The 41987-nt window shown below is 74.7% G+C and carries 42 protein-coding genes and 1 pseudogene (1 of these 43 cut by a window edge); 21 read left to right on the top strand and 22 right to left on the bottom strand.

What is annotated here, in order from left to right:
• Positions 1–226 precede the first annotated feature (226 nt).
• The 4 genes from EDD39_RS38870 to EDD39_RS38855 form a co-directional block, all read right to left on the bottom strand.
• The gene (locus EDD39_RS38870; RefSeq protein ID WP_123564320.1) at positions 227–1168 is read right to left on the bottom strand and encodes a hypothetical protein; all 942 of its coding nucleotides are present in this window, start codon (positions 1166–1168) and stop codon (positions 227–229) included.
• Entirely contained in the window at positions 1165–1995 is an 831-nt protein-coding gene (locus EDD39_RS38865; RefSeq protein ID WP_123564319.1) for a hypothetical protein, read from the bottom strand. The genes EDD39_RS38870 and EDD39_RS38865 overlap by 4 nt, the downstream gene beginning before the upstream one ends.
• 420 nt (positions 1996–2415) lie before the next feature.
• On the bottom strand, positions 2416–2742 hold the full coding sequence (locus EDD39_RS38860; protein WP_123564318.1) for a DUF2316 family protein: 327 nt from the start codon (positions 2740–2742) through the stop codon (positions 2416–2418).
• 56 nt (positions 2743–2798) lie between these two features.
• Positions 2799–3182 carry a winged helix-turn-helix transcriptional regulator gene (locus EDD39_RS38855; protein ID WP_123564317.1) on the bottom strand — a complete coding sequence of 128 codons (384 nt, stop codon included), beginning with the start codon at positions 3180–3182 and terminating at the stop codon, positions 2799–2801.
• Between the two features lie 99 nt (positions 3183–3281).
• On the opposite strand from EDD39_RS38855, the gene EDD39_RS38850 reads away from it, so the two are divergent.
• Positions 3282–3962, top strand: coding sequence for an NADPH-dependent F420 reductase (locus tag EDD39_RS38850; protein WP_123564316.1), 681 nt, complete (start codon positions 3282–3284; stop codon positions 3960–3962).
• Positions 3963–4012: 50 nt separating this feature from the next.
• Here EDD39_RS38850 and EDD39_RS38845 read toward each other — a convergent pair whose 3' ends face one another.
• Both EDD39_RS38845 and EDD39_RS38840 read right to left on the bottom strand, forming a co-directional pair.
• On the bottom strand, positions 4013–4447 hold the full coding sequence (locus EDD39_RS38845; RefSeq protein WP_123564315.1) for a hypothetical protein: 435 nt from the start codon (positions 4445–4447) through the stop codon (positions 4013–4015).
• A gap of 43 nt (positions 4448–4490) precedes the next feature.
• Positions 4491–5429 (bottom strand): TIGR01777 family oxidoreductase, encoded by a 939-nt coding sequence (locus tag EDD39_RS38840; RefSeq protein ID WP_123564314.1) that lies wholly within the window; start codon positions 5427–5429, stop codon positions 4491–4493.
• A 94-nt stretch (positions 5430–5523) separates the two neighbouring features.
• Here EDD39_RS38840 and EDD39_RS38835 point away from each other — a divergent pair.
• The 3 genes and pseudogenes from EDD39_RS38835 (at position 5524) to dmpI (ending at position 7649) form a co-directional block, all read left to right on the top strand.
• Positions 5524–6089, top strand: a pseudogene (locus EDD39_RS38835) (SMI1/KNR4 family protein).
• Between the two features lie 285 nt (positions 6090–6374).
• The gene (locus tag EDD39_RS38830; RefSeq protein ID WP_123564313.1) at positions 6375–7364 is read left to right on the top strand and encodes a LysR family transcriptional regulator; all 990 of its coding nucleotides are present in this window, start codon (positions 6375–6377) and stop codon (positions 7362–7364) included.
• A 102-nt stretch (positions 7365–7466) separates the two neighbouring features.
• Positions 7467–7649: a 4-oxalocrotonate tautomerase DmpI gene (gene dmpI, locus EDD39_RS38825; protein WP_030463432.1), complete on the top strand. Its 183-nt coding sequence runs from the start codon at positions 7467–7469 to the stop codon at positions 7647–7649.
• 516 nt (positions 7650–8165) lie between these two features.
• Here the strand turns inward: dmpI and EDD39_RS38820 are convergent.
• Together EDD39_RS38820 and EDD39_RS38815 are read right to left on the bottom strand one after the other, a co-directional pair.
• Positions 8166–8702 (bottom strand): P-loop nucleotide/nucleoside kinase family protein, encoded by a 537-nt coding sequence (locus EDD39_RS38820; protein WP_123564312.1) that lies wholly within the window; start codon positions 8700–8702, stop codon positions 8166–8168.
• A 141-nt stretch (positions 8703–8843) separates the two neighbouring features.
• Positions 8844–9803, bottom strand: coding sequence for a carbohydrate kinase family protein (locus EDD39_RS38815; protein ID WP_123564311.1), 960 nt, complete (start codon positions 9801–9803; stop codon positions 8844–8846).
• Positions 9804–10187: 384 nt separating this feature from the next.
• Between EDD39_RS38815 and EDD39_RS38810 the strand changes: the two genes are divergently transcribed.
• On the top strand, positions 10188–12044 hold the full coding sequence (locus tag EDD39_RS38810) for a cellulase family glycosylhydrolase (RefSeq protein WP_123564310.1): 1857 nt from the start codon (positions 10188–10190) through the stop codon (positions 12042–12044).
• Between the two features lie 131 nt (positions 12045–12175).
• Here the strand turns inward: EDD39_RS38810 and EDD39_RS38805 are convergent, their stop codons facing one another.
• Complete coding sequence (locus EDD39_RS38805) at positions 12176–13054, bottom strand: class I SAM-dependent methyltransferase (protein WP_123564309.1); 879 nt, start codon at positions 13052–13054, stop codon at positions 12176–12178.
• A 141-nt stretch (positions 13055–13195) separates the two neighbouring features.
• Here EDD39_RS38805 and EDD39_RS38800 point away from each other — a divergent pair, with 141 nt between their 5' ends.
• Both EDD39_RS38800 and EDD39_RS38795 read left to right on the top strand, forming a co-directional pair.
• Complete coding sequence (locus tag EDD39_RS38800) at positions 13196–13630, top strand: MarR family transcriptional regulator (protein ID WP_123564308.1); 435 nt, start codon at positions 13196–13198, stop codon at positions 13628–13630.
• A 135-nt stretch (positions 13631–13765) separates the two neighbouring features.
• Positions 13766–14122 (top strand): PRC-barrel domain-containing protein, encoded by a 357-nt coding sequence (locus EDD39_RS38795; protein ID WP_123564307.1) that lies wholly within the window; start codon positions 13766–13768, stop codon positions 14120–14122.
• Between the two features lie 37 nt (positions 14123–14159).
• Here the strand turns inward: EDD39_RS38795 and EDD39_RS38790 are convergent, their stop codons facing one another.
• Both EDD39_RS38790 and EDD39_RS38785 read right to left on the bottom strand, forming a co-directional pair.
• The gene (locus EDD39_RS38790) at positions 14160–14555 is read right to left on the bottom strand and encodes an SsgA family sporulation/cell division regulator (RefSeq protein ID WP_123564306.1); all 396 of its coding nucleotides are present in this window, start codon (positions 14553–14555) and stop codon (positions 14160–14162) included.
• 159 nt (positions 14556–14714) lie between these two features.
• Entirely contained in the window at positions 14715–15086 is a 372-nt protein-coding gene (locus tag EDD39_RS38785; RefSeq protein WP_123564305.1) for an SRPBCC family protein, read from the bottom strand.
• Between the two features lie 297 nt (positions 15087–15383).
• Here EDD39_RS38785 and EDD39_RS38780 point away from each other — a divergent pair, with 297 nt between their 5' ends.
• From EDD39_RS38780 to EDD39_RS38770, 3 genes are all read left to right on the top strand, one after another.
• Positions 15384–16316 carry a SigB/SigF/SigG family RNA polymerase sigma factor gene (locus EDD39_RS38780; RefSeq protein WP_123564304.1) on the top strand — a complete coding sequence of 311 codons (933 nt, stop codon included), beginning with the start codon at positions 15384–15386 and terminating at the stop codon, positions 16314–16316.
• 145 nt (positions 16317–16461) lie between these two features.
• Positions 16462–16815 carry an STAS domain-containing protein gene (locus EDD39_RS38775; protein WP_244257546.1) on the top strand — a complete coding sequence of 118 codons (354 nt, stop codon included), beginning with the start codon at positions 16462–16464 and terminating at the stop codon, positions 16813–16815.
• A 135-nt stretch (positions 16816–16950) separates the two neighbouring features.
• Positions 16951–17418, top strand: a complete 468-nt coding sequence (locus EDD39_RS38770) for an ATP-binding protein (protein WP_123564302.1) — start codon at positions 16951–16953, stop codon at positions 17416–17418.
• Positions 17419–17580: 162 nt separating this feature from the next.
• Here the strand turns inward: EDD39_RS38770 and EDD39_RS38765 are convergent, their stop codons facing one another.
• Positions 17581–17874: a WhiB family transcriptional regulator gene (locus EDD39_RS38765; protein ID WP_123564301.1), complete on the bottom strand. Its 294-nt coding sequence runs from the start codon at positions 17872–17874 to the stop codon at positions 17581–17583.
• Between the two features lie 796 nt (positions 17875–18670).
• Complete coding sequence (locus EDD39_RS38760; protein ID WP_244257545.1) at positions 18671–19654, bottom strand: oxygenase MpaB family protein; 984 nt, start codon at positions 19652–19654, stop codon at positions 18671–18673.
• 214 nt (positions 19655–19868) lie between these two features.
• Here EDD39_RS38760 and EDD39_RS38755 point away from each other — a divergent pair, with 214 nt between their 5' ends.
• From EDD39_RS38755 to EDD39_RS38745, 3 genes are all read left to right on the top strand, one after another.
• A complete protein-coding gene (locus EDD39_RS38755) occupies positions 19869–21215 on the top strand; it encodes a hypothetical protein (RefSeq protein WP_148089615.1) in 1347 nt (448 codons plus the stop codon).
• 97 nt (positions 21216–21312) lie between these two features.
• On the top strand, positions 21313–22557 hold the full coding sequence (locus EDD39_RS38750; RefSeq protein WP_123564299.1) for an AAA family ATPase: 1245 nt from the start codon (positions 21313–21315) through the stop codon (positions 22555–22557).
• 77 nt (positions 22558–22634) lie between these two features.
• The gene (locus EDD39_RS38745; protein ID WP_244257549.1) at positions 22635–23855 is read left to right on the top strand and encodes a vWA domain-containing protein; all 1221 of its coding nucleotides are present in this window, start codon (positions 22635–22637) and stop codon (positions 23853–23855) included.
• Positions 23856–23914: 59 nt separating this feature from the next.
• On the opposite strand, the gene EDD39_RS38740 is transcribed toward EDD39_RS38745, so the two are convergent.
• The 4 genes from EDD39_RS38740 to EDD39_RS38720 all read right to left on the bottom strand — a co-directional run bounded on the left by EDD39_RS38740 (position 23915) and on the right by EDD39_RS38720 (position 26973).
• On the bottom strand, positions 23915–24781 hold the full coding sequence (locus EDD39_RS38740) for a 5-oxoprolinase subunit C family protein (RefSeq protein ID WP_244257544.1): 867 nt from the start codon (positions 24779–24781) through the stop codon (positions 23915–23917).
• Positions 24778–25485, bottom strand: a complete 708-nt coding sequence (locus EDD39_RS38735; RefSeq protein WP_123564297.1) for a 5-oxoprolinase subunit B family protein — start codon at positions 25483–25485, stop codon at positions 24778–24780. The genes EDD39_RS38740 and EDD39_RS38735 overlap by 4 nt, the downstream gene beginning before the upstream one ends.
• Before the next feature lie 323 nt (positions 25486–25808).
• Positions 25809–26354 carry a DUF6114 domain-containing protein gene (locus EDD39_RS38730; protein ID WP_341869377.1) on the bottom strand — a complete coding sequence of 182 codons (546 nt, stop codon included), beginning with the start codon at positions 26352–26354 and terminating at the stop codon, positions 25809–25811.
• Positions 26344–26973 (bottom strand): DUF6230 family protein, encoded by a 630-nt coding sequence (locus tag EDD39_RS38720; RefSeq protein WP_030463454.1) that lies wholly within the window; start codon positions 26971–26973, stop codon positions 26344–26346. Before EDD39_RS38720 ends, EDD39_RS38730 begins: the two co-directional genes overlap by 11 nt.
• Before the next feature lie 668 nt (positions 26974–27641).
• Between EDD39_RS38720 and EDD39_RS38715 the strand changes: the two genes are divergently transcribed.
• The gene (locus tag EDD39_RS38715; RefSeq protein ID WP_123564296.1) at positions 27642–28634 is read left to right on the top strand and encodes a hypothetical protein; all 993 of its coding nucleotides are present in this window, start codon (positions 27642–27644) and stop codon (positions 28632–28634) included.
• A 224-nt stretch (positions 28635–28858) separates the two neighbouring features.
• A complete protein-coding gene (locus tag EDD39_RS38710) occupies positions 28859–29518 on the top strand; it encodes a Tat pathway signal sequence domain protein (protein WP_123564295.1) in 660 nt (219 codons plus the stop codon).
• Between the two features lie 92 nt (positions 29519–29610).
• Here the strand turns inward: EDD39_RS38710 and EDD39_RS38705 are convergent, their stop codons facing one another.
• Positions 29611–30213 (bottom strand): helix-turn-helix domain-containing protein, encoded by a 603-nt coding sequence (locus tag EDD39_RS38705; RefSeq protein WP_123564294.1) that lies wholly within the window; start codon positions 30211–30213, stop codon positions 29611–29613.
• 106 nt (positions 30214–30319) lie between these two features.
• On the opposite strand from EDD39_RS38705, the gene EDD39_RS38700 reads away from it, so the two are divergent.
• The 5 genes from EDD39_RS38700 to EDD39_RS38680 all read left to right on the top strand — a co-directional run bounded on the left by EDD39_RS38700 (position 30320) and on the right by EDD39_RS38680 (position 35583).
• Positions 30320–31969, top strand: coding sequence for an FAD-dependent oxidoreductase (locus tag EDD39_RS38700; RefSeq protein WP_123564293.1), 1650 nt, complete (start codon positions 30320–30322; stop codon positions 31967–31969).
• Positions 31970–32117: 148 nt separating this feature from the next.
• Positions 32118–32591, top strand: a complete 474-nt coding sequence (locus EDD39_RS38695) for a hypothetical protein (protein ID WP_123564292.1) — start codon at positions 32118–32120, stop codon at positions 32589–32591.
• Between the two features lie 96 nt (positions 32592–32687).
• Positions 32688–33473, top strand: coding sequence for an electron transfer flavoprotein subunit beta/FixA family protein (locus EDD39_RS38690; RefSeq protein ID WP_425269695.1), 786 nt, complete (start codon positions 32688–32690; stop codon positions 33471–33473).
• A 182-nt stretch (positions 33474–33655) separates the two neighbouring features.
• Positions 33656–34612: an electron transfer flavoprotein subunit alpha/FixB family protein gene (locus EDD39_RS38685; RefSeq protein WP_123564291.1), complete on the top strand. Its 957-nt coding sequence runs from the start codon at positions 33656–33658 to the stop codon at positions 34610–34612.
• 134 nt (positions 34613–34746) lie between these two features.
• Positions 34747–35583, top strand: coding sequence for a class I SAM-dependent methyltransferase (locus EDD39_RS38680; protein WP_123564290.1), 837 nt, complete (start codon positions 34747–34749; stop codon positions 35581–35583).
• A gap of 25 nt (positions 35584–35608) precedes the next feature.
• On the opposite strand, the gene EDD39_RS38675 is transcribed toward EDD39_RS38680, so the two are convergent.
• Positions 35609–35950, bottom strand: coding sequence for a DUF5713 family protein (locus tag EDD39_RS38675; RefSeq protein WP_123564289.1), 342 nt, complete (start codon positions 35948–35950; stop codon positions 35609–35611).
• Positions 35951–36091: 141 nt separating this feature from the next.
• Positions 36092–37120: an Acg family FMN-binding oxidoreductase gene (locus EDD39_RS38670; RefSeq protein ID WP_244257543.1), complete on the bottom strand. Its 1029-nt coding sequence runs from the start codon at positions 37118–37120 to the stop codon at positions 36092–36094.
• Between the two features lie 257 nt (positions 37121–37377).
• Between EDD39_RS38670 and EDD39_RS38660 the strand changes: the two genes are divergently transcribed.
• Positions 37378–38382: an aldo/keto reductase family protein gene (locus EDD39_RS38660; protein ID WP_123564286.1), complete on the top strand. Its 1005-nt coding sequence runs from the start codon at positions 37378–37380 to the stop codon at positions 38380–38382.
• A gap of 42 nt (positions 38383–38424) precedes the next feature.
• Here the strand turns inward: EDD39_RS38660 and EDD39_RS38655 are convergent, their stop codons facing one another.
• Positions 38425–40815, bottom strand: coding sequence for an ATP-binding SpoIIE family protein phosphatase (locus EDD39_RS38655; protein WP_279638477.1), 2391 nt, complete (start codon positions 40813–40815; stop codon positions 38425–38427).
• A 71-nt stretch (positions 40816–40886) separates the two neighbouring features.
• A protein-coding gene (locus tag EDD39_RS38650) for a SpoIIE family protein phosphatase (protein ID WP_123564285.1) crosses the window boundary here: on the bottom strand, positions 40887–41987 show its 3' portion. Its footprint extends 1008 nt past the window's final position; only the last 1101 of its 2109 coding nucleotides appear in the window; its start codon lies beyond the right edge, outside the window; its stop codon occupies positions 40887–40889.

The following is a 41987-nucleotide window of genomic DNA, read 5'->3' as shown; positions in this document are numbered from 1 at the left end:
TCCCAACAGACCCAGGCGCTCGACGACTTCACCAACACCCCGCGCGACCAGGACCCGAACACCGCCCTCGGCCCCCTCTGCCAGGTCGCCGACCTGCACCACGGGAGCCTGCAGCCCGGCGACACCGTCCTCGCCCCCGGCACCTGGTGGTACTGCTGAACCACCCCCTCCGCCCCCGGGCCCGCACGGATGACCACCGTACGGGCCCGGCGTCCGGTCGGGACGGTCAGTCCGTCCGCACCCATTCCTGACGCCCCGTCAACTCGTATTGTTTCAGCGGGCGTTCACCGCTCCCGCGCGGGGCGCCTTCGAAGACCCCGGCCTCCGCGCCGGGGACGGCGCGCTTGGGTTGCAGGGTCAGGCAGTAGTCCTTGGCGTTGAAGGTCTGGGCGACCACGGTGCTGATGTTGGAGCTGGACGGGCTGGTCACCACGATGTTCCTGACCGTCGTCCCGGTGCCGTCGAGCGACAGCACGCCGACCGTCCGGGTCATCGCACTGAGCATGCCGAACTGCAGTTCCTGGCCGGTGCCGACCTGGAACTTCACCTGGGTGCTCTCGGTGTTGGTGCGCTTCCACTCGTGCGAGTAGGCGGCCTTGAAGGCGAGTTGGAAGGCCGCGGTGGCGGTGAGCTTGAGCTGGGCGGAGCCGGTGGCGCTGCCGCTGACGGTGGTGGTGGTCCCGGTGGTGGTGTCGGTGTTGGGGCCCTTGTCCTTGGGCGCGGTGGTGTCGGTGTGCGAGGTGTCGGTCTTGCTGGAGCCCGCCACCGTGCCGGACACGTTGGTGGTGTTGTCGATCGTGCCCTCGACGGTGGCCGAGCCGGAGATCTCGCCCGCCAGGTTGTCGGTGGCGCTCGACTCCAGCACCACCGTCCGGTACACGGTGATCTTCTTGTTGGTGCAGTTGATGACGCTGTTGCCGACCGAGACCACGGCGGCGGTCCGCTCGACGGCCAGCCCGGGGATGAACCGGAAGCTGCAGCTGTGCTCCTGCCCGCAACTGCGCACCACGGCCGCGGCGTCCGGCAGCGGGGTGTCGCCGTCGAAGGCCTGCGCCACCAGCTCCTCGGCGGCCTGCTGGACCGGCGCCGCCCCGTCCGCGAACGCCGGTCCGGCCGCCGTCCCGCCCACCGTCAGCAGTGCGACGGCCAGCGCCGCGCCCCGCTTCACCGCTTGCTCCAGGTGCCCTCGGGGGTCCGCGCGTACACCGCGTCCGGCACCCGTCCCGGCGGCTGCGGCGCCACCTCCAGCAGGCCCGGTTTCGCCGCCGCCCGGCCCGGCGGGCGCAGCGACAGGCAGACGTCCGGTCGGGCGAAGGTCTGCGCGACGATGGAGCTGCCGGTGGCGATGGACGGGCTGTCCACCACCACGTTCTTGATGAACCGTCCGGTGTGGTCGACCGTCAGGATGCCGACCACCCGGGTGACGGCGTTGACGGCGCCGAACTGGATCTCGTCGTTGGAGGAGACGGTGAACACCACCCGGGTGGTCTCCTTCACGGTGGCCTGCCACTGCTTGGCGTAGGACGCCTGGAAGGCGAGTTCGAAGCCGGCCTTGGCCCCCAGGTGGAGCGCGTTGGAGCCGGCCACGGTGCCGGTGACGCCCGTGGTGTCCTGGAACTTGTCCTGGGTGGTGGGGCCCTTGTCCTTGCTCGGCCCGTACTGGACGGTGCTGTTGGTGGTGTCCGTCGCCAGGCTGCCCTGCGCGGCGGCGGTCACCGTGGTGTCGATGCTGCCGGTGACGGTGGCCTTGCCGGAGATCGAGCCGCTGATGTTGTCGGTGCTGCTGCTGGCCACCGTCAGGCTGCGGTCGATCTCCATGTCGTCGCCGGTGCAGTTGATCGCCGCGTTGCCGACCGAGGCGACGGCGCTGCCGAACAGCCCGACGATCCGGTCCGTCACCCGGAACGTGCAACTGCCGGGCCGGTCGCACTGCGAGGCGACCTCCTCGGGCGAGCCCAACCTGGTGTCGCCGTCGTACGCCTCAGCTGCGGGCATCGGGGGCAGCAGCGCCGCTTCCGGCGACCCGGCCGCGGAAGCCGCGGCCGGGGCAGGGGCGGTGGCCGGGACAGCGGCAGGGGCCGTCCCAGTGCTCACCGCCTCGCTTCCCTCGGCGGCCGCAGCGGGGGCGGCGGCCGGCACCAAGCCACCCAGGACCACCAGCCCGGTCAGTGCGGCCCCGGGCAGCAGAGCCGCATGTCCACTGATCCACCTGACCGTTCGCGTGACCGTTCGCGGGCGTGCGGAACCAACCACGGACGTGCTCCTCACTCGTCGACGACCCCCGTGACCGAGCCGCCCGGGCGGGCACCGGGCCCGCGGACGGCCCCCCGGGCCCATCCTCCGCGAACGGCGGATCGCGGGCGAACGGTCGTCGTCGCAGGTGCGCCATTCGATGGCACGTCACCCGGTGGGACGTCAGGACGCGCCCGCCGACGGCCGGTCAGCCCCGCCGCGGGCTCGCTCGGGCAGCGCGAACCAACGCCCGGCCGCCGCCCGGGCCCGTTCGGTGAGCACGCTGTACGGCACGGGTTCGCGGCCGGCCTCCCGCACCAGGTCCTCCAACTGGTCGCGCACCCGCCGCACACTCGACGGGGCCGCCCCGGTCACTCCCAGGATCCGCTCGAACTCCCGCTCGCCGTAGCCGAGTTCCTCCCGGACGACGCCCGCCGGGATACCGGCCAGCTCCAGATCGGCCCGCAACTCTGCGGCGGTACGGGCACGTTCCCCGTCATGCAACGACATCGCGGTTCTCCTCCGGACAACGGGCGGGCCGGCGATCCGCTCCGTCCGTCCGCACCCTACGCCGCCCCACCGGCCTCCTCGGCCTCCTCGGCCGGCTCCGCCGCCTCCTGCGCGGCCATCACCTCGTCGCCGTGCTCGAAGGCCCACGCGCCGAAGGCGTCGATGGCGGGCAGCAGGGTGCGGCCCAGCGCGGTGAGCCCGTAGGCCACGCCCGGACGGCCGGGGCCCGGCGGGCGGCGGTCGACCAGGCCGTTGTACTGGAGGCGGCGCAGCGTCTCGGTGAGCACCTTGGAGCTGATCCCGCCGATCCGCCCGCGCAGCTCGACGGGTCGCAACGGGCCCTCGCGCAGCGACCAGAGCACGACGGCGTTCCAGGTGTTGGAGAGCAGGTCGAAGGCGAGGCGGGCCCGGCAGTCGGCGAGCAGCGGATCGGTGTTCACGTACCGAATGGTGCCCGACGGCCTCCCTAGGCTCGCATCCGAGGCCCTCACCCTCACGAAGTCACCACCAACAGGCTTGGAACGAACGGGAGTCAGTCGATGCGGATCGGCATTCTGGGCACGGGAAACATGGCGGACGCACTGGGCACCCACTGGGCCCGGGCCGGGCACCGCCTCACCGTCGGCGGCCGCGACCTGGCGGCGGCCCGCCGCGCGGCCGACCGGATCGGCGGCGGGGCCCGGGCCGGCGACCTGCGCGCGGCGGTGACGGACGCCGAAGTCGTGCTGGTGGCCCTGCCGTTCGGCCCGAGCACGGAGGTCGTCCGCGCGCTCGCCGAACCGCTCGCGGGCCGGACCCTGATCGACTGCACCAACCCGGTGGGCCCGGGCTTCCGCCTGCTGACCGGCCAAGGCCCGTCCGCCGCCGAGCAGTTGGCCGCCGCCGCACCGGAGGCCCGGGTGGTGAAGGCGTTCAACCTGTGCCACCAGGACGTCTGGCGGATGCACCCCCCGGTCTTCGACGACCGCCCCCTCGCCGTCCCGCTGTGCGGCGACGACCCCGCGGCCCTGGCCCGAGTCTCCACCCTGGTCGCCGACCTGGGCTGTACCCCGGCCCCGGCCGGCCCCCTCGCCCGGGCCGCCCTGCTGGAGGCCACCGCCGCCCTCTTCATCGGCCTGTGGGTCGACACGGGCACGGACGTCCAGGCGATCGCGCCCCCGCTCACCCACGCCTTCGGACCCGCCACTGCCCCGGCCACCGCACCGCACCCAGCCCGCTGACCGCGCCCGCGGCCTCGGCCACCCCTCGGCCACCTGCTGCGCCCCGGCCGTCACAGGGCGCGCAGCAGGTGGTCCGCCGGGGCGTAGTCGATCTTCCAGTCGGTGTAGACCCCGGTCGCGCCGTCCCGGTGGCAGCGCAGCCCCACCGTCACCCAGCGGACCGCCCCGTCGGCCGTCAGCGTGAAGGCCACCGCGGCCTCGAACTCGTCGCCGCCGCAAGGGCATTCGGCCACCTCCGGGTCGGCCTCCTGCCAGACCTCGGCGCTGTCCGCGAGGAAGGCCCGCCCCTCGCAGCGCACGCACTCCCGTCCGGCGCAGCCCTGGGTGTCGTCCACCCAGACGGTGAACACCCGCCCGCCGCACTCCTCGCACACGCACCCGCCCAGCACCGCCGGGGCGTCCCCGACGGCCTCCCGCAGGTGCGCCGCCAACTCCGCGGAGACGTCCCCGCCCACACCCGCCCGCTGCTGCCGTTCCGCGTCCATGTCCCCATCCTGGCAAAGCCGTCCGACATCCCCCCGACCCCGGTCACGTCCTGCGGCGGGCCACCAGTTCGCGGGCGGCGTCCGCGCAGTGCGGGAAGTCGAAGGCGAAGCCGGCCTCCAGCAGTCGCCCCGGCACCACCCGGCGGCTCTTCAGCAGCAGTTCGGTGTCCGTCCGGAGCGCGAACGCGCCGAGCTCCGCCATCCAGCGGGTGGCGGGCAGGCCCAGCGGCACGCCGTTCGCGCGCCGCAGCTCCCGCATCAACTCCCGGTGCGGCAAAGGGTTCGGGGCCGCCAGGTTGACCGGGCCGGCCAACTCCTCCCGCTCGGCCAGGAAGCGCACCGCCCGGACGAAGTCGTGCTCGTGGATCCAGGACACGTACTGCCGTCCGCCCGCGACCGGCCCGCCCAGGCCGAGCCGGGCCAGCCAGGACAGCACGTCGAAGACCCCGCCCCGGTCCGGGCTGAGGACCATCGCGCTGCGCAGCGCCACCTTCCGGGTGGCGGGCGTCGCGGCCGCCTCCTGCGCGGCCTCCCAGTTCCGGGCGATCCGGACGCTGTACTCCCAGTAGTCGGGGACGTCCGGTTCGCTGCCGCCGACCAGGCCGGTCGCCTCGTCGTTCGGGGCGTCGAAGCGGTGCGCGTACACCGTCGCCGTGCTCATCTGCAGCCAGACCCGGGGCGGACGGGCCGCGGCGGCGATCGCCTCGCCGACCACCCGGGCCGAGTCGACCCGGGAGTCCATCATCTGCCGGAGGTTCTCCGGCGTGTAGCGGCAACTGACGGTCCGGCCGGCCAGGTTGACCACGACGTCGGCCCCGTCCAGCTGCTCGGCCCAGCGGCCGAGGGTCCGACCGTCCCAGGCCGTGTGGTGCGGGGCGGTGGGCGTCCGGGTGAGGATCACCACCTGGTGCCCGTCGGCGCGCAGCGCGCGCTCCAGCATCGTGCCGACCTGCCCGGTCCCGCCGGGGATCACGTACTTCACGGGAAAGAACGTACACCTATCACTGAACGCGTTCAATTCCTTCCCGCCCCGGCCGCCGCCCACCCTGTCCGCCCCGCCTGCTATCCCTGTGCCGGTGAACACCGAACAACCGGACCCGGCCGAACTCGCCACCCTCCGCCGCACCTTCGCCGGCCTCGACGGCGTCGCCGACCCCCTCGGCTGGCCCGCCGTGCACGCCTTCGAGGCCCGGCACGGCGTGGTGCTGCCCGAGCCCTACCGCACCTTCGTCGCCGAGATCGCCGACGGCTCCCGCAGCGGCCCGCCCGACCACGGCCTGATCGGACTCGCCGCCCTCCCCTCCGACTGGGGCACCGGCCGCCCCGCCCGCGAACTCTCCCGCCCTTCCCGCTCACCGCCGCCTGGAACTGGGAGAGCGACGGGGAAACCCCCGAGGAAGAACTCGACACCCTGGTCGAACAGGTCTGCAACGACGGCTCGGTCGTCCTCGGCACCGACGGCTGCGGCATGTACTGGCACCTGATCGTCACCGGCCCCCACCGCGGCCACATCTGGTTCGTCGCCGACGTCGGCGCCACCCCCTTCGGCACCGATTTCGGCCACACCACCGCCCCGGCCGGCTTCGCCGCCTGGGTCACCCACTGGCACACCGGCCGCCCCTGGTTCGACGCGGACGCCTGACGCCCCCTGCCCCGAACACGACCCCCAAAGCGACAGAGCCCACCCCTTCCCACCCAGCACCGCCAACAAGATTTTCGGCTGCAAACATGGCCCCGCCGACAACAGAGCCCGCCCCCTCCCACCCGACTGCGAGCATGCTCCTGTCGGCAACAGGGCCCGCCCCCTCCCGCCCTCCCCACCCAACCTCGGCAACAAAGCCCCCTCCCCACCCCCTCCCACCCGACTGCGAGCATGGTCCTGTCGGCAACAGGGCCGGAATATCGAGATGTCGACCGGGGAGACCGGATGGAGCTACGGCAGCTGCGCTGCTTCGTCGCCGTCGCGGAGGAGTTGCACTTCGGACGCGCCGCCGAGCGGCTGCTGCTCGGCCAGCCCGCCGTGAGCCAGCAAGTGCGGCGGTTGGAGCGCGAGTTGAGGGTCGAGCTGTTCGACCGCTCGCCGCGCCACGTACGGCTGACCCCGGCGGGCGAGCGCTTCCTGCCGGCGGCCCGGAACGTGCTGGCGGCCGAGGACGCGGCCCGCGCCCTCGCCGCCGACCTGGCCGCGCCGACCGTGTTGCGGCTCGGCACCGTCACCGGTCTCGGAGAGCGGCTGGACGACATCCTGGACGCCTACCGCCGACAGGCCCCGACCGTGCGCGTCGAGCTCGACTCGTTCCCCGTCCGGGAGCGGCTGACCCGCCTCGCGGACGGACGGCTCGACGCCGCGTTCGTCCGCGGCACCGTCCCGCACCAGAACCAGGACCCGGACCAGAACCAGAACCAGGACCCGGACCCGGACCAGAACCCGGACCAAGCCCAGGACCAGGCCCCGGACCTGCGCTACCTCCCGCTCTGGCAGGACGAGTTGGTGATCGCCCTGCCCGCCGGGCACCCGCTCGCCGACCGTCCCGAGGTCGACCTCGCCGACCTCGCCGCCCTGCCCCTGCTGCTGACCGAGCGCCGCAACCACCCGACCCTGGTCGACCTGGTGACGGCGGCCTGCGCGGAGGCCGGTTTCCGGCCGCTGCTCGGCCCGCCGCACAGCACCCTGCAGAACACCCTCGCCTCGATCGGCACCGGCGCCCCGATGTGGACGGTGGTGTACGCCGCCAACGCCCGGATGACCAACACCCGCCGGATCGCCTTCCGCCCGTCCCGCACCCCGCTGACCCTGCCGGTGTCGCTCGCCGTCCGGCGCTCCGCCCCGCTGCCCCGGCTGCTCCTCGCCGCCTGCCGCAACCCCACCACCTCCATCACTTCCCCCGCCCCCACCAGCAACGATCAGGATTCGTGATCGCTGCGAGAGCGAATCGGGTCTGGGTGCGGACGGCCGGATCCGGTGGACTGGTGTCGGCCGGAAGGACCGGCCCGCAGGACGGATCACCAGGAGTCGAAGATGCCGATCGTCACCATTCAGCAGGGCCCGCGCCAGGTCGAGCAGAAGCGCGAGCTGGTCGAGCGGATCACCGCGGCCTTCGTGGAGACCCTCGAGTGCCCGGCCGAGAGCGTGCTGGTGTGGATCCAGGAGTACCCGGCCGAGAACTGGGGCAAGGCCGGCAAGCTCACCGCCGACCGGTAGCACCACCGCCCCGGGCGGTGCGCGGTGTCCGAGCACCCGCGCCCGCCCGGGACGGCCGCGCCACGCCGCCTCACTCCCCGGCGGCCGCACCCAGGGCGCCCGCCGCTGGCCCGGCTCCACCTGCTCGCGCCAGTACCGGAAGACCACCCCGGTAACGGTCTCCAACCGCCGGGCGGCGATCAGCCCGGTCTCCGGACCCGCCCCGCCCGCGTCACACTCGAACGCGACCAACACCTCCGGCAGCCCTCCAGCCACCCCGCCCACCCCCACCGTCCCGACCGCCCCGGCCACCCGTTCCACCTCGGCCGCCGTCGCCTCCCGGAACACCGGGTCCATGAAATACTCCGGGCACTGAACGAACACCGGTTCGTGGAAGCGCAGTTCGAGCCCGTGGTGGTACGACAGGTCGAAGTCCGCGCCCAGCACGAACAGCCCCGGCTGCGCGGGCAGCACGTCCCACTCCCACCACGGGCCCTCCGGCAGTTCCGGCACCACCCGCACCACCCGCACCGCTCCTCACCTACCGGGAACCCGTTCCTGGACGATGACGCACTCGCCCTCGCCGACGGGCTCCTCGAAGTCGGCGAAGTAGCGTTCCAGCAGTTCGTCGGAGACGGTGACGCTGTTCGCGTCGTCCCGCTGGTTGCGGTCGGCCAGTCGGCGTCGCAGGGTCACGAGATCGGCCTTGAGGCGGATCAGCTCCCATCGGCACCCGTGGCTCTCGATCGCGGCCTTGTACCGGTCCCGGGTGGCCCGGCTCCAGAAGCTGTAGTCGATGACGGTCGGCAGCTTCGCCTCCAGCAAGCGGATCAGCTTCCCCCACAGCTCCTGCTCGATGGCGGACTTGAGCCGCTCGTACTCCGCCGGGTCGAGGTCGGCCCCGTCGCGCCCGGTGCGCGCCCACACCACCTCGTCGATCGACAGCCGGGTGTAGCCGCGGCGTTCGAGGGCCTGCGCGTAGGTGCTCTTGCCCGAGCCGGGCAGGCCGCACATCATCACGACGAGGCCGCGCTCCGTCCCGTCCAGGTGCGGCAGAAGGTCCGCTTCTTCCATGCGGGCGAGGCTAACGCGCAGGCGGGTGGTCGCGCTCGGGGTTTCCCCGGTGCCGGACTCGCGCCCGCCCGACCGCGCCCCTTCCCCGCCCGACCGCGCCCCTTCCCCGCTTGACCGCGCCCCTTACCCGCCCGCCGGAGGTCAGAGTTCGTCCGCCCAGGGCGGGTTGGCTCCGGCGACGGCGACCGTCCGGGCGGCGACCCGGGCGGCGAAGGTACAGGCGTGCTCCAGGTCCGCAGGGGTGAGGGAGTCGAGGCGGCCGCCGAGGTGGCCCTGGGCGGCGAGCGAGTGGAGCAGGCCGGCGGTGAAGGCGTCGCCCGCACCGACGGTGTCGGCCACCGGTGTCGCGGGGGCGGGGACCCGGATCCGGTGGCCGTCCAGCGAGGCGAGCGCGCCGCGTTCGGCGAGCGTCACCACGACCAGGCGGGCGCCCGCCGCGTGCCAGCGGTCGCAGGCGTCCTCGGGGGCGGTGCCGGGCAGCAGGGTGTGCAGGTCGTCCTCGCTGAGGCGCAGCAGGTCGGCCAGGGCGCACCAGCGGTCGAGCCGCTGCCGGTAGGTGTCGGGGTCGACCAGCAGCGGGCGGACGTTGGGGTCGACGGAGACGGTGGTGTGCGGGCGGGCGGCGGCGAGCAGGTCCTCGATCCGCGGGCCGCCGGGTTCGCGGACCAGGGCGAGCGAGCCGGTGTGCAGGCACACCGAGCCGTCCTGGCGGGCGGTGGCGAGTTCGGTGCCGGTCCACTGCCAGTCGGCGGTGGCCTCGGCGTGGAAGGAGTACTCGGCACGGCCGTCGTCGTCGAGTGCGGCCACGGCCAGGGTGCTGGGTTCGGTGGCGGTGACGGTGCCGGTCAGGTCGACGCCGGAGCCGGCCAGGTGGGCGCGGAAGAGGGCGCCGAACGGGTCGGCGGAGATCCGGCCGACGAACCTGGTGGGCGTGCCGAGCCGGGCCAGGGCGACGGCGGTGTTCGCCGGGCCGCCGCCGGGCAGCACCCGCAGCGCGAGTTCGCCCGGCCGGGCCCCGTCGCGTTCGACGAAGGCGTCGGCGACGCACTCGCCGACCACGGTGATCTGCCGACCCGCCACGGCGATCTGCCGACCTGCCATCGAAACCAGCCTCCCAACAGGGCGAACACACATCCGGCGGTCCGGACTCCATCACCGCGACCCGCCCGTAGTCAACGCGCGGACCGCCGCCCGGGTCACCCCGGCGGCACCGGTCCGGCGCCGATGTACGTTTCAGCGCGCCGGGGTGGACAGCCACCCTCAAGTGGGAGCGCTCCCAAGACTCTTGACGATCCAGCTCCCTGTCTGGCTTCATATGGCAAGCCCGCGCGGGCAGTCAGTGGGAGCGCTCCCGATCTTCCCCCACCACGACCGGCCGCCCCACCCCGTCCGCCCCGCGGGCCGCACAACCGAATATCACGAACGTCTCGGACCACCCCACCCCCACCGGACGCCCCCACCCGCGTCCAGAGAGGAACGAGACCCATGCGCCTCCAGCTGCGCCGGCGCCTGTCGCGCCGATTGGCGGGCTGTGCCGCGGCCCTGGCCGCCGCGCTCGTCACCACGCTCGCCGCCCCGGCGGCCCCCGCGGCCCAGGCCGCCACCACCACCGCCGGCTCCGCCGCCACGGCCGCCGCGTCCACCGCCGGAGCCGGCTACTGGCACACCAGCGGCCGGCAGATCCTGGACGAGGCCGGGAACCCGGTGCGAATCGCGGGCATCAACTGGTTCGGCTTCGAGACCTCCAACTACGTGCCCCACGGCCTGTGGAGCCGCGACTACAAGTCGATGATCGACCAGATGAAGTCGCTGGGCTACAACACCATCCGGATGCCGTACAGCGACGACATCTTCAAGGGCACCACCCCTTCCAGCCTGAACACCTCCGGCGGGATGAACGCCGACCTGGTCGGCCTGAACTCGCTCGGCGTGATGGACAAGCTGGTCAACTACGCGGGCAGCATCGGCATGAAGGTCATCCTGGACCGCCACCGCCCGGACTCCGCCGGGCAGTCGGCGCTCTGGTACACCGCCTCGGTGCCGGAGACGACCTGGCTGGCGAACCTCAAGTCGATCGCCGCCCGGTACGCGAACAACCCCGCCGTGATCGGCATCGACCTGCACAACGAGCCGCACGACCCGGCCTGTTGGGGCTGCGGCGACCAGGCCACCGACTGGCGACTGGCCGCCCAGCGCGGCGGCGAGGCGGTGCTGTCGGCCAACCCGAAGCTGCTGATCTTCGTCGAGGGCGTGCAGAGCTTCAACGGCAGCTCGTACTGGTGGGGCGGCAACCTGCAGGGCGCGGGGCAGTACCCGGTCCAACTGAGCGTCCCCAACCGGGTGGTGTACTCGGCGCACGACTACGCGACCAGCGTGGCGCAGCAGACCTGGTTCTCCGACCCGAGCTTCCCGTCGAACATGCCGGGCGTCTGGGACAAGAACTGGGGCTACCTGTTCAACCAGAACATCGCGCCGGTGTGGGTCGGCGAGTTCGGCACCACGCTCCAATCCACCGTCGACCAGGCGTGGTTGAAGGCGCTGGTGCAGTACCTGCGGCCGACCGCGACGTCCGGCGCGGACTCCTTCCAGTGGACGTTCTGGTCGTGGAACCCCAACTCCGGTGACACCGGCGGCATCCTGAACGACGACTGGACGACGGTCAACACGGTCAAGGACGGCTACCTGGCCTCGGTCAAGGCGCCCGGCTTCGGCTCCTCCACCGGCGGCAACCCGGGCGGCGGCGACGTCCAGGCCCCGTCCGTCCCGGGCGGGTTGGCGGTCGGCGCCACCACGGCGAGCAGCGTGTCGCTGTCCTGGACGGCGTCCACCGACGACACCGCGGTCACCGGCTACGACGTGTACCGCAACGGCACGAAGGTCGGCTCGTCGACCGGAACCTCCTACACCGACAGCGGGTTGAGCGCGGCGACGGCGTACAGCTACACCGTCCGGGCGAAGGACGCGGCGGGCAACGTCTCGGCGGCCTCGGCCGCGGTGACGGCGACCACCGCGACGGCCGGCGGCGGGACGAACGCCGGGTGCTCGGCGGCGGTCAGCCTGAACGACTGGGGCAGCGGCCTGACCGCGACGGTCACGGTGACCAACACCGGCACCACGGCCGCCAAGGGCTGGCAGGTCTCCTGGACGTGGCCCACCAGCCTGCAGATCAGCAGCAGTTGGAGCACGAACGTGACCCGCAGCGGGCAGACCGTCACCGCGACGAACCTGCCCTACAACGGGGCGCTGGCCCCGGCGGCGTCCACCTCGTTCGGCGTCCAGGCGACCCGGACCGACGCCTCGGCCGCGGCCACCGCGACGGCGGTGTGCACCGCCACCTCCTGACCGGCTCCCCGCAACAGGCCGTCCACCGCCGACCGGTCCCTCCGGTCGGCGGTGGACGCGTTCGCGTAAACGCGTTCGTGCGGTGGACGCGTTCGCGCGGCGGATGCGTTCGCGCGGCGGAACGGGACGGTTCAGCCGGTGCGGCGGGCCTCGAGGAAGCCGGAGCCGTCGAAGCTCCCGGTGGACGGCAGTCGGCGTCCGAGCGCGTCGGCGAGCGCGGTGATGGCGGTGTACTCGGTCCGCCAGCCGTGGGCGTCCAGCCAGTCGGCGGTGCCGGCGCCGAGGCCGCCGCGCCACAGCGCGGTCATCTCGGCGAGCGGCCCCTCGGCGGTGACCTGCGAGACGTCGCGGCCCTGCTCGGTCAGCAACCGGCTGCCGGGGGCGGAGAGTTCGCCGACGGTGGTGAGCAGCCGCTCGGCCTGGCCGGCCTCCAGGTAGACCAGCAGTCCCTCGGCCAGCCAGGCGGTGGGCTGCCCGGGGTCGAAGCCGGCCGCGACCAGTCGGTCCGCCCAGTCGGGGTCGGCCAGGTCGGCGGGCAGCGCGGTGCGGGCGCAGGCCGCGGCGGCTCCCTGCTCGTCGAGGACCTCCTGCTTGAAGTCGAGGACGGGCGGCAGGTCGACCTCGAACAGCCGGGTGCCGGTCGGCCAGGCCAGCCGGTAGGCGCGGGTGTCGAGCCCGGCGGCGAGCAGCACCACCTGGCCGGCGCCGGCGGCGAGCAGCCGGTCGTCGTAGAAGCGGGTCCGCATGATGCCCCGGGCCACCAGCCACTGGGCGAGCGGCCCGGCCGGTCCGGCGGTGGGCATCGGGGTGCCGGAGGCCGCGATGAACGCCAGGGCGTAGGGGTCGGTGAACAGCGGGTCCGGCCGGCTGCTCTCGTAGGCCCGGACCCGGGCCACCGAGAGCGCGGTGCGCGAGACGGGGCTCAACCGGGCGGCCCGGGGCGCGTCGGGGCCCGGGCCTGGGCCGGGTTCGGGTTCGGGTTCGGGTTCCGCGGGCTCGTTCGTCGTCATGCCCGCCAAACTACATCGCCACAGATACATCTGTGAAGATGCATCTGTGGCGGCAGATGACGTCGGCGCCCAGGACATCGGCCCCAGTACATCAGTCCTGATGCATCAGCACCGATGCAGTGGCGCGCTAGCCTGTCCGCCATGGACGGCGTACGACTTCTGCGACTGGGCAAGCGGCTGACCGAGCTGGGCCGCGCGATGGTCACCGAGCACGCCTCGGCGACGCTCACGCCGGGCGAGATCGCGGTGGTCTCCGACGTGTACCAGCACCCGGGCAGCTCGGTGCAGGACATCCGGGTCCGCACCGGCTTCGCCCAGAGCCACGTCTCCACCTCGGTGGCCCGGCTGCGCGAACGCGGCCTGCTGGACGCCGAGCCCGACCCCGCCGACGGCCGCCGCACCCTGCTGTCCGTCTCCACAACCGCCCGCGACTACGTCCGCGCCCGGGCCGCCCGCCCCGCCGAACCGCTCCTCGCCGCGGCCCTGCCCGACCCCGCCCAGGCCCGGCGGGCCGCCGAACTGCTCGACGAACTCGCCGCCCTGCTGCTCCCCGCCCCGCCACCGCCCGCCCCCTGACCCGGCCCGCACCGGCCCGGCCGATCAGGGCAACGACGCGGCCGCCGGACGGGCGGGCCCCGCCACCGTCGGTGAGCATGGAACGGACCGAACGCCCATCGGGTCCGAGCCCAGCCCAGCCCACGGAGGCCGTGAATGATCCAGATCGCCGACATCCGGGAGTGGCGCAGCCACGACGTGGTCGACCAGGACGGCAAGAAGATCGGCAGCCTGGAGAACATCTACGTCGACACCGCCACCGACGAACCGTCCTTCGCCACCGTGACGATCGGCCTGCCCGGCCGGCACCGCCTGGTGTTCGTGCCGATCGCGGACGCGGTGGCCGGCCCCGGCTACCTGCGGGTGCCGTTCAACCGCGGCGACGTGAAGAACGCCCCGTCCATCGGCACCGACGATGTGCTCACCGCCGAACAGGAGCCCGAGGTCTTCGCCCACTACCACCTCGACTACGTCACCGGCGCGGGCGGCGAACGCCGCCTGGCCCGCCGCTGAACACCGCAGGCGGGCCCGGGCGGGAGTCCGGCCCGCCTCAGGCCGACAGCAGCCCGGCCAGCCCGCCGTCCCAGTCGATCCGCTCCGACTCGCGGCCCAGCGGCACCGCCTCGGCGGTGGCGGCCAGGAACGCCGCGAGTTCGGCGCGCCCGACGGCGAGCACCACCGCGGCGGCCCCGTGCCCGAGCACCAGGCCCAGGCAGTCGCCGTCGAGCGGCGCGCAGCGGATGTCGCCCTCCCCGACCGGCCCGTGCAGCGCGGCCAGCAGCGTCTCCCGGGACAGCACCCAGCTGGCCCCGGCGGCGCGCGGGCCGAAGTCGAGGCGCACCGCGTACGGGTCGTCGGGCAGGTAGCGCCAGTCGGTGTCGAGGGCGACGGCGCTGCCGTCGGGGGCGAGCAGGTGCAGGACGAGCTGCTCGGTGACGGGGCCCATGGCGGTGCTCCCTTCCGGGTCGTTTCCGTGGTGCACGGGCGGTTCGGACGGTTCGGGGGTCGGGGCAGGTCGAGCGGTTCCAGCACGTCCGGCGGTTCCAGCGCCTCCGGTGGTTCCAGCGAGTCCGGCGGGTCGGGCGAGCTGGGCGGGTCGGGCGGTTCAGGCGGCGAGGTGCTGCCGGTGGTCCTCGACGTGGGCCTTGAAGGCGGCGAGCTCGTCGATGACCCGGCGGTCGGTGAAGCCGAGGCCCTCGACCAGGTGGTCCCACAGGCCGTGCGGTTCGGTGTCGAGCTGGAGCATCAGCCGGGTGGCGTGGTCGGTGACCCGGTGGAAGGTGACGACTCCGGAGTGTCCGGGCAGGTCGGGACCGCCGCTCCAGGCGATCCGGTCGGGCGGCAGCACTTCGGTCGCGGTGGCGCCGCGGTCGGCCCCGCCGCGCATGCAGGCGGGCAGCGACGAGCGGGTGGTCCACTCGCGGTAGACGGTGCCGATCGGCGCGTCGATCTCGATGGATTCCTCGATCCGGCCCATGGGTGTTCCCTCCTCCTCCGAAACATCCGGAACGCAGCGAACGTCCCGGACATCCCGGAACATCCTGTAGCGTCCGGAGCGCGGTCGCCGGGTGCGGTCCGCGTCCGGGGCCCGTCTGCCCCGCCCGCTGCCGTGCATGCACGTTCGAGCGCACCGTTCGCCGAACCCGTCACCCGGAAACCGCCCCGGAACCACCCGGGCGTAGTCTTCACAAGATGTCCACACGGGTGGCAGGCATGACCGGCGATTGCCCGGGTACCCGGGGACGGACCGGCCGGAGACGAGGAAAGGACTGGCATGCGCGTGCCCACTGATGAACTTCTCCTGATCGCCCCCACCGAGGCTGCCTCCGACCAGCTCGGAGCGCCCTCCGCCGTACCGGCCCCCAGGGCCGCCGCGGCGGACATCCGCCTCCCGGGGCTCGACCCGGAGCTGGCGGGGCTGCTCGCCGACCCGGCCCACACCACGCCCGCCGACGCCCGCGAGCTGACCCGGGTACTGCTGCGGCGGCTGGCCGACCTGGAGGAGGGCACCCGGGAGTTCAGCTACGTCCGCTCCACCCTGATCGAGCTGAACCTGACCCTGGTCCGGTTCGCCATCCGCCGCTTCGGGCACAGCAAGGAGCCGTACGAGGACCTGCTGCAGGTCGGCTCGGTCGGCCTGATCAAGGCGATCGACCGGTTCGACCCGCACCTCGGCGTCGAGTTCACCACGTACGCGGTGCCCACCATCGTCGGCGAGATACGGCGCCACTTCCGGGACACCACCTGGTCGGTGCACGTGCCGCGCCGCCTGCAGGAGCTGCGCCTGGACCTGGCGAAGGCGCAGGACGCGCTGGCCCAGACCCTGGACCGGGAGCCGACCGTCGCCGACCTCGCCGAGCACCTCTCGATCTCCGAGGAGGAGGTGATCGAGGGACTGACCGCGGCGAACGCACACACCGCGGGCTCCCTCGACCTGACCTCCCCGGGCGAGGGCGACGGGCAGCAGCCCGCCGAGCGGCTCGGCCGGGTGGACGGGCGGTTCGCGCTGGTGGAGAACCTGGTGGCGCTGAAGCCGCTGATCGCCCAGCTCCCGGAGCGGGATCGGGAGATCCTGGCGATGCGGTTCGGCGAGGACCTCACCCAGTCGCAGATCGGCGCCCGCCTCGGCCTGTCCCAGATGCACGTGTCCCGGCTGCTGTCCCGGACGCTGGCCCGGCTGCGCACCGGTCTGGACGCGACGGACTGACAGCCCGTCGATTCTCGTTGCTGCGACGGCTTCCGCCGTCCGCACCTCCCGCACCGGGCACCCCCGTCTCGACCGCCGTGCCCGTCGGTGCGTAAGGTCGAGGCAGGTCGGTCGAAGGAACAGGACGAGGATGCCAGCCGAGAACATGCCCGTAGCCCCTCTGGCGGTCGACGTCCGGCGCACGCCCTCCAGAGCCGCCGTGTGCGCGCTCTCAGGCGACCTGGACATCGAAACCCTGGCCCCCGCCCGGGAAGCGCTCGACCTGCTGGTCGCCGAGCGCCCCCGTGCGCTGGTCATCGATCTCGGACGGGTCGACTTCTGCGACTCGTCCGGGTTGAACCTGCTGCTCCAAACCAGGATGGCCGCCGCCGACGAGGGGCTGTCCTTCCACCTGGCGGCGCTCTCCGGGCCGGTCCGGCACCTGCTCGAACTGACCGGCGCGAAGGCCGTGTTCACCATCCACGAGACGGTGGACGCGGCCCTCGCGGCGGACGGCTGACCGGCCGCCGTGCCTTCAGCCACCAGCCGTACCCGCACACCGTCGGCCGCACCGGGAATAATCCGGGCACGGCCGGGAAACCGACCCGTGAGAGCAGACCGTGAGAGCGTCGTCGAGAACGAAGGGAACCCGCACGTGACACCGAGCCGGGGCACCCTGGACGGCGACCGCCCGGACGCCGGGTCGGCGCTGCCCCCCGGGGGGCAGCGCCGACGCCTGCGACTGGCGGGCGTCCCGCGCCCGGTCGCCCGGGCCCGGGCGTTCACCGCGGAGGCGCTGGGCGACTGGTCCTGGGCGGCGCCGCCCGACCCGGACCTCGCCGAGGACGTCGTCCTGCTGGTCGCCGAACTGGTCGGCAACGCGATGCTGCACGCCGGCGGCCCGCTCGAACTGGTCCTCGACGCGACGCCCGAGCGGCTGCGGATCGAGGTCTCCGACACCTCCGAGGTGCTGCCCACGCTGCGCACCCCGCACCGCCCCGGCCTGCCCGGCGGACACGGCCTGTACATCGTGCAGCGCACCGCCGACCGCTGGGGAGCGGACCTGCACGCGCAGGGCAAGTCCATCTGGGCGGAGATCGACGTCACCCGGCTGCTCGCGTAGCCGTCGGCCGGACGGCCTTCCGGCCTTCAGCCGTACCCCGCGCACGACGGAGGCGGTCCCCGTACCTTCCGGGGACCGCCTCCGTCGTGTCGCCACGCTCTCCGCGCCGTGCCGCGCCCTGCGCGCCGCGCCCGTACGCGGTCAGCGGTCAGCGGTCAGCGGTCAGCGGACGCGGTTGCGCCGGCGGCGGCGCAACATGCTGCGCCGCTCCTCCTCGGTGTAGCCGCCCCAGACGCCGTAGCGTTCGCGGGCGGCCAGCGCGTGCCGCAGGCAGCGTTCGCGGACGGGGCAGCGCGCACAGACGGCCTTGGCGGCGCGGTCGCGGTCTTCGTGGGCCTGGCCGCGCTCTCCGGCCGGGTGGAAGAACAGCTGGGAGTCGGCGGCGCGGCAGGCGCCGGCGAACTGCCAGTCCCACTCCTCCTCGATGGCGCCGGGCAGGCGCGAGATCACGGTCATCGGGTGCTCCTTCCGTCGGACGGTCCGATCAGCGGTGGAACAGCCGGTCGGATGAACGGATGTTCTGTCCGTCTAACCGCGATCCGTCGACCGAAGCCCCCGTCCCGACCGGAAGCGCCCGTTCCCACCGGAAGCACCCGTTCCTCCGGGGGCGTCCTGCCCGGCGCGGCCGCTCAGCCCTCCTCGGGCTCGGGCGGTGAGGAGACCGGCACGGCGAACTCGGGGCCGTCCTCGGGGACTTCTCGCTCTCGTCCGGCGGCGGCGAGCCCTCGGCGGTCATCCGGGCCTCCGGGGTCTCGGTGGGCGGCCACTCGTCGGCCGGCGCGCCTTCGTGGGTCCCGTGCGTGTGCTGCTGCGACATGCTCTCTCCCTCGGCTTCGTCTCGGTCCCCCTCTTCTCTCCATCCTGGCCCCCGCGACGCACCACCGCCCCACCCGCAGCCCGGCGGCCACCGGCGTGTCGGGGCGGGACAAGCGGGCGGGTTCCTGGACGGGCGGGTGTCGGCTGGCAGGTTCGGCGGGGACGGGGCACGGTGGTGGGACGGGGGGTGTCGTGCACCGCCGCGAGAGGAGAGGCCATGTCGTCGAAGCGCCGCCGCAAGAAGAAGGCCCGCGCGAGGCGCGGAGCGAACCACCGCCGTCGGCCCCAGTGCTGACCGCGGGACGCCCCGCCCCCGCCGTCGACCACTGACGACGCCGAAGCGGCCGCCGCACCGGAACCCCAGCCCCGGTGCGGCGGCCGCTTCACCGTGTCCGGCGCCGCCGGTCCCGCCGCCCTCGTCGCCCCCGCTGCCTGCTCAGCCGCGCGCGGCGCCCGCCCGGGCGGTCGGGGTGCCGGCGGCGCGGGCCGTCGCGGCGGCTCGGATCGGGGACAGGCCGCACGCCCAGACCATGACCGCGCCGAGCAGCCGGGCCAGCGGCCGGTCCCAGAGCCGGCGCACGGCCCAGGGGCGGTGGATGCCGAGGCCGCGGCGGGCCCAGCCGGGCAGCAGGCCGACGGCCGCGTTGGTGAGGACCCGGACGGCGAGGCGTTCGCGCCGGGTGCGGCCGAAGTCGCGCAGCAGGGCGACGGCCTCCAGCGCCTCCGGGGTGGCCCGCAGCGCGCCGCGCACCCCGGCCAGGTAGCGGGCGAGTCCGGCGCGCGAGACGGGAACGCCGTCCGCGCCCAGGAGTTGGCCGATCTGGGCGACCTCGGCGAGATAGTCGTCGCGCTCCGGCCCGCTCAACCTCCCGTGCCCGGCGAAGACTTGGTAGCCGGCCAGGAAGCAGGCGGCCTCCGCGGTGTGCACCCAGCACAGCAGGTCGGGGTCGTCGGCCCGGTACGGGCGGCCCTCGGCGTCCCGGCCGCGGACGTGGCCGTGGATGCGGCGCACGCCCGCGATCGCGGCCTCGGCCGCGGCGGAGGAGCCGAGCGTGGTGGTGGAGACGAAGCGGGCGGTGCGGTGCAGCCGGCCGACCGGGTCGGTGCGGTAGTCGGAGTGCTCGGCCACGGCGCGCATCGCCACGGGGTGCAGCGACTGCAGCATCAGCGCGGCGAACCCGCCGACCAGCATCCCGGCCGGGTGCGCGTGCACCCGCCACACCACGCTGGCGGGCCCGAACAGCCCGGGGTCGCCGACCGGCCGGTCGTAGCGCTCCAGGTGCAGGTCGGCACCGTGCACCGTGGAGTTGATCTCCCGCAGCAGTCGGCGGCGCACCGCCTCCACCGGCCGCCGCCACCCGGCGCCCGGTGCGATCCGTCCGGCCGCCACCCGCCCGTCCGCGACCCGTCCGTCCGTCATCCCGCACCGCCGTTCCCCGGTCCGCCCCGGCCGCGCTCCGGCCGCTCGCCGCCACCCTACGTCGGGGCGGTGCCCGGGCGGGACGGTCCGGGCGGGACGGAAAGCGCCGGAGGGCGGGACGAAAACGGGGCTGACAGTTCGCCGATCGGCGGCTACGATCACCGACGATGACTACGTATGGATTGGGGGTCCCGTCCTGCCGAAGTGAGTGCTGATGCACGACACTTCCCTCCTGGACGAGGACACTCGGAACAGTTTCTGGTCGCGCGTGCGGCGTTTCGCCGTCCCCCCGACCATGATCGAGACCGCCACCGCCCGCCGTGTGCTGGGCGATTGGGGCGGGGCCTGCGCGGCGGCCGGCTGCGATCCGGAGTTCGAGCTGCGCGCCGTCTCCCGCACGTACGGGGCGGAGCTGGCCGGACGGCTCCGGGCCGACCTGCGGCAGCTGGCCCCGGACCTGCTGCGCTGGCACCTGCCCCGGACGGCACCCGACGGGCTGCTGCGGCCCGGGCTGACGCTGACCCTGGCGCGCTACCCGCGCGACGGGGACGCGGCTCCGCTGCACCTGGTGGCCCGGACGGCACCCGGCCACGCGGCGGCGGCCCAGCGCGTCGGGCTCGCGCTGTGGGACGCCGACGCCCGCCCACCCGGGCGGCCCCGGTCCCGCCCCGACCCGCGCTTCCGCCTGGACCTGCACCGGCACCTCTGGAACGCCCGCCGCACCCCCGAACTCGCCGACCGCACCGCCGACCTGACGGACAGTCAGTTCGCCGATGCGGCATGGGAGTTCGAGGCCGCGCTGCTGCGCGCGGCGGACGGCCTGCCCGCCGGAGCCCCCGTCGCGGTACGGCTCGCCCACCGGCGGTACCTGCTGCTCGGCGCACCCCCGGACACGCCGCCGCAGGTGCCGCGCCTCCCGCCCGGCCACCTGGTCCTGCCGGACGCCGCGACGTGGACGCCGCCCGACCTGCTGCTGCTCCGCACGGGGCTGCTCGGGCCGGACGCGCTGCACCCGCTGGTGGCCGCCGCACTCGTCCCCGGTCACCGGCCCGCCCAGGACTCCGGAGCCGAACGACCAGACAGCGAAGGGGTGTTGACGGTGCAGTGCCGGGGTGTGCCGCACCGGATCGCGGTGGTCGACGGGGTACTCGTCCCGCTCGACCACGACCCGGAGCAGCTGCGGCGCGAGGAGGCCCTGGCGGCGTTCGGCGGCCCGCCGCTGCCCTGCCTGCGGGCGATCGACCGCGCGCACCGGCAGCCGGAGGACCTGGACAGCATCCGGCAGCGCCTGCTGCACGGCGACCGGGCCGGAGCGCTCGCCGCCGTGCGCCAACTCATCGGCCCGGACGCCGTCCTGCGCGACGGAGCACTCTCCGAAGCCCTGGACGACGACACCCGCCGGCGCCTGGTCGGCGGCCTGCACACGGTCGGTCTCGGCCCCGGCGACAGCCGCTTCCACGCCATTCCCGTTCCCCTGCCCCACACCCCGCGCCCGCACGGCCGCACCCACCGCCAACGCCTCCGGCCGCCCCGCCCGCTGCGGCACCTCTGGCGGCACTGACCGCGCGCCGACCACCCCCGTCGGCGGAGCCGCACCGCGGCCCCGCCGCGCCCCCGCACGCCTTCTCCCCGTCCCCGAGCACCCAGGTGGATCACCCGTGACTTCTTCCTCTCCTGTCGTCCCCTCCTTCTCCCCCTCACCCCAACTCGCGCTCGCCGAACGGCTGCTGGGCCTCCTCAAGGAGTCCGCCACCGAGCCCCGCCAGGACCTGCAGATCGAGGCGCTGACCCTCGCGGTGGCCGCCGACCTGCCGGTGCTGCTGTGGGGCGAGCCCGGCATCGGCAAGACCGCCGCGCTGACCCAGCTCGCCACCGAACTCGACCTGCCGCTCACCACCGTGATCGCCAGCGTCCACGAGCCGTCCGACTTCTCCGGCCTGCCGGTGATCGGCGACGACCCCGCCGTGCAGGGCGTGCCGCTGGCGCCGCCGGACTGGGCGGTGCGGCTGGTGCGGCAGGGCCGCGGGCTGCTGTTCCTCGACGAGCTGTCCACCGCCCCGCCGGCCGTGCAGGCCGCGCTGCTGCGCCTGGTGCTGGAGCGGCGCATCGGCGCGCTGCAACTCCCGCCGGGGGTGAGGATCGTGGCGGCGGCGAACCCGCGCGGCTCGGCCGCCGACGGCTGGGAGCTGAGCGCCCCGCTGGCCAACCGCTTCGTCCACCTGGACTGGGTGCACGACGCCGAGGTGGTGGTGCGCGGCCTCGGCGGGGTGTGGCCGCGCGCCGAACTGCCCCGGCTCGATCCCGAACGGCTTCCCGCCGCCGTGGAGTTCGCCCGCCGCGCGGTGTGCGGGCTGCTCACCGTCCGGCCCGAGCTGACCCACCGGCTGCCGAGCGCCGAGACCAGGCGCGGCCGGGCCTGGCCGTCGCCCCGCAGCTGGGAGATGACCATGCGGCTGCTCGCGTTCGGCTCGGCGGCCGGCTCCTCCCGGGAGGTGCTGTCGCTGCTGGTGCGCGGCACCGTCGGCGACGGCCCGGGCCTCGAACTGCTGGCCACCGTCGACCGGTTGGACCTTCCCGCACCCGAGGACCTGCTCGCCGACCCGGCCGCCGCCGTCCTGCCGCAGCGCGGCGACCTGCGGCAGACCGTGCTGGACGGGGTGGTGGCCGCCGTCCGCTCCCGTCCGACCCGCGAACGCTGGGACGCCGCCTGGGCGTTGATGGCCCGGGCCCTGGAGAGCAGCCCGCCGGACGTACTGGTGGTGCCGGTGACCACGCTCGCCTCGCTGCGCCAGGACGCCTGGGAGGTACCGGAGTTGATCAACCGTTTCGCGGGCGCCCTCCAGGTCTCCCGGCGGGCCGAACGCTCGGCGGCCCGGGTCCCGGCCGTCGCGGGCCGCCGGTGAACGCCCCGGTGAGCACCCCGCCGAGCGCCCCGACGGGTGCACGGGCGGGTGCACCGGCGGGTGCGCCGCCGCTCGCGCTGGACACCGAGAAGCTGTTCGCGGCCCGGCTGCACGCCGTCCGGGCCCGTCCGTACCTGGCGACGGCGCTGTTCGCCATGCACGTGGTGGAGTCGTCCCGGGTGCCGACCATGGCGGTGGACCGGCACTGGCGCTGCTACGTCTCGCCCCGCTTCGTCGAGCGCACCTCGGAAGAGGTGCTGGCCTCGGTCTGGGTGCACGAGGTCTCGCACCTGCTGCGCGACCACGCCCGGCGCGGCGACCGGCTGCTGCGCGCGATGGACCGCGAGGGGCCCGGCGCCCGCCTTCAGGTCAACCTGGCGGCGGACTGCGAGATCAACGACGACGCGTTCGGCGACGGCCTGGTCCGGATCCCCGACGCGGTCTACCCGGACACCCTCCGGCTGCCCGCGAACCAGCTGATGGAGGAGTACGCGCGGTGCTTCTCCCTGGACAGCGAGTTCCAGCACCTGGTGTGGCTGGAGTGCGGCAGCGGCGCGGACGGGTGGGAGCGGGAGTGGGACCTCGGCCCGGAGGGCGCGCACGGCTTGAACGACCAGGAGCGCGACCTGGTCCGCTTCCGGGTCGCCCAGGGCATCACGGCCCGGCCCGGCCGGGCCCCCGCGGGCTGGCGGCGCTGGGCCGACGAGGTGTTCCACCCGCCGCAGCCGTGGCGGCAGTTGCTCGGTGCGGCGATCCGCTCCACGGTCGCGGCGGCGGGCGCCGGAGAGGACTACAGCTACGGCCGACCGTCCCGCCGCTCGACCAGCCTGCCCGGGGTGGTGCTGCCCTCGCTGCGCCGCCGCCCTCCCCGGGTCACGGTGGTCGTCGACACCTCCGGCTCGGTCAGCGACCGCGAGTTGGGCTCGGCGCTGCTGGAGACCGCGGCGATCCTGCGCGCACTGGACGGACGGCGCGACCTGGTCTCGGTGATCTCCTGCGACGCGGCCGCCCGGACCGTCCGGGAGGCCGCCGCCGACAGCGGCTGGGTCCTGATCGGCGGTGGCGGCACCGACCTGCGCAACGGCTTCAGCACGGCACTGCGGCGCCGCCCCGCGCCCGACGTCATCGTCGCCCTGACCGACGGCCAGACCCCCTGGCCGAGCTCCCCGCCGCCCTGCCGCACCGTCATCGGCCTGTTCCCCCGCCCGTACACCGGCTCCGTGGCCGACGACGAGGACAACCCCGACTACCGGCCGGACACCCCGCCGGACTGGGCGAAGGTGGTCACCCTCTCCTGACTCGCCCGCCTCCCCTGCTTCTCCGGCCTCTCCGGCCTCCCCTGACCGGCGGCCGCGGCTCAGAGCGGGCGGAAGCGCAGCGTGTCGCCGGGGCGGGCCTGCGCGGCCGCGTCGAGGTCGGCGCGGCGGACCACCGCGACGACCGGGTACCCGCCGGTGACGGGGTGGTCGGCGAGGAACAGGATCGGGCGGCCGGACGGCGGCACCTGCAGCGCGCCGCCCACCATGCCCTCGGAGGGCAGTTCGCCGCTCCGGGCCCGCTCCAGCGCGGGACCGTCCAGCCGCATGCCGACCCGGTCGCTGTCGCCGGTCACGGTGTACGGCTCCCCGTACAGGGTGCGCAGCGCGGCGGCGGTGAACCAGTCGTCGCGCGGCCCGGGGACGACGTGCAGCACCAGTGGTCCGGCCGGTTCGCGCCGCGGGGCGTGCTCGGCGGCGGGCCAGCCGGTGGCGGCGGTGCCGACGGGCAGCAGCCGACCGACGGTCAGCCGTTCGGGGCCGAGGCCCGCGAGGGTGTCGGTGGCACGGGAGCCCAGCACGGCGGGAACGTCCAGGCCGCCGCGGACGGCGAGGTAGACGCGCAGGCCGCGGGTCGGCGTACCGAGGCGCAGCCGGGCCCCGGCGGGCACCGTGAACGGGGTGCGTCCGGCGACCGGGCGCTCGTCCACCCGGGCCGGGCAGTCGGCTCCGGCGAGAGCACAGGTGATGGTGCGGTGGAAGTCCAACTCGACTCCACCGAGCGGCATTTCGAGCCCGGCCACGTCCTCCGGGTTGCCGACCAGCCGGTTGGCGAGACGCAGCGCACCCCGGTCAGCCGCCCCGGAACGCCCCACCCCGAGCGCCGCCAACCCGGGACGCCCCAGATCCTGCACGGTGGCACCGTACCCGGCCCGCACCACCAACAGCCCGGCCGCGACCTCGTTCACCCGTGCCCTCCCCCCTCGCCCTCGCCCGCGTCGCCCTCTTCCCTGCGGTCTCCTCCCCCGCCATCCTCCCTCCCGCCGTCTCCTCCCCCGCCGTCGACCGCGACGAAGCGCACGGCGGTGCCGGGGCGCAGCCGGGTGGGCGGGTCGGCGGTGGTGTCCCAGAGCGGGAGGTCGGTGGTGCCGAGCAGTTGCCAGCCGCCGGGCGAGGTGCGGGGGTAGACGCCGGTGTACTCGTCGGCGACGGCGACCGCGCCGGTGGGGACGCGGGTGCGGGGTTCGGCGCGGCGGGGGACCCGCAGGCGCGGGTCGAGGCCGATGAGGTAGGCGAAGCCGGGGGCGAAGCCGCAGAACGCGACGCGGTAGTGCCCGGCGGTGTGGCGGGCGACGACCTGGCCCGGGGTGAGTCCGGTGAGGCGGGCGACTTCGGCGAGGTCGGGGCCGTCGTAGCGGACCGGGATCAGCACCGTCTCGGCGGCTTCGGCTGGCGGGGCGGCGCGCAGCGGCAGCGCGGTGACGGCGGCGCGCAGGCGCTGCCAGTCGGTGGCGGCCGGATCGTAGTGGACCAGGACGGTGCGGGCGGCGGGGACGAGTTCGCCGACGCCGACGGGCGGGGTGTCGCGCAGGGCGGCGTGCAGCCGCTGGGCCTGTTCGGCGTCCTCGGTCTCGATCAGGACGGCGTCGCTGCCGCACCGCAGTACCCGCACCGCATCCCCCCGTCCGCCGTGTGCGCCGGGCACGGGTGTGCCGCGTGCGTGCGCCGCCGCCACCCGGGCCCGGCGCGCTGTTCCGTCTGTCCACCGGCCGTCAGGTGCCCAAGGTACCAAGCCGCGTGGGCCCCGGACGCATCTGCTGGACGTCGGCTGCCCGACTGCCCGGCTGCCGGTGCTGCGGGCGAGGCCCGACCGCGGCCCCCGCCGTACCGGTACTGCGGGCAAGGCCCGGCCGCGGCCCCCGCCCGCTCGGTGTGCGGGGGCCGCGGCCGGGGCGTCCGACGGTGGCCACGCTCCTCCGCCGGGCGCCTCCCCGGTCAGGCCGGGGTGGCTTCGCGTTTCGCTTCCCGGCGCAGCACGCGGCGGCGACGGGGTTGGTCGGGGAGCCAGCCGAAGGCGAGGCTGCTGCCGATCAGGCCGAGCAGCAGGCCGATGAAGAAGCCGCCGAGGTTGGAGGTGACCCAGGTGCCGAGGGTGGCGAGGGCGGCGAGCACGGAGTAGAAGACCCGCTGGACGGGGTGGAAGATCAGCAGCAGGCCGCAGAGCACCATGAGCGTGGGGACGATGTATCCGGCCAGGCCGAGCATGCCGATGCGGATGACCATGCGCATCGGGGCCTTCTCGGTGAACAGGATCTCGGCGCCGGCCAGGACGACCAGCAGCCCGCCCCAGAAGGGCCGGCGGCCGCGCCAGCCGGCGAAGCCGCGCGGGACGGGCGCCGCAGCGGGGGTCTCGGCGGCCGTTTCGGCGGTGCCGGTGCCGGTGCCGTCGGCCGGGACGCCGGTGGTGGCTGGGGTGTCGGCGGGCCGGGCGGCCGTGGTGTCGGCCGCCCGGTCCGGTGCCGGTCCGGGTTCAGCAGCCATTGCCGCTGAAGCTGAGGTGCATGTTGGGCAGGCGGAAGGTGCCGGCGGTGGTGGCGTAGTTCTGCTGCCGGAAGTGGTCGACCGCCACGGTGTCGCCCTGCTGGCCGAACATTCCGGGCGGGCCGGCCACGCCGCCCTTGTCGAAGGTGCTGGCGTCGCGGCCGACTTCGAGGTTCTTGAACTCGGCGTCACCGCTCATCAGGTCGGAGTCGGTGGTGAGGTTGTCGGCGGTGACGGGGGTGCCCTTGTCGCCGGCCGTGATCAGCAGGTTGATGCCGCCCAGGTTGACGCTCTGGCAGAGCTTGGTCAGGGAGGCCTGCTTGACCACGGTCTGGATCAGGAACAGCTGGCCGCCGGTGTCGCCGGCGTTGGGGCTGTTCTCGATCATGTTGTCGAGGGTGCCGAACTGCTCGAACCCGCTGCCGTCCAGTCTGTCCGCGGTGACCTCGAAGGCCATCCCCGAAATGGCGAACTGGGTGGCCAGGACGTTCTGCGCGGTCAGGGTCACCAGGATGCCCGCGGTGACGCAGGCCGGTACCGCCATGAGTGCGGCGCGGCGCAGTCGGACCCGGCCGCGCCCGGTCGTGGTGGCGGCGGATTGTTCTGCGGAGGGTGCCATGGAGGGCTCCTGAGGGTCGGGTGGGGGATCCGCAGCCCGTCGGCGGTGAGGGCCTGGCGTGGGTGGGATTCGCCAACTGTGGTGCCTGGCAGTTCAGTTGACGATCTTTCTCACAACCGGCGAGCTGACTGGAAGTTACCCCGGGGTACAGGGCGGGTCAATACTTCGCGCACCGTCCGGGAATTCCTGAACCACAGTCAATTCCTGTGACTGGTGGGTCAGTTGAAAACCCGATGTGATCGAACTCCACTCACCTTCCTTCCAACTTCCGCTCTTCTCCTTGACGTTGCCCCGGCAAGCCACCTAGAACTTGGCGAGTACCCGGCGGTAACCAGGCCTCGCGGCCGCACCCACCGGGTCGTTCCCGTTCCGGGCCCGGCGCGCGCTCCCGCACTCCCCCGTATCCCCGTACGGAGGCGCCGCGTTCCCGGTACGGCGGACCGCTCCGGCGCAACGGTGGCAGTCGTGCGCCCTCGGCCCGGTCGCTCGTGGCGTCGAGCGCCCTGATCCCCCGGCCCAACCGCCCACCCGCTCAGCAGCTCGGCATCGCTCGGCACCACCGCCCGGCCCGCCTCGCCCTGCCCTGCTCAGTCGTGCCCCGCTCCGCCCCACCCCGCCTTGCCTTGTCCTTGCTCAGCCCTGTCCCCTGCCGTCAGGAGCCCCCCGCCATGCGCGCCAGCTCGCCCACCCCTGCCGCTTCCACCGTCTCCGCCGCCTCCCCCGCAGCCGCGCCCCGCCGCCGGCGCCGCCGCCTGCTGCCACCGGCCGCCGTCCTCGCCGGCGCCGCGCTGCTGGCCGGTGTCACCCCGGGACCCGCCTCCGCCGCCACCACGGCGGCGCCCGGCGCGCCGTACACCGGCATGGGCAACTGTCCGGTCGCCGCGCCCGCCATGACCAACCCGGAGAACCTCCAGGTCGGCTGCCTGGTGTCGGTGACCAACGCCGGGAAGTTCACCCTCGGCAGCACCGTGGTGGCGTTCAACTCGCCGATCACGCTGCAGTTCGGCTTCTACTGGGACAAGTCCGCGCCCGAGGTGTCGTTCCCGGACGGCAGCAGCGCCAACCAGTACACCGTGGTGCCGCCCACCAGCGCGCCGCTGCTCAGCGCGCCCATGGTGCAGATCAACATCCCGGGCATCCAGAACTTCCTGCCGGGCATCACCAGTGTCTTCGCGCAGGTCGAACTCGCGGGTCCGGTCACCAAGTTCACGCCGCTGGCGACCGGCGAGCCGTACCCGGTGTTCCAGCTGCCGATCAAACTGCACCTGTACAACGCGCTGTTCGGCGCGCACTGCTACGTCGGCTCGGACTCCGCCCCGCTGCTGCTCAAGCCGACCACCGGCGCGACCACCCCGACCGGCTCCACCCCGCCGATGACCGGCGACCCGGGCACCCTGGGCTACGACCCGGACCCCAACGGGCACAACGCGCTGGTCATTTCGGAGACCAACGCCTCCCTGGTCGACAACACCTTCGCGGTGCCCGGCGCCAGCGGCTGCGGCCTGCTCGGCTCGCTGAACCAGATCATCGACTGGACGATGGGCCTGCCCGCCGCGCCCGGCAAGGACTCGGTGAGCTTCCAGCAGACCAACGCGTCCTTCGTCCTGGACACCGACGTCGCCGACCTCTCCGCCGCGCTGCGCGACAGCGCCGCGCACTGACGGCCCGCCGTCCCGCACCCACCCGGTCCCGCCGGTCCGCACCCGCCCCGTCCCGTTCCGCTCCGTCCCACCGGGCCGTCCAGCGCCACCCCGTTCCGTCCGCTCCACCCTCCCCCACGAACCCGTGCCCGCCCCCGTCCCCAGCGCGGGGCCCGCACGCGCTCCGGCGACCGCGCCGGGGCAGCTCCGTCCGCTCCGCCCCACCCACCGGAAGGAACACCCTCATGCGCAACCGCCTCGCCGCCGGCCTCGCGGCCCTCACCGCCGCCGGCGCCCTGCTCGTCCTCCCGGCCGTCCCGGCCAGCGCGGCCGGCACCCCGGTGCTGACCATCGCCGGTACCGGCACGGCCGTCGGGGTCGGCGACACGCTGGCCGCGAACCTGGTCAGCGGCACCTACGCCACCATGTACAACCCGGGCACCACCACCGGCGTCAAGTGCTCCGGCTCCACCATCGGCGGCAGCGTCGCCGCCAACCCGCTCGCCACCGGCTCCGCCACCGCGTCCGGCCCGGTCGGCACCCTGACCTTCTCGGGCTGCACCTCCAACGTGGTGGGCGTCACCGGCGTGAACAGCCTCACCATGAACAACCTGCCCTACACCCTGAGCATCTCCGACTCCGCCGGGTTCCCGGTCAGCCTGAGCGGCTCCATCCAGGCCGCGGTCAGCCTCAAGACCCTGGCCGGCAACGCCCTGTGCACCTACTCCTCGACCGGCGGCGCCCTCAACGGCAACGCCACCAACACCCCGCCGCAGATCAACATGGCCAACCAGGCCTTCACCAAGCTGACCGGCCCGAGCATCTGCTTCGCCAGCATCAGCTTCTCGGCGTCCTACGGCCCGGTCACCGACACCACCCTGGGCGGCACCGTCTTCGTCAACTGACGCCGCCACCACCCGCGGTGCACATCACCGCACCCCGCACACCCGGACGCCGCGCCCACCCCTCGGGCGCGGCGTTCCGCGCTGACGGTCCGTCAGTCCTCTTCCCTCGCAGCCTTGTTCGCGGTCCTGGCCCGCACGTGCACCCGCTCCCCCTGCGGGCCGAACAGGCTGAGGAACTCCACCGGCACCCGGCCCGCGTTGGTGAACAGGTGCGGCGTCCGGGTGTCGAACTCCGCCGCCTCGCCCGCCTTCAGCACCACCTCGTGCTCGCCCAGCTTCAGCAGCAGCTCCCCGGAGAGCACGTACAGCCACTCGTGGCCCTCGTGGGTGCGCTGCTCGCAGTTCTCCCGACTGCTGCCCGCGGGGACGACCATCTTGTACGCCTGCATGCCGCCGAGGTTGCGGGCCAGCGGCAGGTACGTCCAGCCGTGCCGGACGAACGGGCGCAGCCGCACCCGGGGGTCGCCGGTGGGCGGGGCGTCGACCAGTTCGTCCAGCGCCACGCCGTGCGCGCGGGCCAGCGGCAGCAGCAGTTCCAGGGTCGGCCGCCGCCCGCCGGACTCCAGCCGGGACAGCGTGCTGACCGAGATGCCGGTCTGCTCGCTCAGCTGCGCCAGCGTGGTGCCGTGCTGCTGCCGGATCGCCCGCAGCCGGGGGCCGACTCCCGTCAGCACCGCCTCGAAGTCCTCGCCCATCGCCTCGCTCCTCTCCGGCTTCGCCACTCCTCCATCTGCCACCCCTCCATTTGCTACCTCAGCAACATTGTTTGTCAATCCGGCGAACCCGGCGCACCATCGGAGCATGACCACGACGCACCCGCACGAGCACTCCCAGCAGCACCCGCAGCAGCCCTCGCGCCCCGCCCGCCACCACGACGTCCTGGTCGTCGGAGGCGGCGCCGCCGGGCTCAGCGGCGCCCTCACCCTGGCCCGGGCCCGCCGCTCCGTCCTGGTGGTCGACGCGGGCCGCCCGCGCAACGCGCCCGCCGAGGGCATCCACGGCCTGCTCGGCCGCGAGGGCCTCCCGCCCGCCGAGCTGGTCGCCCTGGGCCGGGCCGAAGTCGCCTCGTACGGCGGCGAGTTCCACGACGCGGAGGTGCTCGGCATCCACCGCGAGGAGGACGGCGGCTTCCGCGCCGAACTGTCCGACGGCACCGCCGTGCACGCCCGCCGGCTGCTGCTGACCACCGGCACCACCGACCTGCTGCCCGAGGTGCCCGGCCTGGCCGAGCGCTGGGGGCACCAGGTGGTGCACTGCCCGTACTGCCACGGCTGGGAGGTCCGCGACCGGAAGATCGCCGTGCTGGCCACCAACCCGGCCATCGCCGTCCACCAGGCCCTGCTGTGGCGGCAGTGGAGCGACGACGTCACGCTGCTCGCGCACACCAGCGCGCCGTTCGACGAGCAGCAGCGGCGCGAACTGGCCGCCCGCGGCGTGACCGTGGTGCCCGGCGAGGTGGCCGCGCTGCTGCCCGAGGACGGCCCCGACAGCGCCACCGACGGCGCCGGGCTGACCGGGGTCCGGCTGGCCGACGGCACCGTGGTGGCCTGCGAGGCGCTGGCCGTCGGCACCGAGATGACGGTGACCGCGCCGTTCCTGGCCGAGCTGGGCCTGGCGGCCACCGACCTGGACTTCGGTGGCGTCCGGTTCGCCACCCGGCTGGCCACCACCGACCCGACGGGCGCCACCGGCGTCCCCGGCGTCTGGGCGGCGGGCAACCTGACCGACCCGGCCGCTCAGGTCGCCATCGCCGCCGCGGACGGACTGCGGGCGGCCGCCGCGATCAACGCCGACCTGGTCGCCGAGGAGACCCGGCTGGCCGTCGACGCGGTCGAGTTCTGGGAGAAGCGGTACGGCGAGAGCGAGCAGATCTGGAGCGGCCGCCCGAACGCCTCACTGACCGTGCAGGCCGCCGGCCTGGCGCCCGGCCGGGCGCTGGACCTGGGCTGCGGCGAGGGCGGGGACGCGATCTGGCTGGCCAAGCAGGGCTGGCAGGTCACCGCCGTCGACATCTCGCAGGTCGCGCTCGACCGGGCGGCCGCCCGGGCCGCCGTCGAGGGCGTCGCCGACCGGATCGACTGGCAGCGCGTCGACCTGGCGCACGCCTTCCCGTCCGGCGGGTACGACCTGGTCTCGGCGCAGTTCCTGCACTCCCCCGCCGAGTTCCCGCGCGAGCGGGTGCTGCGCCGGGCCGCCGCGGCCGTCGACCCCGACGGCACGCTGCTGATCACCAGCCACGCCGCGTTCCCGGCCAAGCACGACCACCCGCACCCCGACATGCACTTCCCCACCCCCGAAGAGATGCTCGCCGCCCTGCGGCTCGACCCGTCCGGCTGGACCGTCGAACTCGCCGAGGAGCACGCCCGGCACGACCACCCCGGGCACCCCGTCACCGACCCGGACGCCCGCCCGCACCGCGACTCCACCCTCCGCCTGCGCCGCAAGGGCTGACCGCACCCGCCCCCGGGGCCGCCGCCGTGCCCGCCCGCACGCGGCGGCCCCGCCCGCGTCCGCCTTCCACCCGTTCCGCCCGTTCCATCCGCCGCATTCGTCCAGCGGCCTGACAAACCTGACGCGCCGTCAGCCCTATGATCGCGGCGTGCCCGCTCTCCGCAAGGCCCTGGCCAACCACGAGGACGCACTGCTGCGCCTGCTGTCGATCGCCTTCCGGGTCGCCGCCGTCCTGCTGCTGCCCTGGATCGTCGACCTCGCCCTGAACGTCCGGGGCCACTTCGGGGCCCGCAACCTCTCCAACGCCTGGGTCTGGCTCGACCTGATCGAGGCCGCCTCGCTGCTGCTGCTCGCCGCCCTGGTCCGCCGCCGCCACCGCACCACCAGCCCGATCGCCTCCGCGACCGCCGTCCTGCTCGGCATGGACGCCTTCTTCGACCTCTGGTCCGCCCACCGCGGCGAGGCCTTCCGCACCGCCGAGCTCCTCGCCTACGCCGCCGAACTCCCCAGCGCCGCCCTGCTCGCCGCCCTCTCCTGGTACTCGCTGCGCTGGGCCGCCGGCCTCCACCCCGTGCCCGCGCCCGCCCGTACCCGCCGCCCGGCCCCGCCCACTGGGAACTGAGTCCCCCCTCACACCCCCGCAAGAGTGGATCCATGGCACGGAGTGTGGTCTAGTGGGGGTACTCAGTTCCCTCCCGCATGAAAGGACAAGGTGGCCGTGAGCTTGAGGATCGTTGTCTGTGTGAAGTACGTGCCCGACGCGACCGGTGACCGTCGCTTCGCGGACGATGCCACCACCGACCGGGAGGGCGTGGACGGCCTCCTGTCGGAGCTGGACGAGTACGGCGTCGAGCAGGCGCTGCGGATCGCGGAGGCCAACGAGGGCGCCGAGGTGACGGTGCTCACCGTGGGCCCGGACGACGCGAAGGACGCGCTGCGCAAGGCGCTGTCGATGGGCGCGGACAAGGCCGTGCACGTCAACGACGACGACATCCACGGCACGGACGCGCTCGGGACCTCGGCGATCCTGGCGGCCGCGCTGGAGAAGACCGGCTACGACCTGGTGGTGTGCGGCATGGCCTCCACCGACGGCACCATGGGCGTGCTGCCCGCGCTGCTGGCCGAGCGCCTGGGCGTGCCGCAGGCCACGCTGCTGTCGGAGGTGGCGGTGGCCGGGGGCAGGGTGAGCGGTCGCCGGGACGGCGACGCGGCCACCGAGCAGGTCGAGGCGGCGCTGCCCGCGGTGGTCTCGGTCACCGACCAGTCCGGCGAGGCCCGCTACCCCTCGTTCAAGGGCATCATGGCGGCGAAGAAGAAGCCGGTGCAGTCCCTGGACCTGGACGACCTGGGCATCGACGCCGACACCGTCGGCCTGGCCGGCGCCTGGACGAAGGTCGAGGACGTCACCGCCCGCCCCGCCCGCACCAAGGGCGTCATCGTGACCGACGAGGGCGAGGGCGGCAAGCAGCTCGCCGCCTACCTCGCCGAGCAGAAGTTCATCTGACCGACCGCGCCACCGCGCCCGGCCCGGCGGCCGCCACTCCGAGCCCCAGTCGCTCGACCGGCGGCCGCTCGACCGGCGGCCGACCCGGCCGGAGCACCCCGTCGATGGACAACGCCGCCGCAGGAAAGCCCACCTGACGGCCCGTCACCCCTTCTTTCACGCATCCCCAGGAGCCACCGACCATGACCGAGATCCTGGTCCTCGTCGACCACGCCGACGGCGCCGTGCGCAAGCCCGCCCTCGAACTGCTGACCCTCGCCCGCCGCCTGGGCACCCCCTCCGCCGTCGTCCTCGGCGCCGGCCCGGCCGCCGCCGACATCGCCGCCAAGGCCGCCGAGTACGGCGCCGCCAAGGTCTACACCGCCGACGCCGAGGAGTTCACCTCCCAGCTGGTGGTGCCCAAGGTCGACGCGCTGACCCAGATCGCCAAGGACACCGGCGCCGCCGCCGTCCTGGTCACCTCCTCCGGCGAGAACAAGGAGGTCGCCGCCCGCACCGCCCTGCGCCTGGGCTCCGGCCTGATCACCGACGCCGTCGACGTCGAACAGGGCACCGGCGGCCCCGTCGCCACCCAGTCGGCGTTCGCCGCGTCCTTCCAGGTCAAGTCGACCGTCACCACCGGCGCCCCGGTCATCACCGTCAAGCCCAACAGCACCGCCCCCGAGCCCGCCCCCGCCGCCGGCGAGGTGCAGAACGTCACCGTGGCACTCAGCGGCAACGCTGCCACCGTCACCGCCCGCACCCCGCGCGTGTCCACCGGCCGCCCCGAGCTGACCGAGGCCGCCATCGTGGTCTCCGGCGGCCGCGGCGTCGGCGCCGCCGACGGCTTCACCGTCGTCGAGGACCTCGCCGACGCCCTCGGCGCCGCCGTCGGCGCCTCCCGCGCCGCCGTCGACGCCGGCTGGTACCCCCACAGCAGCCAGGTCGGCCAGACCGGCAAGCAGGTCTCCCCCCAGCTCTACGTCGCCGCCGGCATCTCCGGCGCCATCCAGCACCGCGCCGGCATGCAGACCAGCAAGACCATCGTCGCCGTCAACAAGGACCCCGAAGCCCCCATCTTCGAACTCGTCGACTACGGCGTCGTCGGCGACCTCTTCACCGTCCTCCCCCAGCTCACCGGCGAGGTCAAGGCCGGCTGACCCACAGCCGTCCCGGCCCCGTCCGAAGGGCGCGACCACCCCGGTCGCGCCCTTCCGCCGTCCCCACCCCCGCCCCGCCCGTCCCGCCCTCCTCGCTACGATCGCCCACAGAGCACCGGAACGAGGGGGTACTTGTGCCGCAGAGCGCACCGCCGACCACGGCCTTCGACACCAACGAGCGCACCGCCTGGGCCGGGCACGGCGCCGTCTACGCCGCCTCGTTCGGCCGGCTCTGCGCCCGCCCGGCGGGCCGACTCCTGGACGCGGCAGGCGTGTCCGCGCACCACCGGGTGCTGGACGTCGGCACCGGGCCGGGCACCGTCGCCGCGGCGGCGGTGGCCCGCGGCGCCCTGGTCACTGCCGTCGACGCCGAGCCGAGCATGCTCGAACTCGTCCGCCGCAACGTCCCGCAGGCCCGCAGCGGCCTCGCCACCCTCCCCGAACTGCCGTTCCCGGAGGGCGAGTTCGACGCGGTGGTGGCCAACTTCGTCCTCAACCACGTCGGTCGGCCGCTGCTCGCGCTGGCCGAGCTGCGGCGCGTGCTGCGCCCGGGCGGTCGGCTCGCCGTCACCATCTGGTCGGGCAGCCCCGCCCCGGGGCAGACGCTGCTCCCGCGCGCCCTGCAGGCGGCCGGCGCGGTCCGTCCGCCGCACCTGGGGCCGCTCGACCCGGCCGACGACTTCGCCCGCACCCCCGAGGGGCTGGCCGGGCTGCTCACCACCGCCGGACTGCGCGACGCCCACGGCCGCACCCTCGACTTCGACCACGCCACCACCCTGGACGAGTGGTGGAGCGGCCCGGCAGCCGGGGTCGCCACCGTCGGACTGACCCTGCTCGCCCAGCCGCCCGCCGTCCGGGCCGAGGCCCGCCGCCACTACGAGCGGCTCGCCGAGGAGTACCGCACCGACCCGGCGCAGCCGGACGCCCTGCTGCTCCCGCACCGCGCCCTGCTGGCGTCCGCCACCCGCTGAGCGCCCCCGGACCGGCCCCGCGGCCTCACCAGTCGCGGGGTTCGACCAGTTCCTCCAGGTCGGCGTCCGGGAAGCCGTACGCCCCGGCGAGGTACCCGAAGTCCACCGCGATCGTGTCGCGCGCGACGGTCTCGATATCGCTGTCGGCCGCGTAGAACTCCTCCGCCAGCAGGTTGAACTGCTCCGTCGCGGCGTGCGTCAGCACGTACAACTCCTCCAACCCGCGCGGAGGTTCGGCCTCGATCCGCTCGCACAGCGCGTGCAGGATGTCGCCGCCCTTGGCCACCAGGTGCGCCGGGTAGTACCCGTCCCCGCGCATCGGGCGCAGGAACTCGTACCCCGCCATCCGCTCGTTCGTGATCGCCATGCCGCCGCTCCGTCCACCGGGTCCACTGGGGAAGTCCTCCGGCCGATGATGCCCCCGCCCACCGACAACAGGCCGACAGCAGGTCGGCGGCAGACCGACAGCAGCCGGAACCCGCCGGAGCCCCTCCCGAACGGGGCGCCGTCAGCGGTCCCCGGCCGGGTCGCGCAGCAGGTCGTCGACGCTACGGCGCGGGGTGGCCGCCCCGGGCGGGCCGTAGCCGACCCGCAGCACCACCTGGACGGTGCCGACGCCGCTGTCGGGGTCGCGCAACCGCCAACGGGTCTGCGGCAGTTCGACGGCCTGGTGGAGCACCGAGACCCGCAGCCCGCGGGCGGTCGCCACCAGCCAGACCCGTTCCATCGCCTGCCCGGCCCGCAGCCAGTCCGCCACCGTGTCGCCCCGGGTGGCGATGGTCGCCAGCTGCGGCAGCGCCTCGAAGCGCTCCGCGTGCACGGGCCCGCGCCCGGCGAAGTCCCGTACGGGGACCCGGGCTTCGTGGTCCTGCGGGCCGAGCGCCCGTTCCGGGATGCCGTCCTCGAGGCGGGCGGCCGAGGCCGCGCGCAGCCAACTCCCGGTCTCCGCCCGGCGGGCGGCGTCCCCGGCGATCCGGGCCTCGGCCTCCGCGGTCAGCGCCAGCACCCGGCGCGCCTCGGCCTCCTCCAGTACGTCCAGCACGGTATCCTCGTCGGCGGCGGCCTCGATCAGCTCACCGATCACCGCCTCGGGCACGTCCCGGTTCCCGAACGGCTCGCGGCTGGAGTGCCGTTGGCCGATCGCCTCGGCCAACTCGGCCAGATCGCCCGGCTCCTGGGGAGCTCCGCGCGGCCCGAAGCGCACCACCGCCACCGGTTCGGCCGGCTCGACCGGGCCCGGCGCCAGGTCCAACTCCTCGACGGGAAACCCGAGTCGGGCCGCCGCCACCCGCAGGTTGAACAGTGCCGCCCCGACCGACAGCAGCATGCCCCGCCCGTCCGGGTCCGCCAGCGGCACCGCCCGCGCCGGGTCGGCGAACACCAGCACCCCGGGCCCGTCCCCGGCCGGCCGGAACCACCACGGCTGCGCGTTGTGCAGCGACGGCGCGGCCCCGGCCGCCGCGACCAGCTCCCGCAGCTCCGCCGGGCTCGGCCCGCCCGGCCTCCCGTCCATCGTTCCCGCCGTCGACCCGGTCATCGCGGATCACTCCTCGCCGCATCCTCGTCGGATCCCACACGTCCGTGTCTTGAGCCTGCGCCCGGCCCCGCCCCGCCCGGTAGGGCCCAAAGGCCCGGCCCCGGCGACCTCCGCCCCCCCCGGCAACCTCCACCCCTCGCCCCTCGCCCCTCGTCCCTCGTCCCTCGCCCCTCGTCCCTCGCCCCGGCGGCACCCGCCCCCGCCCGTCCCGGCGCCGGTACCACCCGCTCCGCCGCCGCTGACGTACGGTACGGGTCATGGAATTCCGCCACCTGGGCCGCAGCGGCCTGATCATCAGTGAGATCGCGTACGGGAACTGGCTCACCCACGGCTCCCAGGTCGAGGAGGAGACCGCGGGCGCCTGCATCCGCGCCGCCCTCGACGCCGGGATCACCACCTTCGACACCGCCGACGTCTACGCCGAGACCCGCGCCGAGTCGGTCCTCGGCCGGGCCCTGAAGGGCGAGCGCCGCGAGGGGCTGGAGATCCTCACCAAGGTGTTCTGGCCGACCGGCCCCGGCCGCAACGACCGGGGCCTGGGGCGCAAGCACGTCATGGAGTCGATCGACGGCTCGCTGCGCCGCCTGCAGACCGACTACGTGGACGTCTACCAGGCCCACCGCTACGACCCCTCCACCCCGCTGGAGGAGACCATGGAGGCGTTCGCCGACGTGGTCCGCTCCGGCAAGGCGCTGTACATCGGCGTCTCCGAGTGGACGGCCGACCAGATCCGGGCCGGCCACGCGCTGGCCCGCGAGCTGCGCGTCCCGTTCGTCTCCAGCCAGCCCCAGTACAGCGCGCTGTGGCGGGTCATCGAGGGTGAAGTGGTGCCCACCTGCGAGGAGTTGGGCATCGGCCAGGTGGTCTGGTCGCCGATCGCGCAGGGCGTGCTGACCGGCAAGTACAAGCCGGGCGCCGAGCCCCCGGCCGGCTCCCGGGCCACCGACGAGAAGGGTGGCGCGAACTTCGTCGCCCGCTGGCTGCGGCCCGAGGTACTGGAGCGCGTCCAGCAGCTGCAGCCGCTCGCCGCGGAGGCCGGGCTGTCGCTCGCCCAGCTCGCCGTCGCCTGGGTGCTGCAGAACCCGAACGTCTCCGCCGCGATCATCGGCGCCTCCCGCCCCGAGCAGGTCACCGAGAACGTCAAGGCCGCGGGCGTGAAGCTGGAGCCCGCCCTGCTCGCCCGGATGGACGAGATCCTGTCCCCCGTCGCCGAGTTCGACCCGGCCCGGACCGCGGAGAACGCCCCCAAGACCCGCCCCTGAGCCCCCCGGACGGCCGCCCCTGCCCGGGGCGGCCGCTCCCCGCTACCCGGGCAGCTCCCCCTCCCCCGCCGACCCTTCCCGCACCGCCCCTCCCCCGTCCGCCCCCTCCTGCCCCTCTCCCTCCGGCAGCTCCCCCTCCGGCAGCTCCTGCTGCGCCCAGATGGTCTTCCCGTGCCGGGCGAACCGGGTGCCCCAGCGCTGCGCCAGCTGCCCGATGATGAACAGCCCCCGGCCGCCCTCGTCGGTGGACTTGGCCCGCCGCAGGTGCGGGGTGCTGTCGGAGCTGTCCGACACCTCGCAGATCAGGCCCCGGTCGTTGATCAGCCGCAGCCGGATCGGCGACTTCCCGTACCGGATCGCGTTCGTCACCAGCTCGCTGACGATCAGGTCGGTGGCGAACTCCAGCTCCGTCAACCCCCAGGCGGCGAGCTGGTGTTCGGCCAGCCGCCGGGCGGTGCGCACCACCGCCGGGTCCTCCGGCAGGGTCCACACCGCGACCTTGTCGTCCGGCAGCCCCAGGGTGCGCACCAGCAGCAGCACGGCGTCCTCGCGCTGGCGTTCCGGCAGCAGCGCGTACACCGCCTGGTCGCACAGCTGCGCCAGCTCCTCCTCGCCGGCCCGGGCCAGTACCCGTTGCAGCACCGCCCGTCGCCCCTCCCCCGGCCCGACCGGCAGCACCTCGTCCAACCCGCCGCGCTCCGCCCCCGCGCCCTCCCCGGCCCCCGTGCCCTCCCTGACCCCCGTCCGCCGCGGCGGCCCGGACATCAGCCCGTTGGTGTACAGCGCCAGGACGCTGCCGACCGGCAGTTCCGCGACCCGCGTCTCGTAGCAGCCGTCGCCGCAGCCCAGCGGCAGCCCGGGTTCGACCGGGAACGGCACCGGCACGCCGTCGGGGCCGACCACGACCGGTCCGGGGTGTCCGGCGGAGGCGGCGGTGCAGGTCCGGCCGATCGGGTCGTAGACCAGGTACAGGCAGGACGCCAGCCCGTCCGGCAGGCTGTCCGCGCCGGCCGGCAGGCTGCCCCGCTGCTCGTCGGTCAGCACCCGGGCCGCGTCGTCCAGCCGCACCAGCAGCTCGTCCGGCGCGAGGTCCTGGACGGCCAGCGTCCGCAGCGCGGTGCGGACCTGTCCCATCACGGCGGCGGCCTCGATCCCGGTGCCGGTGACCGAGCCGATCGCCAGCCCGACCCGGGCGGCGGACAGCGGCACCACGTCGTACCAGTCGCCGCCCGGCCCGACCACGCCGGGCAGGTACACGTGCGCGCTCTGCACGGCGCTCAGCTCCACCGGTTCCCGGGGCAGCAGTTGGCGCTGCAGGGTGGTGGCGATCGAGCGTTCCCGGGCGTAGCTGCGGGCCTTGTCGATGGACATCGCGCCGCGCGAGGCGAGCTCGACGGCCAGTTCCAGGTCGTCCTGGTCGAACGGCTCCGGGCGCCGGTGCCGGTAGAGCGCCAGCACGCCCAGCACGGCGTCGTGCACCACCAGCGGCGCGACGATCATCGAGTGCACGCCGAGCCCGGTCAGCCGCCGTCCCCGCTCGGGGTCGGAGGCCAGCCACTGCTCCTCGCCGCCCAGCCCGCGGATCAGCCGGGGCCGCCCGTCCTCGAGCGACTGGCTGTAGGGCGTCGGCGCCCCGTAGGTGGACAGCGCGCCGTGCGGGACGGGGCCGGGCGAGGGCCCGGCGGGGCCGGCGCCGTGCACGGACCGGTAGGCGGCCCGGCGCAGCGGGGCGCCGGGGTCGATCGGGCCGGTGCGCAGCGGCAGTCCGCGCAGGGGTTCGTCGAGCAGGTCGACGGTGGCGGAGTCGGCGAAGCGCGGGACGGCGACGTCGGTGAGTTCCTGGGCGGAGCCGATGGCGTCGAGGGAGGCGCCGAGGCTGCGGTGGGCGCTGTGCAGGATGTCGAGCCGGTCGAGGGCGGTCTGCTGTTCGGTGACGTCCTCGACGGCGGCGACCAGGTAGGGGCTGCCGGTGTCGGAGAGGATCCGGAAGAAGGAGATCGCGCCGACCATCTCGTGCCGGGGGTCGGCGGGCATCCGGCCGCGCACCAGGTGTTCGCGGACGTAGCCGCCGTCCTGGAGGGCGTGGCGGGCGAGTGCCTCGAGTTCGCCCCGGTCGAAGCCGGGGGCGAAGTCGGCGGGTTGGTGGCCGACGATGTCGCTGCCGGGCATGCCGCGGACGCCGCGGGCGGCGCCGTTGTAGCGGATCACCCGCAGGTCGTGGTCGAGCAGGTAGAGGCCGATCGGTGCCTGGGCGAACAGCGCGTCGAGCAGCGCCGCGTCGACCTGCCCGCCCTCCCCGCTGCCCACCGGCCCCCGCACCACCCCCTCCCGCGCCCCGTCCTCGCCGCCCCTGTCCGTCCTGCCGTCCGGACCGCCGCCCCTGCCCGTCATGCCACCCCTGCCCGTCACGCCGTCCTGACCGTCGCCGTCCATGCCGTTCCTCCCTGTGCGGTCCCTCCTGCCCTCGTCCCTCCTGCCCTCGTCCCTCCTCCTGCCCTCGTCCCTCACCGCCGCTTCCCCTTCCGCCCTCCGCCGCCCGCCGTGCCCTGCCCGGCCGCGCCCTGTCCCGCCGCGCCGTGCTGCACCGGGCCCTGCGGATCGGGCCGGAAGGCGATCACGGCGATGTCGTCGCGGACGTCGGCGACCCGGGCGACCAGGTGGTCGCAGAGGTCGGCGAGGGGCTGGTGGCGGGCTTCGGCGGCGCTGCGGCAGAGCCGGGCGATGCCGTCGTTGAGGTGTTCGCCGGGGACTTCGACCAGGCCGTCGGTGTAGAGCAGCAGCGTCTCGCCGGCCCCGACGGGGTGCCGGTGGGTGACCCGGGGGCGGCCGGGGTCGACGCACAGCGGGACGTCGGCGTCCTCGGCGGCCAGCAGCCGGGGCGGCCCGTCGACGGGGACGAGGACGGGCGGCGGGTGTCCGGCGTTGGCCCACTCCATCTCCCAGCCGCCGTCGGCGCCGTTGCGCACCAGCCGGGCGTGCACCGCGGTGGCGAAGCTGCCGACGCCCAGCCCCTCGGCGGCGGTGTCGAGTTCGCGCAGGGTGTCGGCGGGGGTGTGGGCGTGGCCGCGGGTGTAGGCGATGGAGCGGAGCATGGCGCGCAGTTGGCCCATGGTGGTGGCGGCGGCGAGGTCGTGGCCGGCCACGTCGCCGATGGTGATGGCGAGCGAGCCGTCGGGGAGGGCGAAGGCGTCGTACCAGTCGCCGCCGATCTCGGCGTTGCGGCTGCCGGGCTGGTAGCGGGCGGCGACGGCGGCGGCGCCGAGCCGGGGCGGGGTGGTGAGCAGGGCGCGTTGCAGGACGACGGCGGCGTGCCGGGCGCGTTGCAGGGCGAGGGCCTGGCGCAGCGGGGCCTGGGCGCGTTGCAGGACTTCGTGCTGGAGGTCGATGTCGGCGGGTCCGGGCGGGGGTGCGTCCTGGCAGCCGGCGGTGGCGGCGAGGGCGACGACGGCGCCGTCGACGACGATGGGCAGCAGGGTGAGGCTGGTGGCGCGGACGGCGCGCAGCCAGCGGGCGGAGATCTCGGGGACGGTGCCGGTGGGGAAGGCGCCCGCGGTGAGGTCGAGCAGGGCGGGGGTGCGGTCGGTGACGGCGCGGCGGGCGTGCGG

It is taken from the genome of Kitasatospora cineracea, from assembly GCF_003751605.1.
Lineage (GTDB): Bacteria > Actinomycetota > Actinomycetes > Streptomycetales > Streptomycetaceae > Kitasatospora > Kitasatospora cineracea.
Note: the sequence above shows the minus strand (reverse complement) of the source record. Positions and strands in the feature narration are given on the sequence as shown.

Excerpts from the sequence above, each read along its gene's own strand:
- EDD39_RS38865 (WP_123564319.1), bottom strand. The coding sequence starts at position 1,995 with ATGCCCGCAGCTGAGGCGTACGACGGCGACACCAGGTTGGGCTCGCCC.
- EDD39_RS38860 (WP_123564318.1), bottom strand. The coding sequence starts at position 2,742 with ATGTCGTTGCATGACGGGGAACGTGCCCGTACCGCCGCAGAGTTGCGG.
- EDD39_RS38850 (WP_123564316.1), top strand. The coding sequence starts at position 3,282 with ATGCGGATCGGCATTCTGGGCACGGGAAACATGGCGGACGCACTGGGC.
- EDD39_RS38845 (WP_123564315.1), bottom strand. The coding sequence starts at position 4,447 with ATGGACGCGGAACGGCAGCAGCGGGCGGGTGTGGGCGGGGACGTCTCC.
- EDD39_RS38830 (WP_123564313.1), top strand. The coding sequence starts at position 6,375 with ATGGAGCTACGGCAGCTGCGCTGCTTCGTCGCCGTCGCGGAGGAGTTG.
- dmpI (WP_030463432.1), top strand. The coding sequence starts at position 7,467 with ATGCCGATCGTCACCATTCAGCAGGGCCCGCGCCAGGTCGAGCAGAAG.
- EDD39_RS38820 (WP_123564312.1), bottom strand. The coding sequence starts at position 8,702 with ATGGAAGAAGCGGACCTTCTGCCGCACCTGGACGGGACGGAGCGCGGC.
- EDD39_RS38815 (WP_123564311.1), bottom strand. The coding sequence starts at position 9,803 with ATGGCAGGTCGGCAGATCGCCGTGGCGGGTCGGCAGATCACCGTGGTC.
- EDD39_RS38810 (WP_123564310.1), top strand. The coding sequence starts at position 10,188 with ATGCGCCTCCAGCTGCGCCGGCGCCTGTCGCGCCGATTGGCGGGCTGT.
- EDD39_RS38805 (WP_123564309.1), bottom strand. The coding sequence starts at position 13,054 with ATGACGACGAACGAGCCCGCGGAACCCGAACCCGAACCCGAACCCGGC.
- EDD39_RS38800 (WP_123564308.1), top strand. The coding sequence starts at position 13,196 with ATGGACGGCGTACGACTTCTGCGACTGGGCAAGCGGCTGACCGAGCTG.
- EDD39_RS38795 (WP_123564307.1), top strand. The coding sequence starts at position 13,766 with ATGATCCAGATCGCCGACATCCGGGAGTGGCGCAGCCACGACGTGGTC.
- EDD39_RS38790 (WP_123564306.1), bottom strand. The coding sequence starts at position 14,555 with ATGGGCCCCGTCACCGAGCAGCTCGTCCTGCACCTGCTCGCCCCCGAC.
- EDD39_RS38785 (WP_123564305.1), bottom strand. The coding sequence starts at position 15,086 with ATGGGCCGGATCGAGGAATCCATCGAGATCGACGCGCCGATCGGCACC.
- EDD39_RS38780 (WP_123564304.1), top strand. The coding sequence starts at position 15,384 with ATGCGCGTGCCCACTGATGAACTTCTCCTGATCGCCCCCACCGAGGCT.
- EDD39_RS38775 (WP_244257546.1), top strand. The coding sequence starts at position 16,462 with ATGCCCGTAGCCCCTCTGGCGGTCGACGTCCGGCGCACGCCCTCCAGA.
- EDD39_RS38765 (WP_123564301.1), bottom strand. The coding sequence starts at position 17,874 with ATGACCGTGATCTCGCGCCTGCCCGGCGCCATCGAGGAGGAGTGGGAC.
- EDD39_RS38760 (WP_244257545.1), bottom strand. The coding sequence starts at position 19,654 with ATGACGGACGGACGGGTCGCGGACGGGCGGGTGGCGGCCGGACGGATC.
- EDD39_RS38755 (WP_148089615.1), top strand. The coding sequence starts at position 19,869 with ATGCACGACACTTCCCTCCTGGACGAGGACACTCGGAACAGTTTCTGG.
- EDD39_RS38730 (WP_341869377.1), bottom strand. The coding sequence starts at position 26,354 with ATGGCTGCTGAACCCGGACCGGCACCGGACCGGGCGGCCGACACCACG.
- EDD39_RS38720 (WP_030463454.1), bottom strand. The coding sequence starts at position 26,973 with ATGGCACCCTCCGCAGAACAATCCGCCGCCACCACGACCGGGCGCGGC.
- EDD39_RS38715 (WP_123564296.1), top strand. The coding sequence starts at position 27,642 with ATGCGCGCCAGCTCGCCCACCCCTGCCGCTTCCACCGTCTCCGCCGCC.
- EDD39_RS38710 (WP_123564295.1), top strand. The coding sequence starts at position 28,859 with ATGCGCAACCGCCTCGCCGCCGGCCTCGCGGCCCTCACCGCCGCCGGC.
- EDD39_RS38705 (WP_123564294.1), bottom strand. The coding sequence starts at position 30,213 with ATGGGCGAGGACTTCGAGGCGGTGCTGACGGGAGTCGGCCCCCGGCTG.
- EDD39_RS38700 (WP_123564293.1), top strand. The coding sequence starts at position 30,320 with ATGACCACGACGCACCCGCACGAGCACTCCCAGCAGCACCCGCAGCAG.
- EDD39_RS38685 (WP_123564291.1), top strand. The coding sequence starts at position 33,656 with ATGACCGAGATCCTGGTCCTCGTCGACCACGCCGACGGCGCCGTGCGC.
- EDD39_RS38675 (WP_123564289.1), bottom strand. The coding sequence starts at position 35,950 with ATGGCGATCACGAACGAGCGGATGGCGGGGTACGAGTTCCTGCGCCCG.
- EDD39_RS38670 (WP_244257543.1), bottom strand. The coding sequence starts at position 37,120 with ATGACCGGGTCGACGGCGGGAACGATGGACGGGAGGCCGGGCGGGCCG.
- EDD39_RS38660 (WP_123564286.1), top strand. The coding sequence starts at position 37,378 with ATGGAATTCCGCCACCTGGGCCGCAGCGGCCTGATCATCAGTGAGATC.
- EDD39_RS38655 (WP_279638477.1), bottom strand. The coding sequence starts at position 40,815 with ATGGACGGCGACGGTCAGGACGGCGTGACGGGCAGGGGTGGCATGACG.